The organism is Nocardia sp. NPDC049707 (genome assembly GCF_040674855.1).
In the GTDB taxonomy this organism is placed as follows: Bacteria; Actinomycetota; Actinomycetes; order Mycobacteriales; family Mycobacteriaceae; genus Nocardia.
On record NZ_JBFANN010000049.1, the window covers coordinates 1 to 52,024 of the forward strand.

The window sequence follows — 52,024 nt, forward strand, 5'->3', positions numbered from 1 at the left end:
TACCCCCACCGTTTCGTCATGGTGCCGTCACAGCGATGCCCGCATCGCTGCAATTAGAGTTGGTCAACGCACGCGGATCGCTCGGCATATACGAGTTCAGCGTCGAACGTCGGTACACCCCGGTGTTCGACCGACTCAGACCGAGCGATGGCCATCGTTCACTTCAGCCCATCGTTCACTTCAGCTCAGTGGAACTGACCCTCTTCGGTGGAACCCTTCAGGGCCGCCGTCGAGGTGTTCGGGTCCACGGTGGTGGCGATGGTGTCGAAGTAGCCGGCACCGACCTCACGCTGGTGCTTGATCGCGGTGAAGCCACGCTCGGCGGCGGCCTTGAACTCGCGCTCCTGCAAGTCGACGAAGGCGGTCATACCCTCGCGGGCGTAGCCGTAGGCCAAGTCGAACATGCCGTAGTTGAGCGAGTGGAAGCCGGCCAGGGTGATGAACTGGAACTTGAAGCCCATCGCGCCGAGTTCACGCTGGAACTTCGCGATGGTCGCGTCGTCCAGGTGCGCCTTCCAGTTGAAGGACGGCGAGCAGTTGTAGGCCAGCAGCTGATCCGGGAACTCGCCGCGGACGGCCTCGGCGAACTTGCGGGCGACCTCGAGGTCCGGCACACCGGTCTCCATCCAGATGAGGTCGGCGTAGGGGGCGTAGGCCTTGGCACGCGCGATGCAGGGCTCGATGCCGTTCTGCACACCGAAGAAGCCCTCGGCGGTGCGGGTGCCATCCAGGAACTCGCGGTCGCGCTCGTCCACGTCCGAGGTGATCAGGGTGGCGGCCTCGGCGTCGGTGCGCGCGATGATCACCGAAGGCACGTCGGCGACGTCGGCCGCGAGACGCGCCGAGGTCAGGGTGCGGATGTGCTGCTGGGTCGGGATCAGCACCTTGCCGCCCAGGTGGCCGCACTTCTTCTCGGAGGCCAGCTGGTCCTCCCAGTGCACACCGGCGGCACCGGCGGCGATCATGGCCTTCTGCAGTTCGTAGGCGTTCAGCGCGCCACCGAAGCCGGCCTCGGCGTCGGCGACGATCGGGGCCAGCCAGTTCTGGACGGAGGTGTCACCCTCGACCTTGGCGATCTCGTCTGCGCGCAGCAGCGCGTTGTTGATGCGGCGGACCACGGACGGCACCGAGTTGGCCGGGTACAGCGACTGGTCCGGGTAGGTGTGGCCGGACAGGTTCGCGTCACCGGCGACCTGCCAACCGGACAGGTAGATGGCCTTCAGGCCGGCGCGGACCTGCTGGACCGCCTGGTTTCCGGTGAGGGCGCCGAGGGAGTTGATGTAGTCCTCGTTGTTGACGAGGTCCCAGAGGATCTCCGAACCACGACGGGCGAGGGTGGCCTCTTCGACGACAGTGCCCTGCAGCTTCGACACCTGCTCGGCGGTGTAGTTGCGGGTGATGCCCTTCCAGCGCGGGTTGGTGTCCCAATCCTGCTGGATCTGCGCGGCGGTCTTCGGGGTGCCGACGTTCGACATCTCTGACTCCACTTCTTCGTTTCGGTGCCCCACGGTCGAGCATCGCTCGAGCTGCTGTGGCGGCAATTTGCAGGCTTGCTAGGCCCATGGGGTGTACTTCCACACGATGGCACACCAGGAAATAGCCGTCTACCTGTTGCAAGTGTGAATTCGAGTTAGGTTTCGACCGACCTTTGTTAACTCTGCGAAATTTGCCCGTAAATTGCAGGCGTGCAACCTACCCGCCAGTAGCTCTGACGTGGGATTTTAGCGTAACGCTCGTACTGTTTGCGATCGCCCAACGCGTCGCCATCCGACACGCCAGGCATTCCGCATTGTGAGCACCTTCACAAGCATCCGTGTGGCCGCCGCCACCTCGAGATGGGACGCCGGTGGTTCGATCGGGAAGATCGAGTCCAGCGGATGGACGTTCAACGTCCGAGAGGAGCTTCCATGCGGAAACTGTGGTTCACCGTTGCCGTCATATGTGGTCTGGGGCTACCACAGCTGCCCGCGGCGAGCGCCGATCCGGGCACGGTGACATCCGTCGCGCCGCTGGCCGCGGTGGCGACGCTGCCCGGTTCGGTGGGTTCCAGCCGCATCTTGTATGACACGACCACCACGAATGGCGCGCCGACGGTGGCCAGCGCCGCGGTCTACTTCCCGCCCGGGGACGCACCCGCAGGAGGTTGGCCGGTGATCGCGTGGGCGCACGGCACGGTCGGGCTCGCGGACGACTGCGCCTACAGCATCGCCGGCCCCAGCGCGGTGGAACGGGACTGGGCGTATCTGGCGACTTGGCTGCGGCAGGGGTACGCGATCGTGGCCGCGGACTATGCCGGACTCGGTACGCCGGGCGATCATCCCTACCTCGACGGACTCGTCGAGGCGCACAATGTCGTCGACGCGGTCAAGGCCGCCACCAGGCAGTACTCGTCGCTGGCACGGAAATGGGTGGTCGTCGGACAGTCACAGGGCGGCGGCGCGGCCGTGTTCACCGCCCGGTACGCGACCGAATTCGGCGGACCGGAGCTCGATTACCGCGGTGCGGTCGGCACCGGCGTGCCCGCGTACATCGAAGACATCCTGCAGTTCCTCGGGCCGCAGGTGCCGCCGATCACGTTGAATCACCACAGCACCGCGTACGTGCTCTACATCCTGAACGGATTGCGCACCACCTATCCGGAGCTCGGCATCGAGTCCTTCCTGACCGACTCCGGCCGCGAATGGCTCACCAGGGCCCGCGAGGTGTGCGTCACCCCGCTGGCCGATGCGCTCGGCGCGGACGGGGTGCTGGTCGGCGACCTGTTCGCGCGGCCGCTGGCGCAGATTCCGAATCTGCACGGATTGCTGTCCGGATATCTGGGCCTGCCCGAATCCGGTTACGACAGGCCGCTGTTCCTGGGCCAGGGCCTGCGCGATACGGATGTGATCACCCCGGAGACGCTGCGGTTCGGCGCTGTGCTCGCGGCCAACCGGCAGCCGGTCACCTTGCACGTCTACCCCGACGATCACGACGGTACGGTCAACGCGTCGCTGTCGGATTCGCTGCCGTTCGTCCGCGATCTGTTCGCCTGATGCGATCGGGCATACCGCCGCTAGTCGCCGCCGATCGGCGGATGGGTGCGACGCCAGTGTTCGGCGATGTCGATGCGTCGGGTGATCCAGACATCGTTATGGGACTGGACATGGTCGAGGAAGTGCTCGAGTGCCGCGATGCGGGCCGGGCGACCGACCAGACGACAGTGCAGACCGATCGACAGCATCTTCGGACTGCCCTGCGCACCTTCGCGATAGAGCACGTCGAAGGCGTCACGTAGGTGGGCGAAGAACTGGTCGCCGCTGGGGAAGCCCGCGGGTGAGGCGAAGCGCATGTCGTTGGTGTCGAGGGTGTACGGGACGACCAGATGGTTGCGGCCGTGCACGGTGACCCAGTACGGGAGATCGTCGGCGTAGGAGTCGGAATCGTAGACGAAACCGCCGTGTTCGACCACCAGTTCCCTGGTGTGCGGGGAATCGCGGCCGGTGTACCAGCCGAGCGGGGCCGAGCCGGTGAGTTCGGCCAGGATGCGTACGGCCTCGGCCATATGCTCGCGTTCGGTGTCGCGGTCGGTGAGCTGGTAGGACTGCCAGCGCAAGCCGTGGCTGGCGATTTCGTGGCCGAATTCCCGAAAAGCGGCCACCGCCTCCGGATTTCGCTGCATGGCACGGGCGACGGCGAAGATGGTCAGCGGTAGCTCGCGGCGTGCGAAGGCGCGCAGGACCCGCCACAGTCCGGCCCGGGAGCCGTATTCGTAGAGCGATTCCATGCTCAGATGGCGATTCGGAAAGGCTTGGGCGGGAGTCATTTCCGATAGAAAAGTCTCCGAGTGCGGATCGCCGTCGAGCAATTGAGTTCCGCGCCCTCTTCGTAATTGAGGACGAACTGGAGCGCGATCTTCGCACCGCCCGGCCACTGCGGATCCGGTGGCGTCGCGCCATAGCCGACGAAATCTCGATCGCTCATGCCTGCGCCTCGCTGGCGCTCGGCTCCGACACGAGCGAGTGCTCGGCTGTGCTTGTTGTTCGCTCGCTGCGCTCGCTCATGCCTGCTCCGGTGGGGGCTGCGCTGCTTCGCCCGTTGAACCTCCGGTCGGGAACAAGCCGCCGAGCTCGCCGTAGAGGCGCAGCCGCGCGAGCCCGCCGTCCGGGTAGATATCCAGGCGGACCTCCTCGACCGAGGCCGCCATCGGCGCGATCGCGAAGCGGTGCCTGGTATCGGGCAGCAGTTCGGTGCGTGGCAGCAATTCGAGTTCGGTGCCGTCGGTGGTGCGACCGGTGAGCCGGGCCGCACCGGGGCTATTGCCGAGGAAGTACGAGGTATCGATCTCGGCGAGGCGGATGAGGCCGGGTCCGGCCAACCGGATACGCACCCAGTCGTTGCTGTCGTCGCGGCGGCGGGCGGTTTCCCAGCCGTCACCCATTTTTCGCGCCAGCCCCGGGTAGAGCAGCTGGTTCGGCGAACTATAGAAGCGGTTGGAGCAATCGAGGACCAGAGCGCCGTTTTCCAGTGCGGCGAGGTCCAGCGGGCCGAGTCCGAGCAACTTCGGGTCGGGCCTGCCCATGCCGTGTACCCGCAGCCGGGCGACGCCGCCGTCCGGATGCATGGTGAGTTTCACGTGGGTCCAACGTTTTTCGTTCTCGATCGAGAACGGATTGCGGCTGTCACCGATTACCGGGGCGCGGTCGATCAGGGTCACCCAATCATCGTGCTCGGCAATGGTTTGCGCGGGCGGATAGCCGTCGATCTCGAGTGCGGACACCGAAACCGCCGGCGGATAGTTGCCCTTGAACCAGGTGGTGTCCACCACAATGCGGCGGATCACACCGGGCACGCCGAGGCGCACGATGGCCGAATCGTCGCCGGGTCGGCCGCGATGCCTGCGGGTTTCCCAGCCGTCGTAGATCTGGCCCTTGTGTCCGAAGGTCGACGGCCGGTATTCCGCCGGACCCGGATTGATCAAATTCTCCTTCTCCGCGAAGAATTCGTCATCGGCCCAGATGACCGAACCGCCCAGCGGCCGGACCGCCAGATCCGGCAGCAGTGTGAAATCCACCGCGTCGCGCCGACCATCACCCCCGATGGAATCGCTACGCGATGCTTCACCCATTACCCCTCCTGCGAAATCGGTTCGCGCGCAACGAGTGCCCGCAGCACCTCGGGAGACAATACCGGCGCGAGCGCGCCCAGCTCATCGGCGGTGCGCGCACCGCAGTTCAGACCGCGTAATACGGTGGCCGCCAAGGCTTCCGCAGTCGCTGGCTCATCCATGACAGCGCCGGAGCGCCGGTCGAGGTAGGCGACCAGACGTGGGACCGCGACGTCGATAGCGCGACGGAAGAATTCGTAGGTGGCCAGCCAGCGGGTGATCAGGTGGCCGGGATGCATATCCCAGCCCTGGTAATAGCCGAGGCGCAGTGCCCGGCCGACGAGCCGATGATGGTTGCGCAGTGCGGATTCCGGCTCGCGGTCCGGCACGATCTGAGTGGAGCCGTCACAGATCCACACCCCGGTTTGCGCCGCGGCCACCTGCATGACCGATTTCGCATAGTCCGCTGCCGGATGGTCGAGCGCCTGATCGGGCGCGGCGATGCCGCACGCGGCGGTATAGTCATAGGTGCCGAAATGCAAAGCGCTGCAACGACCTTCGGACAGGCCGATCATCTTGGCGATCGGAGCGCTGCCGTCCGCGGCGATAATCGCCTGCGGGCTCTCGATCTGCAGTTCGAAGCGCAGGGTGCCCGCATCGAGTCCGCAGCCGCGCTCGAGTGCGTCACAGAGGACAACCAGCGCCGAAACCTGTTCCACCGCACGGATCTTCGGAACAGTGAAGACGAAACCCGGCGGCACACCGCCCGCTGTGTCCAAGACCAGCTCCAAAGTGCGTAAGGCGCGGGTGCGTTCGGTGCCCGCCAGGCCCTTCATCCGGATACCGAGGCTGGTCGGCCCACCGGGTCGGGTCGCCCACTCGGCAAGTACCGTGCCCGCATTGGTGGCGGCCGCGTCCTCCTCGGCGTCGGAGCGAAAGCCGTAGCCGTCCTCGAAGTCGATGCGCAGATCCTGGATCGGCCGCTGCTCGAGTTGTCGGCGCACGGCGGGCAGCGCATCGGTGCCGTCGATCCCCGCGAGCAGGTCGTGGTGGCGCTCGAGCAGCTCTATCGCCGCCGCACCCCATTCGGCGGGGGTCGCGGCGGTGGCCCGATCGGCGGGGACGTAGGCGGTGTGGATCGGCTGAACCCGGCCGTCTCGGCCCGGGTACCGGGTCCGCAAGTCGGCGTCGATCGGGTCGAGCAACGCGTCGATGCGAGCGCGGACATTCTCGGGCAGCCGCGGCTGGGTGCTCACCCCTGGTCTCCTTCCTGAAGGGCGCGCCAGATCCGGTCCGCCGTCATCGGCAAACCGGTCTGTCGTACCCCGACAGCATCGCGGATGGCATTCGCCAGTGCGGGGGCAACCGGGTTGTACGGGGATTCGCTCATCGACTTCGCACCGAGTGGTCCCAGGTCATCGGCGGTTTCGGCGAAGTAGACCTCGGTGTGCGGCAGATCGGCGAGCTGCGGGATGTGATAGTGCCGCAGCGTCTGTGTGGTGACCACACCCCGCGTGGAGCGCATGTCCTCGTAGAGCGCGGTGCCGATGGCCTGTGCCACGCCGCCGACTACCTGACCGCGGCACTGCACCGGGTTGAGTACCGTACCCGCGTCGGCGGCCTGGACGGATTGCAGGATGCGCACCACCCCGGTCTCCGGCCGCACGGCGACCCGGAATGCCTGCACATTGAAGCTGACCGAACGCGGGCTGCCCGCGTGTTCGCCGTGTCCGGACAACTCACCGTCGGCCAGGAGTTCGGTCGCGCCGATCAATCGATCGCCGCAGCGGACGCCATCGGCCACCAGCACGCACTCCGCTTCGGCGCGACCGGTCAGCTTGGCGGCCCGGACCAGGATGTGTGCACGCAATGCCACGGCCGCGGCGTAGGCGGCCTTGCCCGCGACGGTGATGCCGGTGGACCCGAAGGCGCCGGTGTCGTGGCCGACGATATCGGTATCCGATTGGCGGATCACAATGCGGCGCACGTCGCTGTGCAGCGCCGTCGCCGCGAGTTGAGCGTGCACTGTCGTGGTGCCATTGCCGAATTCCACAGTGCCTACGCGGAGTTCGTAACGTCCGTCGGGGAGCAGGGTGACGGTTGCCTCGGAGCGGTGGCCGCGCGGTGGGATGGTGGCGATCATGGCCAGCGCCATACCGGTGCCCACCCGCCAGTCCGGCCCCGGCGCGCGCACGCCATTGCCGCGCAGCAGGGCTCGTTCGGCCAGGTCGAGGCATTGATCGAGACCGTAGCTGCCGAAGTCCAGATCGCTGTCGCCCACTTCCGCGCCGACGAACGTCTCACCGGGAACGATGACATTGCGGCGGCGGAATTCGAACGGGTCGATAGCGAGTGCGCGCGCCAGTTCATCCAGGGCCGATTCAACGGCGAAGATGACCTGGGCGAGGCCGTAGCCGCGGAATGCGCCGGAGGGAATGTTGTTGGTGTACACCATCTTCGCCGCGACGCGCTTATTGGCGCAGCGGTAGACCTCGATGGATTCGCCGACGCCGTGGCACAGCACGTCGGTACTGTGATTGCCGTAGGCCCCGGCATCGGCGAGCACATCGATCGACAGCGCCGTCAACCGGCCGACGGCATCCGCGCCCGCGATGACCCCTACCCGCATCGGATGACGGCAAGTGGCACTGGTGAATTCGTCGGAGCGGGTGAATTCGTACTGCACGGGACGCCCGGTGCGCAGTACCGCCAGTGCTATCAGATCCTCGGCCAGCATCTCCTGTTTGGCGCCGAACCCGCCGCCGACGCGCTTGGCGAATACGCGCACCCGGTCCCGCGGCAGCCCGAAGATTTGGCACAGCTCATCGCGTACCAGGAACGGCACCTGCGTGCTGCACCGGATGACCAGCCTGCCGTCCGCGTCCAACCAGCCGATACCACCGTGGGTTTCCAGATGTACGTGCTGGGCGCGCGGCGAATGCCATACGTCACTGACCACCCGCGCCGCCGCGGCGAGGCCCGCCGCCACATCGCCGACCTCGCCATTGATCTCCGCGATCAGATTGCGTTCGGTATCGGCGATGCGAGCCGAATCCGGTTTACCGCCATGCAGTTTCGGCGCATCCGGCAGCAATGCGTCGGCGGGATCGAATACCGCGGGCAGGATGTCGTACTCGACGTGCAGGGCTCGGCAACCCGCGCGAGCGATATCCAGGCTTTCGGCCACCACGGCGGCCACCCGCTGTCCGGCGAAACGCATCGTGCGATCCAGCACATAGGTGTCGTCCGGATCGTCGGCTCGAAGTTCGTGGCGCGCGGTGGAAAAGGCGATATCGGGCGCGTCCGCGTAGGTGAGCACCGCGTGCACGCCCGGCAGTGCCTCGGCCGCGGTGGTATCGATGGCGCCGATCCGCGCATGCGGGTGCGGGCTCGGCAGGACCGCGATATGCAGTGGGGCCGTGGGTGGTGCCGCGGCGGCGTCCACGTCGGCCGCGGCATCACGAGGCATGATGTCGAAGGTGAATGGCTCTGTGCCCGTGACGATCCGGGGCCCGGCGGGCGCGCCGACGCCGCTACCCGCTCGTCCGCGGGCGGCGTCGTCCGGTAGTTCGGGCCGGGTACCCGAACCGGCGCTCTGCGGTGGCACGACGCGATCCGTCCCGCCCGCCATGGCAGTCGTCGGTGCACCGGGTACCGAATCAGAGGCGACGCCAGCACCCATGTCACGGCGAGAACCAGACACCGCCCCGGGCTCAACACCAGCACCTACATCACGGCTAGAACCAGACACCGCCCCGGGCTCAACACCAGCACCTACATCACGGCTAGAACCAGACACCGCCCCGGGCTCGACACCAGCACCCATGTCACGGCGAGAACCAGACACCGCGCCTATAGCACTAGCGATCGCGCGATAACCGGTACAGCGGCACAGGTTTCCCTTCATGAGCTCCGGTAGCGCGTCCGGGTCCGGGGCGGTCGGGCCGCCGCAGCCTAGACCCGCCGCGGTCACCACCATGCCCGCGGTGCAGAAGCCGCATTGGAAGGCAGCGGTGTCGATGAAGCGCTGTTGCATCGGGTGCGGATCCTCGTCGGTGCCGAGACCGGAGGCGGTGGTGATGCGGCGATCGGCGGCATGGTAGGCGGGAATGATGCACGAGTGCACGGGCACACCGTCGAGTTGCACGGTGCACGCACCGCAATCACCCGCATCACAACCTTTCTTCACCGCGAAAAAGCCGTGTTCGCGCAATAACGTGCGCAGGCACTGACCAGGACGTGGTTCGGCCTGCACCGACCGACCGTCGACCTCGAATCTCATTGCCCATCACCGACTTCGGTGCGTAGCTCGGCCGCAACCTCGCGGGCGAGCACGCCTGCGACATGGCGACGCCAGTCCGGCGCTCCGTGCGGGTCGTCGAACCAGAGTGTCGGGTCGATGGCGGCTAGCGCACCCTGCACCTCGGCAGCACCGGGCGTCTCATCGAAATCCAGCACCATCGGCCGGGTCGTCGCCGCGGTTATGGTCAGCGCGCCGCGGCCGTCCACCTCGCGGCGACCCATGACAACCGCACCGGAACGACCGAGCGGAGCCAACGCGATCTTTCGGAAAGCGCTGCGCGCGTGCAGAGTTCGAGTCGGAACGGTAATCGATCGCAACACCTCGCCCGAGCCGAGCACAGTGCGTCCGGGCCCGAGCACGAACTCCCGCAAGGGAATCCGCCGATCGGAACCATCCGGCGACCACACCAGCGCGACACCGTCCAATGCCACCAACGCGCCCAACACCGCCCCGGCGGGCAACGCAAGACACACATTTCCACCCACGGTCGCCGTCCGCCATATCTTGTGCGACGCCACCAACGCCCGGCACGCCCGTGCGAACAATGCCGTCCCCGGCCACTGCGCCCGCAGTACCTCCACCCCCAACTCCCGCCCTGGCATGGCCCCCGCGAACTCCGCCAACGTGCAGGTCGCCGCGATCTCCAGCCCCTCGTCCGTCTCCGCCAACGCGGGCCACCCGAGCGCAGTGATATCGACCAGCCGATCCACCCCCTCCTGCGGCTCCGAGAACAAGAACGTCCCCCCGGCAAGCACCCCACAACCCTCGCCTACGAAAGCCAGGTCGGACCGCCCCCGCGCCACAATCACATCCCGAATCGTGTCCAGATCCACGCCACACCTCGCTCCACTACCGCTGTCGCCACAGTAGAAGCTGCTGGTTGCCGCGATGTTGCGCGACACCCGCCCCAGGCTGCGCGGCCGTTACCCGCCGAATCGAGCACCCACGCCCTCGGCGCCACGCCGCGCAGTCCGAGACATCTCTGTTCCAGTATCCAGCAGTACCGTCTGATCAGGGCATTCGCCTTAACTGCGGCAACTCGCCAGACCCATCGAATTCCCGTTTGCCCCGAAGACCAGCCATGCCTGATCCACACCCAACGGACCAAGCCAGTGATCTGGCGGAAGGAATACGAGCCGAGGGCTCGGCCGCCATCTCCTCGGGCGCGGTCTCACATCGCACATCCGCGCATAGTCGCGTAGCCGACACGGTTATCTCGACAACAGACGTTTCTGATCCCGAACGGGTTGCTGCAGGCCGGATTTCGATCCGACGAGTCTTGTACTGCGAGCTGCCTCACGGTCGCCAGCCGCATTGACGGACTCGGTCGGCACATCGCTTCGGCATGCCGGCCGAGCACATCGCCCGCAGGCATGTCACCACAGCACCTCGGCGCTGTTGCCGTTCCTGCGTGCCCCGACGATCACATAGTCATCCGTGCACGCAATCTAGGCCAGACCCAGTGATCTGACCAGGTCGAGCATCTCGGCGTGGTGCAGCGCGGCGGGATTGCGTGAGACCGGATGGATGTGGCCGTCGATCTCCAAGGCCACCAGGCCGTGCATGCGACCCCAGACGCGCAGCGCGAGCGCCGCCGCGGCGGGTGGCACGTCGGGGAGGTCTTTCTGGATCTTCGCGACGTAGTCGGGGTGAAGGTCGGACCAGGAGGTCTCCTCGGGCTGGTGATGCCGGGCGTCGATCCATGCGGCGGCCACCAGCCGAGTGAGTTCACGGCACACACGGCGTGCGTTTCGGTCCACCGGCCCGTCCTCAGGAGGTTGATAGCCAGGGATGGGGTGCCCATAGAAGAGCCGGAAACTCTCCGGGTGATCCAGTGCCCATTCCCTCAGGGCCTGACCCCATGCCACCAGCCTGCCGCCGGGGTCGGTGTCGGGCACGGCGTTGGTGGCATTCTCCAACGCCTCCGCAAGTGATGCAGAGATTCCACTGATCAGCGCCGTGATCAAGTCATCTCGGGTGGGAAAGTAGCTGTATATCGCGCGTGGGGTCATCCCCATCTCACGGGCGATGCCACGCAACGAGATTGCTCCGGGGCCCGCGTCGGCCATTTGCCGCAGCGCGACGGCCTTGATCTCCCGACTGGTCTCCACTCGCAGTCGCTCTCGGCGGCTCAACACTTTTGCACCGGATTCGTTGTCGACCTTTTCCACCTTGACAGGATACAGGGTTTCAATACTCTTATGCGTGCCATTACTACACGCCGTGTCCAAAGGAGCTTGTATGTCTGCTTACGTCATCGTCAACGTCGAGGTGCTCGACGAAGAAGCCGGCTGGGCCTACGCCCCAGTGGCCCAGAAATCCATCCTCAGCCATGGCGGCCGCTATCTGGTCGCAGGTCCCACGCCCGAACCTGTGGAAGGCACCTGGAACTCACCCCGAATCGTGGTCATCGAGTTCCCCGACATGGATCGGATTCGGCAGTGGTACGACTCGCCCGAGTACCGGCAAGCCCGGCAGATCCGAGAAGGCAAAGCCCGGGTGCAGATGTTGTTCGCCGAGGGCTCACCGCCCGAAGGCTACTCACTCCCAGCCCAACCACACTCGTGAATTCGAAGCGGTAGCCCAGCGTGAATACGGCTTCGCCGACCAAGTGCGGGGTATCGCGCGCATGGGAGATGAACCGCGCGGGGCGTCCACCACGTTCGATAGGCGGCCGAGCAGATTCCGCCCCGTTGGGACCCTTACCCGTCCCAGCGGGAACACGGGTCGCGGGGTGCGACTTTCTGGCACCGGAGATTCGGCGCGGCTGGCCGGGCATGCCGGACAGCACCTATGTCTGCCGCGATCTGCTCACCTCTGTGACCGCGTTCGCGCTGGCGTTGACCTCGGGTGTGGACGACGCGCTGAACTCGCTCGCGGCGACCGCGCAGCGGTATGTATGCTCGCAATTCGCTTCGGCTGGAAGGCTTTTCAGCTATCGCTCTCGACCAGTGGTCGCGCCACACGAGCAGCGACACGAGAACGGGGTGCCGGTGCAGATTGGCGGGCGTCTCGGTGCGGGCCGGCCCGAGGGCTTCTCCAGTGGACATCGACCGAGTGCCTTCAGGTTTAGGGGACAGTCCGACAAACACTCCCGCGCGCTGACCACGGCCGAACTCGTCCATTGGCATTCGGCGCGCTCCACTTGATCACACCGGGTTTTACTTGGACAGTCTCGATCGGGTGCGTTGCATTGCGACCTCACCCGCGGCCGCAATGCGGCACGCAGGTCATGTCCGCGACGCTAGCAGCCGAAACGGGCGCGCAGGCCGGTTCTCGCCGGTGACAATCTGTCAGTGGACCGATAGCTAGCGCACGGCGCACATAGCTATGTTCGTTGACTTACAACAGGATTGGTCGGCGCGCCTTGCGGGTGGCCTCGCCGCTGATGGATTCGACCGGTTCGACCGGGTCAGCTCGCGGGCACAGTTGGTCACCCTCGCCAAATCGCTGGGCCACATCGTGGCGCATCGTGACAGCGACGGAGACGGCTTGAATTCGAGGACTATCGCATCGCGCGCTGGTCGGCAAGCCGGTGGATTCTCGCGGCGAGTTGCCGCGAGCTACGAGCGGCATGTGCTCGATCGACACTGCCCACACCGGTCGGCTGGCGGTTCAGCGCGGCGATCTTCGGAACCGTGTTGGTGCTGTTGGTGATTCGCATTATGCGCCGCATGACCCGATCCACGATGATCGGCGCGATCGCGGGTGTGCTGCTGATCTGCGACGGCACCACCTTCGTCTCGTCGCGGATCGGTATGCTCGACATCTTCCAGGCACTGTTCGTGACCGCCGCCTTCGGGTCTGATCGTCGACCGCGACGAGGTGCGCGCCCGGCTGGCTCGCGCCGATACCGACAGGCGCATCGCGCTGACCGAGTTCGGTCCGCGGCTGGGTGTGCGCTGATGGCGGTTCGGCGCGGGAGTGCTGCTCGGATTGGCTTGCGGCACCAAATGGTCCGGGCTCCACTACGTCTTCGCCTTCGGCCTGCTGTCGGTCTGCTTCGATCTCGCCGCACGCCGCGCCTATCGAGTGCCACGACCGTGGCTGGGCACGGCCATTCGGGACATCGGCCCCGCCCTCTACGCTCTCGTCCTCATCCCTCTGCTGGTTTATCTGGCCAGCTACGGTTTCTGGTTCGCCAGCGAGGTCAGCGCCCTGCAGAAGACGCTGCTGTCTGGGTGGGTCCGGCCAAAGCGACTGTGAACTCATCGGGACAATGTTGCACAGCCAGGGGATGCGGCCGGCTCATCACTCGTGCTCACGTCGATCCGCACCCGAAGCCCTATTGAGTCCGCCAATCTGCAACCCATTCAGATGCGGCAGATCATGACGATTCGGCGCGGGCGGCGTCGGGGACGAGTGCGGACCAGCACCGGCGACTCCCAGCCGGTGCGACGGGAGTTGTTCATCGTCGCCCGGAAGTCGATTCGCCTGGAACAGGACCGCCATCGGCCCAAGATCAGAACACCAGCAAGATGATCGATCATCAAGTGCCCGTTACCATCCCGAACCGGTCAATCGCGGAAACTGTGCCAGATCCAGTTCTGCCGTGCCGTCGACCATTGCGGATGCACAGCAGCGAGCTTCGTAAGGCCAGGTACCGGGTACAGCCGTCGCACAACTGGAACAGTTGCTGGAGCTGGCGGCCGAATGTCTGGCGTCTATCAGCCGCGTTCGGTCGCGGCTGCCAAGAGACAGGACCCCGCCGGTTCAACAGGGTCGGTAAGCCGTCGCGCGCAAGGCGTTGCGGCGAAGCGCCAGGCGGAATCCGCGGCCGGTGCACCGAAGTCCGTCCGATCACCCGGACGTCCGCAGCTTTCGCAGACGGCTCGATCGGCCTGTCTGGCTCTTGCGTTCGGCCATGGCCCCGATCACGAATGAGCCCTGGTCAATCGACCGAAATATACTGCGGCACTCACCTGTTCGGTCAATCGTCCAGTGTGAAGATCCGCAGATCAGATGGCATCGAGGGTATGCCGGGTGATCATTCCACGATATAATTCGAACATGCTTTCGAACAGTACGCAGACTCCCCACCGCGCAGCAGGCCCGCTGCTCGCGGCGGTCTCCGAACTGCTCGAACGGCCGCTGGTCGGGTTGTCGGACGACGATGTGCTGGATCTGATGCGGGATGTGGAGCGATGCGCGCGCAGACTCACCGCACTGCAGCACCGACTGCTGGTCGAGGCCGACGAACGCTCGATCCCCGCGCACACCGGGTCGAAGACTCTGAAGCGGTTCCTGATGCAGACGCTGCGGTTGTCGAGCGCCGATGCCGGAAGCCGGGTGAATGCGGCGCAGTGGGTCGGGGCTCTTCGCGATATGGGCGGAGAACAGCTGGAACCGCAGTTACCCTGCACAGCAAGCGCTTTGGCGCATGGTGAGATTTCCGCCGACCATGTGCGGGGTATCGCGCATGTGATGAACCGCGTGCCGCGCGGGGCGTCCACCGAGGATCGGGAGGCGGCCGAGCAGATTCTGGCCGAGTTCGCGCGATCCGGATCGCCGGATGATATCGGCAAGATCGGCGACCGGATCCTGGCCCATCTGGACCCCGACGGCCGGCTCACCGACGCCAACGATCGGGCTCGCATGCGCGGGATCACGGTGGGTCGGCAACGGCCGGACGGGATGTCACCGATCCGCGGGGAGATCGATCCGGTGTTGCGGGCATTGCTGGATCCGATGTTCGCCAAGTACGCCCGCCCCGGCGTATGCAATCCCGAGGACCCCGACAGCCCCGCCATCGACATCGACGCCGCGGATCCGGACACGCTGGCCGAAGCCGCGCGACGCGATCACCGCAGCGCCGCTCAGCGCAACCACGATGCGCTGACCGCCGTGCTGCGGTCGGGGCTCGTCGCCGAGGACCTGGGCAACCACCGCGGCCTGCCGGTGACGACGATCCTGACGATGAAACTCGACGACCTGGAACGAATGTCGGGTGTATCGACCACCGCGACCGGTGGCGTGGTGCCGATCCGGGACGCGCTGGCGCTTGCCGAGCGGTCGCAACCGTATCTGGCGGTATTCGATCATGCCGGACTGCCGCTGCACCTCGGCCGGACGAAACGACTCGGGTCGCGGACACAACGGCTGGCGTTGATCGCCGCCCTGCGCGGCTGCTCACGCCCGGGATGCGACGCACCGGCCAGCCTCTGCGCGGTCCACCACATCCTGGACTACGGCAAGGGCGGACGCACGGACATCGACAATCTCGTGCTGGCCTGCGATGCCTGCCATGCCCTCGTTCACGACGGCCCGGGTGGCTGGAAAACCGTTGTCGGGGGCGAGAATTCGACGTTTCCGGGTCGCACCGCCTGGATCGCGCCGGAGCACATCGATCCCACCGGCACCCCGACGATCAACCATCGCCATCACGCCAACGAACTGCTCGCCGCCGTGCTGACCCGCATCCACACCCGCAACGAACACGAACGCGAAGCCCGCAGACGTCATGAACGCGAACAACACCGGAAATGGCTGCGATCTCGATCCCAGCCGGACACCGGCACCGCCGCATGAATCTCGGCGGACAGCACCGGCTGTCCGCCGGGACACCAGCGCGCCGCAGCGGTCTCGTCTACCCGATGTCCCACCGGTGACCGAGCAGCGTCACGAACCTACCCAAAAGGTCCACGCGCTTGGAGTCAAAGGCGAGTGGTCAACGGGGGAATAGCTGGACGATTCCGGCACTGTAGGTGGCGTTGTCGAGGAGTTCGGCCGTGACCCCGGACGCCGGTGAGTTGCTCGGCGAGCGCGAAATTTCCCGGGATGCCAGGTTCTACTTGCTCATCGTCGCCCAAGTCGAATCCGGCGCTGGAGCGAACACTGGCCTGGATCAGCAAACACCGCCGCTGCGTCCGCTACTACGAAACCCGCCCCGACCACCACGAAGCGATGGTCTACATCGCCACCATCTGACGATGTCACGCCGACTCATCCGAACATGACCGAAGCGAGGCGACGAAGCTCAATTCGCCGGTACGGGATGGAATGAGCCCGTCTCCGGATTCCACCCCTTGACCAAGACCGCGTCAGTGGGCTCGGCAGGCCAGCACTGAATCCGGACGTGTTGCCAATCGGCAGGATCATCGGAGTCCTCGCCGTATTCCTCATCATCGGGCGACCTCGTCAAGGACACGCGCAACCGCAACCACCCCCTCGGAACCCTCACCAGATCACCGTCGTCCTCGCCATACGTCGGAGAAGTAAGCCTCAATGCACCAGAGTCCGCTCGCAGGCTGCACTCGGTCACAGTGTCGAAGGCATCCTTGTCATCGGCCGGCGCCACGCCGGTCATATCAATGGTGACGATCACGTCGCCGTTGACCCCTGTGCAGATACCGATCGCGTCGTCCGCCAGCGCCAGATAGCCGAGCAGCGCGGAATCCGACCATTGATCTGCCAACTCGGTGGACGAGCCGCTATCCAGGAAGTGGATCTGCCGGTCGTCGGAGAACACAGTCAACTCAGTCGCCACGACTCTCCTTCATACCAGGCCCTCAGGAGCTCCACCTGGCTGGGAATGGTCTGGGAGAAGGAAGTTCCCGGACGCTCACTTAGCAAATTCCTCAGCAGCGTTCCCTGCTGACTATGGAGGTCAATGAAGCATGAAAAGGCCATGGGCCCAGTCGAATGCGCGTCAGACTGAGGCCATTGCCCGTGGTCGGATCAGGGCACAGCTCTTGCACGCGTGTCACGAAGGCATGCCACTCGGCCGGAGCGAAGACCAGCGCCGGACCAGTCGGGTTCTTCGAGTCCCGAACGCCGACCCCACCGTCGCTCAGCCAAGCGACCTCCACGCATTCCGAGCCGGCCTGGCTGTAGCTGCTTTGAACCACGCAGCACCGGTAGGGCTCATGTCAACTGCTGATACTCCTTTTCAGCAGCGCTCTGCTGTCTGCGGAGGTCAATGAAGCATGAAAAGTCCACGGCCCCAGCCCAATACGTGTCAGACTGAGGCCATTGCCCGTGGTCGGATCAGGGAACCGCTACACCGTCGGCCGGGTGAACTCACCGCCTTGCACACCGGCCATGAAGGCATCCCACTCAGCCGGAGCGAAGACCAGCGCCGGACCTGTCGGGTTCTTCGAGTCCCGAACGCCGACCCCACCGCCGCTCAGCCAAGCGACCTCCACGCATTCCGAGCCGGCCTGGCTGTGGCTGCTTTGAACCACGCAGCACCGGTAGGGCTCATGTCAACTGTTGATATTCCTTTGCCGTCTTCCTCAGCAGTGCTCTGCTGTCTGCGGAGGTCAATGAAGCATCAAAAGGTGATGGCCCCAGTCCAATACGCGCCAGACTGAGGCCGTTGCCCGTTATCGGATCAGGGCACCGCTACACCGTCGGTCGGGTGAACTCACCGTCTTGCACACCGGCCATGAAGGCATCCCACTCAGCCGGAGCGAAGACCAGCGCCGGACCTGTCGGGTTCTTCGAGTCCCGAACGCCGACCCCGCCGTCGCTCAGCCAAGCGACCTCCACGCATTCCGAGCCGGCTTGGCTGTAGCTGCTTTTGAACCACGCAGCACCGGTAAGTCTCATGTCCACCGTTAACTCCTCAGCAAATTCCTCAGCAGCGCCCCCTGCTGACTATGGAGGTCAATGAAGCATGGAAAAGGCCACGGCCCCAGTCGAATACGCGTCAGACAGGGGGCCGTTGCCCGTGGTCGAATCAGGGAACCGCTACACCGTCGACCGGGTGAACTCACCGTCCTGCACGCCTGTCATGAAGGCATCCCACTCGGCCGGAGCGAAGACCAGCGACGGACCGGTCGGGTTCTTCGAGTCGCGAACGCCAACCCCGCCGCCGCCCAGCCAGGCGACTTCCACACATTCCGAGGTCCCCTGGCTATAGCTGCTCTTGAACCACGCAGCACCAGTTAGTTTCGTGTCCACTGTTGATACTCCTTTGCCGTCTTCCTCAGCAGTGCTCTGCTGTCCACGGGGTTCAGCGCGGCATCATGCAGAGCCGCCGACACCGCACAATAGCGCTCGACATCAACCTGTTTCTGAAGGTAGACATTCGCGGTGACCAAGCCCTCGACGTAGACCACCGTCGGTTCCACCGGCCTGCCCTTACTGTCGGTTCCGAAGTCCATAATCACGAACGGGCCAGGCAACAGGCCCATCGGAATCCCAGCAGCGAAGGGCAATATCCGAACTTCCACATTCGGCCATGTGCTGGCGTCGGCCAGATGGCGCAGTTGATCACTCATGATCTTCGGGCTGCCAACAACGCGCCGCAGTGCGGATTCGTGCAGCACAACATCCAACGTAACCGGCTCGACCTTCCGCTTGATGATCGCCTGCCGTTTCATCCGCAGCTCGACCGCCCGCCGGACATCGCTATCGCTCGGGTCACGAAGGTAGTTACAACTCATCGTCTGTACATAAGGCGCTGTTTGTAGCAACCCCGGAACAAGTTCCTGATACGAAACCATGTGCCGCGCCGCACCTTCCAGCTCGACATAGTTATCGAAGTTGCCGCGCAGCACATCGCTGTACTCCACATACCAATTCTCCACGGCCGCTTGCTCTGCAAGGTGTTTTAACGCAGCGGTCTCTTCCGCCCCACGCTCGTAGATCTCACACAGATGCTGCACGATGCGGACGCGAATCTTATCTGCCGTGCCCTTCTCGAGCCGGTGCAAGGTGGTGGTCCCTATCTCCACCAGCCTTGCCGCTTGCGCCATCGTCATGCCCACTTCTTCGCGACGCTGACGCAGGATGCGCCCCAGCTGTCGCCGGGGCAGGGTGCTGTCTTCCTCAACCATCTCTAGTTATCCCTCGGTAGACGGAATATCGGACAGCAGGGAGCGGGACCAGTTTGCCACAGTTCGCGGAAACGTCGCTGGCACAACGGAAAATATCCGACGGGTTTCCAAGTCTGCGTTGTGCCTGGTCAGAGTTGCTGGTATCGTTGTCACTGCGCGGCACACGGTGACAGCAGGGAGCAAACCCCATCGTTCGCCAGACCCACTCTCCAGTGCCCGAGAGCGATGCGGGACTGACACCGCCGGGTGCCGCGCGTCAACCGACCGTCACACCAGTGAGGTTCACCCATGTCCCGGACGACAACGATGAGGTCGGCGCTTCGGTGCCCGACCGGCACGCAGACTACCGAAGCACCGGAACGGAAGGTCATGACAATGGCGAATAACGAAGTGGCAGAAGGTGATACACGCCAGCGCAAGGCGATCGGACTCGTGCGCGATGAGCTGTCCGGACTCGCGGCACCCCAGCACGCCGTCACAATCCAGCGGCACGCCCGAACCCTCGGATATCAGTACATCTATACCGTGCGTCCCCCGCACGATACCCCCGACCCGATCGGGTACGCCCTGAGTATCGCGACCGGGCTCGATGTGACGGCGATCGTGGTCTACGACCTGGCCTGCGTCGACAGCCAACCGGCACGGGTGTGCGAAGACTTCGATCTCGAAACCGTCTGCCCCGCAACCACATGGGCACGGGTGTGCGAAGACTTCGATCTCGAAACCGTCTGCCCCGCAACCACATGGGCACGGGCGCAGCATCCGACATCGATCGGGGCGCGTGCGCAGTGATGGGCGAGGACATGATCGTGACGCCACCCGAGGTATGCGGGTGCGCCGATGTCGAACTGGCGCACGAACTACTGCGTGCACACCGTGCCTGCCGAGTCGTGCGATGCGTGTGGAAGACAGCGGCTTATTACACCCTGGTCGACGCGAACCGGATCGTTCCGCAGACGTCGACCCCGCGCGAGCGAGCCGCCGCGCGGGGAATCGCGTTCCCGCCGTTGGACGGTGAGCCACTCCCGCACAGCGGACCGACACCGCACACGCTGCGCGAGGTCCTGGACAGGCTCTCCGAGCTGGCGCTACCGGTCCCCCGCGCGGACAGCACCGACGACGGCGACAACCAACGCTTCAATAGGGGGCCGGGATGAGCGAACGAACAATGAATACAGCCGAGCACTCGCTCGTGCCGGAGCCGAGCGCCAGCGAGGCGCGGGCATGAGCGAGCGCAGCGAGCGAACAATAAACACAGCCGAGCACTCGCTCGTGCCGGAGCCGAGCGCCAGCGAGGCGCGGGCATGAGCGAGCGCAGCGAGCGAACAATAAACACAGCCGAGCACTCGCTCGTGCCGGAGCCGAACGCCAGCGAGGCGCGGGCATGAGCGAGCATCGCACGGAGGTGGGCGGCTGGGTGGCGCAATGGCGGATCGACCACCATCACATTCGAATCATGCTGGTACGCAATACCTCGGAACCGCATCCGCTGATGTCGGTCAGTGCACCTAGCGCCGCGCCGGATCTGGTCCGGATGCGTGAGCGGTTCCCGGAAATAACGCCGCTGTGGGATGCGATCCGGCACGAGTATTGGGCGAAATTCTTTGTAACGCAAGAACATTCACAGGGCACAATCTGACGGCTCGCCATGCCGCCCCATCGTCTCACCCGACACAGATCCGAAATGCCGCCGAGCGCGGTCACCATATGGCCGCGGTCCAGCAGTGCGGTCACCGTCACACTGGGATTTGCAGAACGCCATCGCTGCCTTCGTGGACAGCCGGCGCGCGGCAGCAGCATGACCTCTACCTGTCGAAGCCGTACGCGTTCGTCGATATGCCGAGCCACGGCCCGACCTGGTCCCGGCATGAACTCCGGTCCAGCAACCGCACGACCCCGCAACCGCCGCGGCATAACCGGCCTCAACTCTTTGCCTCCCAGAGATGTTCGGCCGCGGAATCTCCAGTGCACCGTCGACGAGCTCATCGGTCGACAGGATTTCAGCTGAGACGGACTTCGCACCAGCGGAACAGGGGCTCTGGCCGCGGTCCCGGTCAACCCAGCGGCCGAAGCGGGCCGGAGTACGGATGACGTTCCGGCAGACGCTCAACGAAAGGTTTGTGGTGACACAAGATCCGGAATCCACACGAGTACAACTGCTCACCGAGCGGGCCGAGCGGGCCGAGCGAGCCGGCTACCGGCTCATGCGCGACCCCTGGCCGCCATACTCCTGGATCCTGCTTGACGCCGAGGACGGCGAACCGCTGCACTCGGCAGCGACGCTCGACCTCATCGATCAATGGCTGGCCCTGTGAGTATGAATCACACGCCCCCGGGGAGTTCGTGGATTACGTTGTACCGACCGGTGTCCGCACACGGCGGTCTGACCGGTTCCGGTTCGTCGAGTCGACACTCACCTGCCATCGGATCCGCCCGCCAGCTTCGGCGAAGACCTGCAACAACTTCACGATCACCAGCCACACGCCACCGCGCTGCCAGCGGCGGAACAACCCGTTGACCGCCGACCAGGACCCGTACTGCGGTGGAATGTCGTGCCAGGGGCAACCGACCCGGGTCCGCCACCGGATCCGTCGATGATCTGCCGTTTCGTCCACTGCGGCGGGCGGCCCGCCTTCTTGTTCCGGGGCAGCAACGGTTCCAACCGCGCCCATTGAGCATCGGTCAGGTCCGCTCGCCCCGCCACCGTTACGCTGTTCACGAGGTCTCCGGTAGGTCTCCGGTTTTTCTTGGTCGTTAAACCACCTACCTGAGACCTCACCCATCTACCAACGCGGACAACAACTTTCACCAACAAGTTGAGGGGTGGTACCGCGCAGCGGTGCCACCCCTCAACTCACTTCGACACAGACCGCTAGATGAGTGATTCCAAGGGGTGTGGTGGATCTCCAGCCGGAAGTCAGGACAGCGGCCGTTGAGGCAGTTTGTTGGTCCATTCGCGTTGCTCGGGGGTGTCGGGGACGGTGAGTCCACGAGCTTGCTCGAGTCGATTCCATGCCGTGTCGGGGTCGGTTCGGTTGATGACGAGGAGCGCGGCGGCCAGCAGCGATGCGCGGCCGATGCCGAAGCGGCAGTGGGTGAGGACGTGTGCGCCGTCGTTCAGTTCGGCCGCGAGGTGCTGGAGGGTCGGCAGCACACTGGCCCGGTCGGGGACGCCGCGGTCGACAATCGGGATGGAAACGAACTGCAGGCCCGCCTCGCACGCTGTGCGCTCTTCGGCTCCGAGGTCGCATTCGTAGAGTTCAGCGGTGGTGAGCGCGCAGACCAAGTGGTCGACGCCGGACGCCTTCAGAGCGGTCATCTCGTCGTCGAGCCACTCTCCGCCGCGTGGCTTTGCCATGATGCTCAGCCGTCCGGGACCCCGATGGTCAACGGTGTAAAAGTTGGGGTGCATGCGCATGTTCATTGCCTCAGGTTGTGGTGGCTGCTTGCAGAAGTCGGCGTCGCGAAGCCAGGCTGATCATGAGAGATATTGCCGGGCAAGGATTTTGCGCGCGTTCCGGCGTGATTGCGGGGCGAGGGGTGCCGTAGATCAAGGGTGTGAGCAATGACATCGACACCCTCGCCACTGCACTGTATGTCACTACCGACGGCCTGTTGACCGCCCGCCCGGATCTGCGGCCGTGGCGACCATCGATCGGGTTCGCCCCACGGTTGACCCACGCCGAGCTGGTGACCCTGGCGGTGATGCAGGCCCTACTCGGGTTCACCTCCGAAGCCCGCTGGCTACGTTGTGCCCGCACCCATCTGCGACACCTGTTCCGGTATCTGCCTCAGCAGCCCGGCTACAACAAGCGGCTCCGCATCGCCACCGGGCTGATCCGCACCGTGATCCGCTTGCTCGCAACTGACACCGCCTTGTGGACCGACGACGTGTGGGTCGCCGATTCCACCCCGAGCTCCTGCGCTCAGAAATGAGCTTGCTTGATCTGAACGGCCCGCCCCGGTTCGCCAACCACTGTGCACTCTCCAACAGCACTGTGCCCGGTCTCGTTGAGTGCTGGTTTCTCCGATGCCAGCAGAACGTCCACACGCGACGGCCTGTGACGGCGCTATCCGGCCTTCGCTACCAGCGCCGCCTGTGCCCGCGCGACCTCGCCGCCGACCTTCTCCTCGTCGACCGTGCGCACCGCACCATCCCGAACGACCATGCGCCCGTTGATGATCAAGGCGGCGAGCGGCGGTGCGGAACCGAGAATCAACGCGGTCACCGGATCATCGATCCCCGCGTGCGCGGGTGTATCGAGCCGCCACAGCGCGAGATCGGCGAGTTTGCCCGGTTCGATCGACCCGATTTCGGCTTCTCGCCCCAAAACCCGTGCACCACCAATTGTGGCCAGCTCCAGTGCTTTTCGAGTGCTGATCGCGTGCGGCCCGCCCTTGGCTCTGGCGTAGAGCAGCGCATTGCGCGGCTCCTCGATCATCGAACTCGATTCATTGCTCGCCGCACCGTCCACGCCGAGCCCCACCGGCACCCCGGCGGCGACCAGATCCGCGGTGCGCGCCGTACCCGCACCGATACGCGCATTCGAGGTGGGGCAATGCGCCACTCCGGTACCGGTTTTCGCCATGGCGTCGATGGCAGCATCGTCGAGGTGAATGCCATGCGCGTACCAGACATCCGGGCCGAGCCAGCCGAGCCGCTCCAGGTACTGGGCGGGTGTGCAGCCGAATTTATCCGCGCAGTACTCCGCTTCATCGGTCGTCTCGGCCAGATGCGTATGCAGACCTACACCCAGATCGCGTGCCAGTAGGGCGGATTCGCGCAGCAACTCGGTAGTCACCGAGAACGGCGAACATGGTGCGAGTGCGATCCGCAGCATCGAGTCGAACGACGGATCATGCCAGCGCGCGACGGCATCCGCGCTCGCAGCCATAATGGCGTCGAGGGTCTCCACCACGTCGTCGGGCGGCAGCCCGCCGGAACTCTGCCCGAGATCCATCGAGCCACGCGTCGGATGGAATCGCAACCCGACCTCGGCGGCCGCGGCGATCTCCGCGCCGAGCAGGTCCCCGCCGGCGCGCGGGAAGACGTAGTGATGGTCGCTGGACGTGGTGCAGCCGGTGCGGGCCAACGCGCTGAGCGCACCGGTCGCGGCGACGCGAACCGCATCCGCATCGATGCCCGCCCAGATCGGATAGAGCGTGGTGAGCCATTCGAACAGGGTGCTATCCGCGGCCAAACCTCGGGTGACCCACTGGTAGAGATGGTCATGGGCATTCACCAGACCCGGCGTGAGCAGGCAGCCACGGCCGGCGATGCGGTGCACATCCGCGCCCGGATCGGGCGCATCGCCGGCACCGACCGCGGTGATCCGGTTACCCTGCACCGTCACATATCCGTGGCGGTATTCGCTGCCGTTCGGATCGACGGTCGCGACGGCGCAACCGTCGATGACCGTCGTTGTCGCCATGTGCCTACGGTAGCCATGCGGGCCCGGGGTCCGGGGCATCTTCGCGCTGGACAGTGGCATGGATGAGTCCATAGGGCCGGTCATCGGCGTGGTAGACCTCGCCCTGGTTCTCGATACCGAATCGACCCAGGTCATAGTCGAAATGATGTTTGTTCGGCGCGGCAAGCCGGATCTCGGCGAGCACCGGAAAGGCCGCGAGTGCGGCCTTGCCCATCTCGAAGAGTGTCTGCTGTAGTGCCTTGGAATGCAGCGTCGCGAAGACCTCGACCATCCGCTGCAGGACGCCCGCGTACACCGCATCCCAGTCCACACCGGTCGTGGCGGCGAAGCGCCACTGCGCGACTAGGGAGGTCGCGAGCATCCGGTCGCGCGTCGGGGCGAGCACGGTGAAGTCGTCGGTGAGGAAGTCGGCGAATTCCGAACCGGTCGATTTGAGGATCGCCAGATCCTTGACCCCGCCGATCACCCAGGCCCGTTGCCGGCTCCCCTTACCTGCCACCGTGACCGTCGCGGTCCGCACCTCGGGGCCCTGCCGCACCCAGGTGTGATCGTGCTCGCTGCCGTCGACAGTGACGCGCTGCCAGGCATATTCCTCGACCTCGATGCGCGCGCTGTCCACCGGTGCGATCTCGTCGACGAAATGCGCGGCGAGGGTGCGCGCATAGTCCTCGATCGTTTGCAGCCCAGGCTTTTTCGCATACGCGTAGGCCGTCTGCTTCTGGGTATCGGTTGGCAGCACCTTCGACTGGTCACCGGCGACATAGGCAGCGGCGAAATCGCCACGCAGCACGGTGGAGACGTTCACATCGCGGATCTCGTGGCGCGGCCGGTCCCGGTAGATCCGGACGATGCGGTTCTCCGCCTTGCCGTACCGGTTGTCGGACAGCACGATCGGCCCGGTCAATTCCATAGCTGGCTCAACTCCCGCGGTAGGTGGAAAAGGCGAAGGGCGACAACAGCAATGGGACGTGGTAGTGCCGCTCCTCGATGACAACGAAGGTGATGGCGACCTCCGGATAGAACGATTCGATCCCGCGCTCGGCGAAGTACGCGCCGGTATCGAACACCAGCCGGTACGTGTCAGGTGGCAGTGCCGCACCGAGCGCGGCGATCCGGCCACCGTCATCGGTGGTCGCGGAACCGAGCAGCTCGGTGCCCCGATAGAGCGCCACCGCGATACCGGCCGCGGGCACACCCGCGACGGCATCGAGCACATGCGTACCGATCGTGCTCATTCGGCAGCCCCGACCAATAGCCACGCCAACCGAATCCGATTGATCTTCGCCAATTCCACTCGCATAACCCGCCTTTCGGTCGCCGGATCAATTCGGAGCCGGGCGGAGAGCAAGGCCATCAGCTCGTCCCCTCCTGGAAACCGCGTACTGGGACGCCGGCACCGCGCTGCTGCTGCCCGGACTTACCGGTCACGCACACCAGATAGACATGGCCGAACTTCTCCGCATAGGCCAGAGTGCCCTCGGCCAACCCGATCCGCACCGTATCCTCGGCCCCGGCCACCGCGGCCTGCTCGCGCGCCGATGCCGCGGTATCGGGCCGGGCACCGATGCGCGGATGTCTGTCGAGTGCGCGATCGATCTCGGTCTCGGACAAATCGGCCGGCACCGCATCGAATACCGCATCGATGCTTGCATACGGCCGCCCGGCGGCCAGCACACGAGCAAGGTCGCATTCGCCTTCAGCCGACCTGCGCTCCGCCGCGGGCAATGCGTTGAATTCCGCGAGGCCCAACCCGTCGTATGTCATCGGACCAGCATCGAATACGACCAACCCGGTCGCCTTTCTAAAGAGATCCGGCGTGTCGCGGTATCCGATTGTCGACGTCACAGTACTTTTCCGTAACCCATTGGCCACATGGTCGGGCTACCGTCTTGTCATGGCTGCACCATCCGACCCGGTCTGCGCGGGCATCGTCCTGGCCGCGGGCGCCGGGACGCGCTACGGGATGCCCAAGGCCTTGGCCGAGGGCGGTGCCTGGCTGCGGTCGGCGGTGGCGGCACTGCGCGACGGCGGCTGCGATCCGGTGATCGTGGTGCTCGGCGCGACCGGACCGGCTCCGGCCGCGGTCGACTTACCCGAGGGCGTCGATCATGTGTGGGCGGCGGACTGGGCGACCGGACTCGGGGCCTCGCTGCGCGCGGGTTTGCGCGCCGTTGCGGACACGCCTGCCGAGTACGTCGCGATCATGCCGGTGGATACTCCCGATGTCGGTGCCGATGTGGTCGCCCGGGTGGTCGCCGCGGCCTTCGCGGCACCGACCGGCCTGGCAAGAGCTGTGTTCCACGCCACACCTGGGCATCCGGTCGTCATGTCGGACAAGCACTGGACCTCGGTTTATCAAGCTGCGGTTAGAGATTCCGGCGGGCGCACCTATTTGGCGGGTAATAGCGATATGGTGTGCGTCACGTGCGACGACTTGGCGACAGGCGATGATCGTGACTTCCCGGCCACGCCGCATGCGTGAGTGGAGCTGAGCAGATGCGCGACATCGTCGACGACCTATTGCGGGTATGGCATTCCGGCCGGACCGGCGGACTGGCCACCATCGTGCGCACCGTTGGTTCCGGACCACTGCCGGTCGGTTCATCGATCCTGGTAGATGCCAATGGCGCGGTCTACGGTTCGATCCACGGCGGCATCGTCGAGGCAACCGTGGTCGAGGCGGCCGCCGATGCCGTGCGCAGCGGTCGGCGCGGACTGCACCGCTTCGGCGTCCCGCCCGGCGAACCCGGATTGGACTCCGGCGGCATGGTCGATGTCTTCGTCGAGCCGTTCTCGCGTCGCGACTTTCCCGAATTCCCCTCCGTCGCAGCGGAAATCGCTGCGCACCGCAGGGTCACCGTCTTCACGGTAGTGTGGAATCCGGATCCGGATCTGATCGGACAGCATCTGATCACCCCGCAGCGGCATGCGACCGAACTGGTCGCGCTGCCGGATTCCGATGTATTCGTCGCGTCATTCCCCCCGCCGCCGCGGCTGATCATCTTCGGCGCCAACGCCTTTGCCGCAGCGCTGACCGTCCAGGCCAGACTGCTCGGCTACCGCGTCACGATCTGCGATTCCCGCGACACCTTCGCGACGCCGGAGACCTTTCCCGGCGCCGAAGTGGTTGTCGACTGGCCGCACCGATACCTGAACACTTTGTCGGCGGCGGGCGAAATCGATAACAGCACAGCGATTGTCGTCCTCGGGCACGATCCGAGGTTCGAAATCCCGCTGCTCACCGTTGCGCTGCGATTGCCCGAGCTGGGTTATCTAGCCGCAAATGGTTCCTGGTCCGCACATATTCGACGCATCGAAGACCTGAGGGCGGGCGGCTTCGATGACGCGACGCTCGCCCGTCTACACTCCCCCGCCGGTCTCGATATCGGGGCGCGCACCGCCGCCGAGGTCGCCGTCTCGATCGCCGCCGAACTACTTGCCGCCCGTTCCGGGGCCAGGCAGCAAACTATCGAAAACCGTTACGCCGCAACGCAATTCAGCGAATTGCCGACCAAAGCCCCGGTGGCGCTCTAGCGCTACTGCAAGCCCGGATTCTCCGCGTACACCTCGCACAGCACCGAGAGGTCGAACAACTGGCAGGGTGATCCGCAGATCGGCGAAAATCGCCTGCCGTGCCGTGATGATCCGGGGACCGGGCAGTTGCGACAGCAGCCTGCGGCCCAGCAGCAACCGACTGTGGGATGAGATATCGACCCGCTCGGGTTACAGCGGAGGTGAATCCACTTTTCGCGCTGCTCGACGCCAAACTGCATATCGCGGGCTCGGAAATCCTCTGGCGCGAGATCATCGGCAATGGCTTCGGTCTGGCCTCCGCGGTCGGCGGTATGCGGCGGCGGGTGTGGGCGTGGCCGATCGGGATCGCGGGCAATGCGCTGTTGTTCACCGTATTCGTCGGCGGAATCTTCAACACGCCACAGCATTTGAATATGGCCGGACAGGCCGGGCGGCAGCTGATGTTCATCGCGGTCAGCGCATATGGTTGGTGGAGTTGGTATCGGCATGCCCGCGCCGAGACCGGACTCGAACACCGAGGCGTCGTGCCGCGCTGGGCCAGTGCGCGGGAACGGCTGGCGCTGGTGGCCGCGATGGTGGTCGGCACGGCGGCATTCGCCAAGGTGTTCGCATTGATCGGCTCCTACGGGCCGTGGGCGGAGGCGTGGATCTTCACCGGATCGGTGCTGGCGACCTACGGGATGGCGCGTGGGCTCGCCGAATTCTGGCTGATCTGGATCGCCGTCGATCTCGTCGGTGTGCCATTGCTGCTGCGGGCGAACTATTACCCTTCCGCGACGCTGTATCTGATCTACGCGGGCTTCGTCGCGTGGGGCTTCGCCGTCTGGGTGCGCACACTGCGCAAATCGGCTGTGCCCATGGCAGCCGATCTCGCACCCGCGCGGGCCTAGAACTTTTTTCGCAACCTCTGATGAATCGGTGCCACGGCGGCAATGCGGATATGGCCGAATTCGCCGAGCTACCGCGCGATGATGTGGTCCTCGGAATCCGGCCCTTGCGTGCGCCTCGACGGCTCACACCACGTCTACGCGGACCCCGGCCGCTCGGATTGTCGCGACCGCGGCTGGGTCCGCGTCCGAATCCGTCACCAGCACGTTGACCTGGTCGATTCCGCAGATCCGGGCCAGTGCCGAGCGCTCCAGCTTGTCGGCGGTGGCGACGACCAGCACCTGGTCGGAGCGCCGCACCATCTCGGCGGTCACCCCTGCTTCGTCGATATGCCGACACTGTGCGCCGCCCTCGGCGGAGATCGCATTCACTCCGAGAATCAATGCGTCCAAACGCAATTCGGCCAGAGCCCGCTCGGCCAATGGTCCGTGCAGCTCATAGGACTCACGCCGGGCCACTCCTCCGAGGACGATTGTGCGCATATGTGGCCGCAACACCATTTCACCCGCGATATTGAGCGCATTGGTAACAATGGTCAGCGGATCCCCGCCGGCATTGGCCAGATCGGTTCGTCCGGCCAATGCCCGTGCCACGGCGGTCGTCGTTGTTCCGCCGTTCATTCCGACTACCGCATTCGGTTCGATAAGCCCCGCAGCGTGTTCGGCGATGCGCTGCTTCGGCTCATCCGCGCCCTGCCGGTAGCGCGCGGGCAGGTCGTAGGCGACCGAAGTCGCGACCACACCGCCGTGCGTCCTGGTCGCCAACTGTTGTTCGGCGAGTGCGGTGAAGTCGCGGCGCACCGTTGCCGGGGAAACCCCGAGGCGTTCGGCGGCCTCCTCTACCGAAAGCCGCCCGGAGTCGGCGAGCAGTTCCAGCAGTCGGTTCCACCGCTGCGGCCGGTCCGTCGGTCCGGTCATCTCACGTCTTCCAGCCCACGCGGGCGACCTGCCATTTTTGCTTGCACGCAGACAATATGACCACATGCACGAGCCGAACGTAGCTAGTCGGTCGCCGTATCGCCGAGCCGGACACCCGCATCACCGGGCCCGTAACCCATCGAGGACGACCTCGACCACCCGACGGACCGCCTCTGGATACGACTCACCAGCCCGGGTGTAGATCTGCAAGGTCATCAGCCCGGCCACTTCCCCTGGCTCGATATCGGCACGCATGACACCGGCCGCCTGCGCCTCCGTGGTCATCCGCGAGACCAATTCGACAATCCGCCCCCGCACCTCGTGCAACCGCGGATCGGCCCGAATCTCGGCATGCAGATTCGGCTCGATCGCCGCGGCCAGCGCCCCGACCCGCCGCTGTGCACATTCGTGCAGGAACCGCGAAAGCGCAGGCCATGCCGCACCCTCCTGTGCCAGTGCGGTCGCCGCCGACTGCGCCAAATCCGCGAGATAGGACTGCGCGGTCTCCGCGATCAACGCATCCCGATCCGGGAAGTGCCGATACAGCGTGCCGACACCGACACCCGCCCGATCCGCGATCTCCTTCATCGGCACCTCGACACCGTGTTCACGGAAGGTCACCAAGGTCGCGGCGATGATCTGATCCCGGTTATTCCTGGCATCCGCTCGCTTCGGACCGGTCGTCGCCCTCACCTCCAAGACTAAGTGGACGAAATCCTTCCGCTTACTGTACCCTTTCGCTAAACGGACGAATTTCGTCCGATTAGCGAAAGGTGTTGGCATGAAGAAGACGGTGCTGATCTCCGGTGCGGGCGTCGGCGGCTCGACCCTGGCGTACTGGCTGGCCGACCGAGGCTTCCAGGTCACGGTGGTCGAGCGGGCAACGGGCCAACGCTCCAGCGGAAATCCGGTCGACATCAAGGGACCCGCCATCGATGTGGTCGAGCGCATGGGCATCATGCCGCCGCTGCGCGCCGCGAATTCTGCTGTGTCCCAGATGAATTTCGTCAATGCGAGCGGCCGCCGCGTCGCCCGGGTCGACCTGAGGGCTTTCCAGGGATCGGCGGGCGAGCGCGAAGTCGAGATCCCCCGCGCGGATCTCGCCGCAATCCTGCTCGACGCGAGCCGCGACAATGCCGAATTCCTGTGGGGCGACACCATTACCGGCCTGACCCAGCATGCCGACGGCGTCGATGTCACCTTCGAACAAGCCCAACCCCGTCGCTTCGACTTCGTCATCGGTGCGGACGGCCTACATTCCACGGTGCGCCGCTCGACCTTCGGTGACGAATCCGAATTCGTTCGGCATATGGGCATCTACATCGCCACCATTCGGCTCGATGAGCCATTCGGCAGCGAGCGCGAAGTCCTGATCTACAACACACCGGGACGGGCACTGTCGGTGCATCCGACGAAGGGGCGCGCCATCGCGGCATTCATGTTCCGACACAAGGGCGTGCCCGGTTTCGACCACCGCGATACCGAACTGCACAAGCGCCTGGTCATCGAGGCCTTCATCGATCAGGGCTGGCGCGTCCCGGAGTTGTTGGACCGCGTTCGCGACACCGACGACCTGTTCTTCGACTCCGTCAGCAAGGGCGAACTGCCGCGCTGGTCGGACGGACGCATCGCCCTGCTCGGTGACGCCGCGTCCTGCGTCTCACTGTTCGGCGACGGCTCCACCCTCGCGATCGCCGGTGCGTACACGTTGGCGGAAGAACTGGCAGCCACACCCGAGGACCACACGGCGGCGTTCCAGCGCTACGAGACCCGGCACCGGGTACTGGTCGACCCCAGACTCCATGGCGTGGCCACCGCGGCTTCGATGCTCATTCCCGCGACACGGGCCGGAATCGTACTGCGCAATACCGCAACTCGCGTCCTGCCCGCGGTCACCGCCATCCGCAATCGAACCCGGCATGCCGCGTGAATCAGGTCAACCCAAGTCCGGAATTCACGAAATGCGCTATCTCCTCGCATATTTCATCCAGCGACACCTCGGCATCGGGATGCGTGCTCCGCACCAACTCCTGGGCCAGCGAATTCGCCGCACCGATAACCGCGATCGCGAACAGATCGAACCGCCGCCACTTGGTCTCGCCGCGCTCGACGGCTCGCTCCGCCTCGCTGATCAGCAGCGATGTCATCAGTAGCTGCTGCTGCCTGCGCCAATCCTCCACCGCCGAACTGACCCCGACCACTTCGACGTAACACACCCGCGCCGACCGGTGATCGGCGCAGGTCACCTCGAGATAGGCCCGGAAACTGTCGAGGACCCGCACAGAAAGCGGTTGTCCCGCAGTCCTTGCCATACTGTCCAGCGCTCGCTCGACCGCATGCGCGGTAGTACGGTTCACCAGCGCGATCAATAATGCCTCGCGGCTGCCCATATCCTCGTAGAAACTGCGCGTGGAAACATTCGCGACGGCACACAGCCGTTCGATCGAGGTGGCCGCATAGCCTTGGGTGCCGAATAATTCCAACGCGGCATCGATAAGTCGCGCCTGCCGCTGGGCTACCCGCTGCGGCTTGGACAGCCCGCCGTAATTGCGGCCCTCCTTGGTTTCGTCATCCTGCCGTGCCACGGCTCCGATGCTACCGGTCGGCAAGCGCCCACCCTGGGCACGGACATCCGAGTGACCGCTACTTCGGTGCACCGTCAGCCCGCCGACGCGGCGACGAAAACAGCGGGGGCACAAGGCCACCCGCCGTCTTCCGGGCGATTACTTGACGCTGCCCGCAGTAAGTCCCGCGACCAGGCGCTTCTCGATGAATGCGAACAGGATGACCACCGGAACAATGCCGACCGTGGAGATCGCGAAGACGTACTGCCATGCGGTGTCGTACTGTCCGACGAATTTGGTCAGCGCCACCGATAGCGGCTGATTCGCCGGGGTCGTCAGCACCACCAGGCTCGCCGCGAATTCGTTCCAGCAGGCCACCACCACGAAAATCGTCGCGGTGACGATGCCCGGCCAGACCAGCGGCAGACTCACCCGGACCAGAATCTGCCAGCGGCTCAGACCGTCGAGCTGCGCGGCCTCCTCGATCTCCACCGGAATGGCGGCGAAGAAGCTGTGCAGGATCCACACCGCGAACGAGAGGTTGAACGCGGCGTTCACCAGGATCATGGCCAGCCAGGTGTCATTGATGCCGAGGGCGAAGAACTCCCGGATCAAGCCGGTAACCAATACCGTCGGCTGCAACATCTGGGTGACCAGCACCAGCGCGAGAAATATCGCACGGCCCGGAAATCTGTGCCGCGCTGTGTAATACGCGGCCGGGACGGCCACGAAGAGCACAAGCAGGGTGGCACAGACCGAGATGACGACCGTGCTCACCAGATTGAACGGCAGCGGCGTCTCCGGGGTGCTCCACATGGTGGCGTAGTTGTCCGGATGCCAGGTCTCGGGCAGATACGTCGGCGGGATGCGCAGGATTTCGGCGCGGCTCTTCAACGAGCCGAGCACCATCACCACGAACGGGGTCAGGAAGACGACCGCGAGCACCACGCCCACCGCGGTGAGTTCCCAACGCCGCCGCCGAGGTCGCCCGGTCCGCGCTTCGGCAGCCGTTGTGTCGGGCGGGATTTCCACACCGTCGATGTGTATGTCCGCCTGCGCGGTCATGGGCTCACCTCACCTGAGTAGGCGTTCGTGCTCATCAATCCACCTGCTGGGTCGGCTTGACGACCTTCACATAGATCGCGATGATGACCACGATCAGCGCGAAGTTCAACACGCTCATGGCGGCCGCGGTATCGAGCTGTTGATTCTGCCGAATCAGCTTGAAGGTCAAGGTCGTCGTCGTATCCGCACCGAAACCCGCGATACTGCCGGTGATCACCTGCAGAATGGGCAGCGAATTGAACACATTGATGATGTTGATGATCGTGGCCACCGCGATCGCCGGACGCAGTTGCGGCAGGGTGAGATACCGATAGCGCTGCCAGGCACTGGCGCCGTCGACCCGGCCCGCCTCATCGATCTCGGCCGGAATCGATTGCAGTCCAGCCAGAATCGTGTAGGTGGTGAACGGGATCGAGACGAAGACCGCGACGCCGATCGCCACCAGGAAGGCGGGCGTCGGCTGTTTGGTGAAACCGTAGCCGCGATCCAGCAGCCCGATATCGACCAGGAACCGGTTGGCGATGCCGACATCGGGATCGAGCATGTAATAGAAAATGGTCGTCGTCATCACGACCGACGCCGCCCACGGCACCAGAATCGCCATCCGTACGGCGGTGCGTCCCGGGAACTCCTTATTGAGGAACTGCGCGAGCCCCGCCGAGAGCACCAGGGTGATCAGCACGACGCTGACCACCCAGACCACGGTATGGGCCAATACCGATCCCAATTCGCTGATATCGAACAGGTTTCGGTAATTGGCCAAGCCGGCGGGACCGCGGTCCTGACCGTAGGCGCTCAGGTCCCGGGTGCTGGTCCAGACCATATAGCCGACCGGGAACGCGACGATGGCCGCGATCAGCACCAAGGACGGCCCGATCCAGGGGACGGCCCGCAGCGTCGAATTCTTCCCCGCTAGCACCCGGATCGCCCCGTTCACTGTGCGGCCCGCCCGGGACCCTGTGTGGTCACGCTGCGCTACCTCCTCCGGGCCCGTCGCTCGGGCCGCTTGGCGACCCACGCTATTTCGCTGCTTCCTGTATCCGCTGCAACACCTGCGCCGGGTCCGCACCCTGCGCGATGGTGCCCATCTGCTGACGCATGGCACCCTGCGCCGCGGCCCATTTCGGGTTATTGCTCGGGTAGAACTTGGCCACGGGCAGGGTCGACGCGAAGGCCTTGGTCACCGGATCGTCGGCGAGCACCTTCGTGGCACTGGTCGTGATCGGAATGAAGTGCTCGTTCTTGACGAAGTTCGAGTACACATTCGCCGAGTAGAAGAAGTCGAGGAATTTCTTGATCGTGTCGGCCTTCTTGCCGTCCTTCTTGAACGCCATCAGGTGATCGGCCACGCCGAGCGTGACGGGCGTACCGTCCTTGGTCGGCGTGGGCGCGGTGGCGTACTTCAGACCCGGATTCTTCTCGGCGATCTGGGCAATGGTGGGCGGCAGCCCCTCGATCATCCCGATCTTGCCCTGGATGAAGGAATTGATGACATCCTTGCGGTTGGTCGCTCCGGGGGTCGGCTGGGTGACACCGGCATCGAAGATGTCCCGCATGGCCTTGACCCCCTCCAGGTTCTGCGGGGTGTCCACGGTGATCTTGTCGTCATCGGACCAGCTGCCGCCCGCGCCGAAGGTCCACAGCGACGTCTCGGCCTGCGATTCCTCACTGCCGAGTGGCAGCCCGTAGCCGGAGATACCGCCGCCGAGCGCCTGGATCTTCTTGGCGGCGTCGGTCAGCTCGGCCCAGGTCTTCGGCGGCGTGGCCACCCCGGCCTTGGCGAACAGATCGGTGTTGTAGAACAGGGTGCGGGTGGAGGCGAACAGCGGCATCGCGTACTGCGTGCCGTTCAGCGAGGCGTTCTTGGCGAAGCTGGGCTGCACATCCGATAGCACATTCGGGGAAACGACCTCGGGCACCGGAAAGAGCATGCCGTCACCGGCGAAGCTGGCGTAGGCGTCGATATTCAGCAGATCCGGGGTGGTGGACTTGGACTGCAGTTTGGTCTTCACCACATCGTTGATCGACTCCCAGGACTCCATCTGCAGGATGACCTTGTAGTCCGGATTCTGCTTCTGGAAGTCGTTGATGATGTGATCCCACAGCGCCTTCGTGCCATAGGCACCGTCGCTGTAGGTGGGAGCCAGGAAGTAGATCGACTTATCGGAGTCGGCCGAGTTCTTGGAGCCGAAACCACAGGACGAGACGGCCAGCGCGACGCCGGTGACCAGCGCGATCCCCGCGAGTATGCCGTGGAGGGGTCTTTTCACGAGCAGAACCTTTCAATTTTCACCCCGGGCGCTACCGCACCGCCGATGATGGAGCGAACGAATCGACTGAGCCGATCGTTTCGAGCGACCTGCAAGCAAGTCGCTACGGATAATTTAGACCCAATAGTGATCATATGTGACTGATTCGCTCGTAAACTTGACAAGAACGATCAACAGGGCGATTCTGTTGTCGTGCCGATCTCCGCTCATTCCACCCCTGGGTCCCATCTGGCCGTCGAAGTCGCCACCCAGCCGGACGACTGGGTCCGCGCCGAGACCACCGCCGCCGCACACCGCGCCGTACTGCCCCAACCGGGCGAGCGCGTCGCCGTCATAGGTTGCGGCACTTCACTATTCATGTCCCGTGCGATCGCGTCACTGCGTGAGGGTTCGGGGCAGGGTATTACCGACGCGTGGCCGGCCAGCGAGGTTCGCGGCGGTCGCGACTACGACCGCTACCTCGTCATCTGCCGCTCCGGCACCACCACGGAGGTGGTCGATGCCATGCGGGCGATTCCGACGCACATTCCGCGCGCCGTCATCTGCAGCAGTCCGGGCACCCCGGTGCTCGACCTCGGCGATCCGATCCTGATCAACGAGGTCGACGAGCAGTCGGTGGTGCAGACCCGCTTCGCCACCACCGCGCTGTCGATCCTACGCTGGCATCTTGGCGAGGACCTGGGTCCGGCCATCGAGCAGGCCAGGGCCGTACTCGCCGAAGACCCGGCGACCGCGCTCGCCGCCGTACGTCGTGCCGAGCAGATCAGCTTCGTCGGGATGGGTTTCGCGGCCGCGATCGCCGAGGAGGCGGGGCTCAAGCTGCGCGAATCCTGCCAGTCCTGGACCGAGGCGTATCTGCAGACCGAATACCGGCACGGCCCGATCAGCATCTCCACCCCCGGCCGTGCCGTCTGGGCCTTCGGACCGCTGGTCCCCAATTTCGCCGCCGATGTGGCCGTCACCGGTGCCCACTTCGAACACCGCGATATCGACCCGATGGCCGATCTGGTCCGCGTGCAGCAGCTCTGTGTGCTGCGCGCCGCCGACCAGGGACTCGACCCGGACCATCCGCGCAACCTGAACCGTTCCGTCGTCTTGGATCGGTGAGCGTCCGCTACCAGGCAACTACTGTGCGGGATATGGGAACGCAACAGCGCCAGACCACAGTGCACCGCGATGACCTCGCGGATCGCACCGGCGCGACGAACTCGGCCGCGCCGGATGCGCCGGGGCCGGTTGCGGAACAGCGGCAGTCGGTCCCGGCGCTGACCGATGACCTGCTGGTGCTCGGTCTCGATGTCGGCGGCACCACGATGAAGGGCGAGGTCACCGATGCCGCGGGCACGGTGCTCGCCTCGGGTGTGCTGGCCACACCGCAGGGCGAGGCGGCCTTCGAAACCATGGGGGTACTCGGAGATCAGCTGCTGGCCGAGTTGACCGATGAGCAGCGCGGTCGGGTCGCGCGCGCGGCGGTAGTGCTGCCGGGCATTGTCGATCCGGTCCGGTCGATCGCGGTATTCAGCAGCAATGTCGGTTGGCGCGATGTGCACATCGGCGATCGGTTCACCGGTCGCTGGGGTATGCCGGTGCTGATCGAGCACGATGTCGCGGTGGCAGGGTGGGCCGAATGGCGTTTCGGCGCGGGGCGCGGCCACGATGACGTGTGCGTGCTCATTCTGGGCACCGGCATCAGCGGCACGCTTTCCGTCGGCGGTCGTTTGCTGCGCAGCGGCTACGGCCAGACCGGCGAATATGGACACATCCCGGTTCGGCATGCGGACGGATTGCGCTGTCCCTGCGGCAATATCGGCTGTGTGGAGACCGTAGCATCGGGTGCGTCCATCGCCCGCGCTTACGCGAAGCGAACCGGACACGAAACAGCAAGCGCAGCAGACGTTTTCGCCAGAATCAATAGCGATTCGGACGCCAAAGCCGTGGTCGGCGACGCGATCAGCGCCCTTGCCGACGGTCTGCTCGGCCTCATTCACGCGGCCTGCCCCGAACTGATCATTCTCGGCGGCGGCCTGGCCGGGGCCGGGCCCGCGCTCACCGAACCCCTGCACCACACCATTGCCGAACGCCTACGCGTCGTGCCCGCACCGCGGGTGGTGCTGGGCGAATTCGGCGCCCGCGCGGGGCTCATGGGCGCGGCCCTGTTCGCCAGACAAGGAGCCCTGACATGACGCGCGTCGGGATGTTCGGATGAATGTCGAGATTCGCGGCCGGATCGTCTCGGCAGCCTGCGCCTTCGACGACGGTGTCGTATCGATCCGCGCGGACCGGATCGATCGGGTGTGCTCACTCGCGGACTGGGTTGCCGCACATCCGAATTCGACCGTGCCGCCATTTTCCGGCACCGTACTGCCCGGCCTCGTCGATATTCACAACCACGGCGGATTCGGCCACCGGTTCGACACCGTCGATGGCGCCGAGGCGCGAGCGGCCGCCGAGTTTCATCACAAGCACGGCTCCACCACCGTCTTGGCCAGCGTTGTCACCGGCGCGGCGACCGATATGGTCGCGCAGGTCGCGACGCTGCGATCGTTGGCGGCGGACGGCACCATCGGCGGAATCCATGCCGAGGGACCATTTCTGGCTGCCGCCAGGTGTGGTGCGCAGGATCCCCGATTTCTGCGCGATCCCGATCTCGAGCTGACCGAACGTCTGCTCAGCGCCGCCGACGGGCAGCTGCGGGTCATGACGCTCGCGCCGGAACTGCCGGGATTCGAGAAGGTCGCCCAACGCCTTTCCGACAGTGGTGTGGTGGTCTCGCTCGGCCACAGCGATACCGACTTCACTCGGTTCCGACAGGCACTGCGACCCAATGGATTCGGCGACCTGGTCACACATTTGGCGAATGGCATGCCGCCACTGCATCATCGAACGCCCGGTCCGGTGGCGGCCGCACTCGTTGCCGCGGCGCAGCGCCAAGTCGTCGTGGAGCTGATCGGCGACGGGGTGCACGTCGACTCCGGTTTCGGCGCGATGGTTTTCGCGGCCGCGCCCGGACAGGTCGCGCTGATCACCGACGCGATGCAGGCCGCGGGCATGCCCGACGGCGAATACCAACTCGGTCCGCAAGTCGTTCGCGTTGCCGATGGCGTGGCCCGGATCGCCAATGGATCCATTGCGGGCGGTACCGCCCACCTGCTGCGCTGCCTCGCCTGGGCGGTCCGCGGCTGCGGTGTGCCGTTGCGCGAGGCGGTAATCGCCGCCACTTCGGTACCGGCTGCGGCGGCCGGACTGGCCGATGTGGGCGACCTCCGGGCCGACCATTTCGCCGACCTGCTGATAGTCGATGACAATCTACAGTTGCGCCGGGTGCTCAGACGTGGACAGTTGTTGACGTGATCCTCACCGTGACAATGAACCCCGCCTACGACATGACCTACCGGGTAGAGCATTTCGAGCGCGGCCAGGCCCATCGGGTCCGTTCGGTCGAGCAACGCATCGGCGGCAAGGGCATCAATGTGACCCGGGTGCTCAATCAGCTCGGAAAGTACGCCAGGGCAACGGGTTTCTCCGACCACGCCTTCGCGGCCGCCGCCGAGCTGGAAATGCCGGTCGACTTCGTGCACGCGCTGCCCTGGGTGCGGCGCACGGTGGTGATCAGCGAATCCGGCGACGGTACCGCGACCGCGCTGTGGGAACCCGGCGCCCGGGTCTCGAATCCACATGCCGCCGAACAGCTCTCGGTCCGCGTCTCCGGCATGCTGCCGGATATCAACGGCCTGGTCATCTCCGGATCGCTACCGGGCGGTATCGCCAACGACCTACCCGCCGACATCGCACGAACCGCCATCGCCGCCGGTGTCCCGACCATCTGCGACGTCGACGGCGAGTCCTTGCGGCTGGCCGCCCAGGTCCCCGGCATCGTGCTGATGCCGGATACCGAAGAGCTGGAACGTCTCACCGGGCGGGTACCGGTGACCCCGGACGAAGTCGCCACAGCCGCGTGGCCGCTCATCGAACGCGGGGTGCGCGCCGTCATCGCCACCCGCGGCGCCGAGGGCATGGTCGTGGTCACCGCCGAGGGCGCGTGGTCGGCGGCCCTGCCCGAACCGCTCGCCGGAAATCCCACCGGTGCGGGCGATTCGGCGACCGCCGCGGTGATCGCGGCACTGTCGGAGGCGAATGACACCCCGGACTGGCCCGCCGCGCTGGTCGATGCCGTCGCCACCTCCGCCGCGGCGGTCGTCATCCCGGTCGCCGGGGAAATCGATCGCCGCCTACGCACCCAGATCGCACCGACGGTGATCGTCGAACGACTAGCCACCCCGCAGGAGACCTCCCCATGACCTCACGACCCGTCGCGGACCTGATCACGACCGCCCGCCCGGGCGGTCTCGGCGCCTTCAATGTGATCACCATCGAACATGCCGAGGCCATCGCCGCAGCTGCCGAGGCGGCCGAACGGCCCGTGCTGCTCCAACTTTCGGAGAACACGGTGCGCTACCACGGCGCGCTGGCCCCGATCGCGCTGGCTTGCCTGCACATCGCCGCCGACAGCAGCGCCGATATCGCCGTTCACCTGGACCATGCCACTTCGTTCGAACTCATCCGCACCGCGGTCGACCTCGGTATCCGCTCGGTCATGTACGACGGCTCCACCCTCGATTACGCCGAAAATGTCGCCGCCACCGCCGATATCGTCCGCTGGTGCCAGGACCGCGATGTCTTTGTGGAGGCCGAACTCGGCGAGGTGGGCGGTAAGGACGGTGCGCACGCCCCCGGTGTCCGCACCGATCCGGACGAGGCCGTCGAATTCGTCGCAGCGACCGGCGTGGACGCCCTTGCCGTCGCGGTCGGCTCCTCACACGCCATGCAGACGCGCACGGCCGAACTCGATAACGACCTGATTTCTCGGCTGGCCGCGAAGGTTCCGGTCCCCCTTGTGCTGCACGGCTCCTCCGGCGTGCCCGACGCGGGTCTGCATGCCGCCGTCGAGTGCGGCATGACCAAAATCAATATCGCCACCCGGCTCAATATCCTTGCCACCGAGGCAATCCGGACAGCGCTCGCGGACGGCCCAACCATCTCCGATCCACGCAGATACCTGCGTCCCGCCCGGGACGCCATCCGGTCCGAGGTCGAACATCTGCTGCGGGTGCTCGCCGGGTAGATCCCACCAGTCCGGGGAAATTATGGGCAGCCGGCACCGGCCAACGATGATAGGCTGAATTGTTTTTAGTTTAGCTAAGGATTTGCTGTCCGTTCGAGCTGTATCACCTGATGAAGGAAAAACAACTCCATGGCTGTCATCCTGCAATCAGGAGAACAGCGCGCTGTCGGTGCGGGGACGCAGCCCAAGGTCTCGCACACATTCATGCTCAGTGCCGCAATCGTATTCACCTCCGTGTCCATCGGCGCCTGGCTGCTATTTCTGCGGCCCAACTGGCAGATGTACTGGCACCAAGTCGATCTCCAGGTCTATATGTGGGGCGGTACGGCCGCGGCTACCCACCCCGCGCTGCTGTACGACGGCCGCGGACCGCTCGGCCTGCCCTTCCTCTACCCGGTCTTCGCCGCGTGGATCTGTGCCGAACTGTCGAGATTCCCGATCAACTACATCGGGACCGGCATCACGGTGCTCACCATGGCGTCACTGTTCGTGAGCGTCTGGAGCGCCGCCAAACTGCAGCACCTACGCCGCACCACGGGTTTGCTGGCGTTGAGCATCGCGGTCACCGGTGCCGCGATCTGGTTGGAGCCGGTCCAGCAGACGTTCCGTTTCGGTCAGCTCAGCGCAATCCTGATGGCCTTGGTGCTGGCGGATCTCGCCATGCCCAAGGAGAGCCGCTATCGGGGCATCCTCATCGGCATCGCGACCGGACTGAAGCTGACCCCGGCGATCTTCATCGTCTATCTGCTCATCACCCGCCAGTTCCGGGCCGCCGCGACGGCCGCCGCAACCTTCGGCGCCACAGTCGCGATCGGCTTCTGGTACCGGCAGACCCAGGCGCTGCAGTTCTGGACCACGACCACGAGCTCGCAGAACCGCATCGGCTTCGCCTATGTGCAGAACCAATCGATCAACGGCATGTTCGGCCGCCTGGAATGGACGACGTGGAACGACACCACCTCCGCGTTCTTCTGCGCCGGACTGCTCGGACTGGCCGGAATGGCGGCGGCGCGAATCGCCTACCTGCGCGGTGACGAGTTGCTGGGCGCACTGCTCGCGGCCACGGTAATGCTGCTGGTCTCGCCGATTTCCTGGACCCACTACTGGGTGTGGATCGCACCGGCGCTGCTGTGGCTGATCCACGTGCTGCGCCACCGACCGCTCGCCGTCCGGATCGCCGTGCCGGCGCTCATCTACCTGTTCGTCTTCGCCTGGCCGCTGCGAGCCGATCGGTTCGGCGCATGGGATCCGGATCTGCCACTGCTGCCGCAGGGGCTGATCTGGCAGGTACCGCAGACCGAGGGCCGGGAATTCCGTTGGACGCTATGGCAATTCCTACTCGGTGATTCGTACACCCTGCTCGCCACCGCCGCGCTGATCGCCGCGGTCGTCTGGTTGATTCCGCTCCGGCCGAATGCCGTGCAGCTGCCCGATGCGGGCGTCGCGGATCGGCGGCGCGAGCGAGGGGTGGGCGCCGCCGATCGGCGGGAAGACGGTCCGAGCAGTGAACCGCCGGGGTCGAGCGAGTTGGAAGCCGTCGGGTAAGGCTCCTTTTCACGGGGAGCCGCTTCGTTCGCCGACACCGATCATCCTGCTCCGATCACCTCGAGAATGCTGACAACCCAGCTGTGCATTGCCTTGGACCGATCAGCCCGCGCTGCCGGTCGACGGATGAGCCTGCTGCTGCTGCCGCTGCCGCTCACACTCCGCATGGTCGGCCTCCGGACGGTCGTCGCCGGTCAGGCTGCACCCCTGCCGGTTGAAACCCAGTGCGTCGTAACCATTGCGGCCGTAGCCCCATCTGTCGTAACCATCGCGGCCGTAGCCAAATGCGTCGTAACCATCGCGGTCGTAACCATCGCGGTCGTAACCACGTGCGTCGTAACCACGGCGGTCGTACCCGTACCGGTCGCGGTCCGAGTGGTCGTACCCTGAGCGGTCGTAACCATCGCGGTCGTAGCCGAACTTGTCGCGGCCCGAGTGGTTGTACCCCGAGCGGTCGTAGCCCCATATGTCGTACCCGAAGCGGTCGAACCCGGAACGATCACGGCCGGCGCGGTTGAAGCCGTCGGGACCGTAACCGTCCGCGTCGTCGCGATCAGGCGGCGTAGGGCTCTGGGTCGGCTGAGGTGTCGGGGCCTGCGTGGTGGGCACGGGCGCCTGCGTGGTCGGCGCGGGCGCCTGTGTAGTCGGCGCGGGCGCCTGCGTGGGGATCGAGGCTTGGGTGGGAGTTGAGGCACCGGCATCCGGGGTGGCGAATGCCGGTGCGATGACCACCGCGGGAGCGACTGCCAATGTCGCGGCCACAATGGTGTGCGCCAGCGTCCGTCGTACCGTGCGCGAACTCGTCTTCCATAACGCCATATTCGTCCTCCTTCTCGAAACGGAACGCTGGGTCGCGCTCCGCTCGGACTATCGATCGGTCGACCGACATCGGTACAGGACGAGAGCTATGCCACAGCGAATATCGTTCCACCCGAACGAAACTCGATTCAGGCGTCGGCGCTTTCCGCGCGGATCCGCTGTCGGATAGGCAGATTCGGGGATGTATTCCGAATTCAGCGGTCAGGAATGCCGGTCGCTATTTGCCGACCTTCGTACAGCCGTCCGGTGGCAGCGCACCCGCGAAGCGTTGATCGATCCAGGAATTCGCGGCTGCGACTCCGGCGCTGTTGACGATAATATGCTCGCCGAGATAGGCCTCGAAGCGCACCGGAACTCCCAACCGGCACCAGTCGTCGTAGAGGTGTTCGGCTCCGGCGAAGGGAACCCACACCTCGTTGATGCCGTGGTACATGAAGACCGGCACTCGCGGCGCGGCGGTACCGAGGCGGTTCTCGGCCAGGATCTCCCTGATCATCGGCAGTTTCGTCGGCTGGGGCACATCGGTGAGCATCTCCGTGGGTATGGGCGCGAGCGCACCGAGCAGCGCCGCGTCCAGAAAACACAAATCCTTCGCGAATTGCGACAGCCGCCAACCGTTGTCATTGAACAGCGCCATGATCTCCGGGTACTCCCTGGCAAGACCGAGGGTCGCGGCCAGGAATACGCCGGCGGCGGCATTGGCGCCGTTCATCGAATTGATCAGCATGCCGAAGTCGGCGGGAACGCCGCCGATCACCGCGCCGACGAGGTTCAACTCACCCGCGTATTCCGGTGCGAGTTGCGCCGCCCAGCCCGTGGCGATGGCACCGCCGGAGTACCCGGAGACCACCGTCGGCGTATCGGGCGACAGACCCGACTCGGGCGTGTGCACGGCGGCGCGTATCGAATCCAGTACGGCATGTCCGGCCATGCGACCCGCCGCGTAAGCCTGTCGTGGCCCCTGATGATCGGGCACGATCACCGCATAGTTCTTCGAAAGTGGCAGCTGCACCGAGCGGATATCGGCCGCTAGCCCCTTCCTGAGTTGCTGGGACGGCGCACAGTCGTTGCCGAGTGAATCGATCGCTTCGTTGTCGGCGACGAGGGGTCGGGGTCCCGAACCCTGCCACGGCGCGACGGGCACGAGCAGGGTGGCGACCACCGGCACCGGATGGCCTTTGGCATCGGTCGATCGGATCAGCAGTTCGGTGGCGGTGACCGGCGTCGGCTCCGGCCCGATATCGATGCCACGGGCCGCGAGCACGGTGCCGGGACGCAGCGTCTCGAAATCCGGCGGCGGCGTGTAGAAGGCGTCGTCGAGCGGCGTCGGCATGACCGAGGCGGGATCACGCACCGGGTGCACGCCATCGGTGGCCGAATCCGGGTACGCCCCAGCCATTCCCGGCACAGCTGCACCGACCGCCGCCACAACCCCCACACAGGTCACCGCACAGAGCGCCACCACCTTCCGCATCGGCCGACCGATGGCCGACCACGATCGCATCCATCGTTTTCGTGCCGCACCGAGCAACGCCGAGTCCTTCGTTTCCGCGCGGGTATCGGACCGAATCGAAGCCAGTCTCACCTACGGCCAGCACAAATACCGGGAACACAACCGTGCGGTCCGCATAACGATTCGGCTGTCCGATTACGGCAGGAGTGCGCGGACCGTGTCGATGGTGTCGGCGTCGGCGGCGGATTTATCGGGTCGATAGCGCACTACGCGGGCGAAGCGCAGCGCGACGCCGCCCGGATAGCGTGGACTGACCTGGACGCCGTCGAGGGCGATCTCGACCACGAGTTCCGGCCAGAGGTATACGGCGTACTCGTCGCGGGTGCGCTCGTGCCGTGGGAATTCGGCGGTCTGCCACTGCAGCAGCGCATCGGTGAGGCCCTTGAAGGTCTTGCCGACCATGACCGGTTCGCCGGTTTCGGGATCGCGCGCGCCGAGGTGCAGATTCGATAGATATCCGGTACGGCGGCCGTAACCCCATTCGGCGCCGAGCACCAGCAGGTCGAGGGTGTGCGTCGGCTTGATCTTCTGCCAGGACCGGCCGCGTCGGCCCGCGGCGTATGGCGCAGTCAACGACTTGACCATGACGCCCTCGTGTCCGGCGGCCAGCGCGCCGTCGAAGTACTCGGCGGCCGCCTCGGCATCGGGCCGGATCAGGGCCGGGATGCTGTGTGCGGCCGCGACCTCGGTCAGCGCCCTGCGGCGGTCGTGCAGCGGGGCGTCGAGCAGATCCTTGCCGTTCAGATGCAGACAGTCGAAGAAGTATGGGTGCAGCAGCAATTCCCGGGTCGAGCTGACCTCGGCGAAGCGGCTCATCGTCTCCTGGAACGGACGCGGCCGTCCGGAATCGGTGAGCGCCAGCGTTTCTCCGTCCAGCACCACACTCGTACAGTCGAGCCGGGCGACGAGATCGACCAGTTCCGGCACGCCGGCGGTGATATCGCGCAGCGTCCTGGTGAATACCCAGACCCGCGAGCCGGCGCGGTGTATCTGGATGCGCGCGCCGTCCAGTTTGTGTTCGACGCTCACCTCGGCACCGAATTCGGCCAGCGCGTCATCCAGTGTCGCACCGGGCGAGGCGAGCATGGGTTGGATCGGGCGGCCCACTTCGAGCCGGAATTCGCTCAGTGCCTCGGCCCCACCGGTCAGCGCCGCGACAGCGGTGACCGGTAGTTGTCCGGAGAGCATGTACGCGCGGCGGACCAGCTCGATCGGCACCGCCGCGGCCACCGCGACCGCCTCGGCGACGATCGCGGTGAGCGCACCCTGACGCAGCTCGCCACCGAGTAGCCGCATCAGGAACGCCTGCTGATCGGCGGTCGCAGCGGTCCACAAATCCGACAGCAATTCCTTGCGCCGGTTGGTGGAGCCGGGGCCGGAGGTGGTGGCCAATTCGCTCAGCATGTTGTCGACCGACGAAACCGTTAGCGTCGCAAGCTCACTCGGCTCGCATTCGAGTGCGGTCAACGTGCGCCAGCCGGTGCCGATGCGCCCCTGACGAAGTTCACCGGAGACCCATGCCACCACCGGCGCCAGCTCATCCGGGGCGGCCGCGGACAACAGCGCGGCCAGGGTGACGATCTTCGTCTTCCGGGACCGGGTCGCACGGACGGTCTCCGAAGCCTGCACGACATCCGAGAACAACATCAGTCGACGGTAGCCCGCCCCTGTGACAAATCGCTCAGCCCCGCTGCTAATGACCTATTGGCAGGTTTGCGAATCCGCTAATAGGCTGGACACATGGCCAAGACTTACGTCGGGGCGCGGCTTCGTCAGCTGCGGACCGAACGCGGGCTGAGCCAGGTCTCACTCGCCCAGAAGCTGGAGATCTCGGCGAGCTACCTCAACCAGATCGAACACGATGTGCGCCCGCTCACCGTACCGGTATTGCTGCGGATCAGCGAAGTGTTCGGCGTCGACGCGACCTTTTTCTCTTCCCAGGACGACACCCGGCTCATCGCCGAACTCCAAGAGGTCGTGATGGATCAGGAACTCGGCATCGAGGCCGATACCCAGGAGATCGCGGATATGGTCTCCGCGCATCCGAGTATGGCGCGCGCCCTGGTCAATATGCACAACCGGTACCGCAATACCTCCGCACAGCTGGCCGCCGCCACCGAGGACCGCTTCGCCGACGGCTCCGGCAGCGCGACGATCAGCAAACCGCATGAGGAAGTCCGCGACTTCTTCTACCAGCGGCAGAACTACATCCATGAATTAGATACCGCCGCAGAGGAACTCACCGCCCGCATCCGCTTCCACGGCGGCGATGTGAACAGTGAGGTCGCCCGCCTGCTGCGCGCACACGATGTGCGCATTATCGAACGCATCGATCTCGGCGAGGGGGTATTGCACCGCTACGACCCGCAGACCCAGCGACTCGAGATCGCACCGCATCTGTCCGGTGGCCAGCGCACCTTCAAACTCGCCGCCGAACTCGCCTATTTCGAATGCGGTGATCTGCTCGAAAGGCTGGTGGAGGAGGGCAATTTCGCCTCCGAGGACACCCGCAAGCTGGCCATGCTCGGCCTGGCGAACTACTTCGCCGCGGCAACCGTATTGCCCTACACGCACTTTCACGAGGTCGCCGAGGATTTCCGCTACGATATCGAGCGGCTCTCGGCCTTCTTCACCCAGAGTTACGAGACGATCTGTCATCGGCTCTCGACGCTGCAGCGCCCCAAGCTGCGCGGCGTGCCATTCTCCTTCGTACGCGTGGACCGCGCCGGAAATATGTCGAAACGCCAGTCCGCCACCGGTTTCCACTTCTCCTCGAGCGGCGGCACCTGCCCGCTGTGGAATGTCTACGAAACCTTCGCCTATCCGGGCAAGATCATGACGCAGATCGCCCAGATGCCCGACGGCCGCAAATACCTGTGGGTGGCTCGCACCGTCGAACGCCGCGCGACCCGCTATGGCCAGGCCAGCAAGACCTTTGCGATCGGGCTCGGTTGCGAACTACGGCACGCGGGTCGCGTCGTCTACGCCGATGGCATCGATCTCGACGTGGCCAAGGCCACGCCGATCGGTGCGGGCTGCCGGGTCTGTGAACGCGCCAATTGCCCACAGCGCGCATTCCCGCCGCTGGGCAAGGTGCTCGATATCAGTGAACATCGAAGTTCGGTATCACCGTATGTGCTCAAGTGAGCTCGAGTGACGCGCGAAGGCCGACACCGGCGATATCCGATGTCGGCCTTGCACATTCTGCTAAGCCGGTAGCGTCGAACGCTGGATCCGCACCCCGAACAGGGTCAGACCGAGCGCCGCGACCAGCAGGATGGCCAGTGTCCACGCCAGCACCGTAAAGCCATGTGGCGCCGCCGCCGCGGCCACCAGCGGTCCGGCGGTAGCACCGACATAGAAGCTGAACATGGCGACCGAGGACGCGGCGGCCCGCGCCTCACCACCCAACTCCCCCGCAGTCTGCAGCACCGCGGGCGCGATGACACCGAGCCCGCCGACCAGCACGGCGAGCAGGATGGTCAGCACCGCGAGGTGGGTGCCCTCGAAGGTGGCGATCACCATGGCAGTCGCGGCGACCAGCGCACCGAGCACCATCTGTCCCGGCTTGGTCAGCCGCGAGAGCGGGATGGCCAGCAGCGGCAGGGCGGAGGTGGCCACCGACATGGTCACCACCGCCCGATGCGCCGGTGCGATGCGGGTGGCGATATAGGCCATGATCGCGGGCGGAATCGAACCGACGACGAGTCCCTGCGCGACACGCAGGCCGACCGCGATCGGCGCACTGAACGACAGACCGGTCAATAGTGTGACCATCGAGGCGACGATCATGCCGGTGATCAGTACCCGGCGGTGGCCGTAGCGATCCGAGAGCGGGCCGAACAGCACGAAGCCACCCGCATAGCCGAAGGCGAAGGCGCTGATGATCCAGGTAATGACACCCGCACCCACATTCCAGTCCGCCTTCATGGCCGTGAACAGGGGAATCGGGATGTACATCTGGCCGGTGGCCAAGAGTGCGGACAGGACGAAAACAGGGAGGGTACGCCCGGTGTGCGCGCGTGGTGACGCGCTACGAATGCGGGCCCGAGCCGGGATACCGGTCGGAAGCTGAATGGTCGGCGTTGCCATGTGGACGAAGTTAGGCCTATCGCAAACCTAATGTCAACCAAATAGTTGGTTTAATGCGATGGTAAAGTCGCGGTCATGACGGCCACAATGAAACGCAGCGACGCGACCAAGCAAGCCCTGCTGCGTGCCGCGCGCGACGAATTCGCCGAATACGGCCTGGCCGGCGCGCGGGTGGACCGGATCGCGGAGGCGGCCGGGGTGAACAAGGAGCGCATCTACGGCCTGTTCGGCAGCAAGGACGAACTGTTCGACGTCATCGTGATCGACACCATGCGCGAATTCATGGACGTGGTGCAGCCCCTGGCCGAGACCGAACCCGGTGAGTACATCGGCAAGCTGTTCGACTACCACCGCGAAAATCCGCAACTGCTAAGGCTTTTGCTCTGGGAGGGGTTGCACCGGGGCACCGACGCCCACGATATCGATGACTGGCGCGCCCAGCACTACCTACGGAAATTCGACCGCGCCATGGAGCAGTTCGATGTCGACCCCAGCCACGCGGGCCGACTGCTGCTCGCCCTGTGCGGCCTGACCAACTGGAGCCTCGCGGTCCCGCAGATCACCCGCTTGCTGCTCGGCGCCGATGCCGAGAACCAGCAGGCGACCCGGGAATTCATGATGGAATTCGCCAGGGCGGCGCTGCGAACGGATAAGTCGATCCCGCATCGCGAACCGGTCAACGAGTTGACCATCGAATCGGCCAGCAGGGTTGACGCCGCCGCCACGGTCGCCGCGCCGACCGATCCGGTAGACCGCGCCGCCCAACGCCTACGCGCGGCCCAGGCCGCGACCGACGCCGCCCGCGACGAACTCGCCGCGGCGATGCGCGCCGCCCACGCCGCAGGCACCAGCGCCAACCAACTCGCACGCCAAGTGTCGGGAACGCTGTCCCGTCCCGTCGTCCTGAAGCTCCTCGCCGACTGAAAGCTTTCGGTTCCGACACCGATTTGCGGTTTCACTGCGGTGCATCGGAATATCTCGTGGTGACGAGTCTGTCGCACACGCTGCTGCCCTCTGAAGGCCGATCATCGGTGCGCGGAGTGGACCCCCGCCCGGCTACGGTTGCGTAGCAAGACAGCGGTGCGGCAGGCTCCTTTTGTACAACGTCAAAACGCCGATCCCGTGGCTGGCAGGTCGCGGAGGCGTGAGTCGAGGAGGACCGGTGGGTCACTACAAGGCGAACGTCAGGGATATCGAGTTCAACCTGTTCGAAGTGTTGGGACTGGACAAACTCCTGGATACGGGCGCCTATGGCGATCTCGATTCGGAAACCGTGCGGGATATCTTGTCCGAAGTGAAGCGGCTGGCCGAGGGTCCGGTGGCGGACTCCTTCGCCGCGGCCGACCGCGACCCGGTGGCCTATGATCCGGCCACCTTCTCGATTTCGGTGCCCGAGCCGCTACGCAAAACCGTCCAGGCCGTGCACGAGGCCGACTGGAGCCGGCTCGGCATGCCGGAGGGGATGGGCGGCACACCCGCGCCCGCCGCGGTGATCTGGTCGATCACTGAGATGCTCAGCTGCGCCAACCCGGCGGCGAGCTTCTTCAATATGGGCCCGGCGATGTCCTCGGTGCTGTTCAATGTCGGCACCGAACAGCAGAAGCATTGGGCCACAAAGGGTTACGAGCGCGGCTGGGCGGGCACCATGGTGCTGACCGAGCCCGATGCCGGTTCCGATGTCGGCGCGGGCCGCACCAGAGCCGTCGAGCAGGAGGACGGCTCCTGGCATATCGAGGGCGTCAAACGCTTCATCTCCGGCGGCGATGTCGGCGAGACTGCCGAGAACGTCTTCCATCTGGTGCTGGCCCGCCCGGAGGGGGCCGGTCCGGGCACGAAGGGGCTCTCGCTGTTCTATGTACCGAAATTCCTGTTCGATCACGAGACATTGGAGCTGGGCGACCGCAATGGCGTCTACGTGACCGGTGTCGAGCACAAGATGGGTCTGAAGTCCTCGCCCACCTGTGAGCTGACCTTCGGCGCGACCGAGGTGCCCGCCAAGGGCTGGCTGGTCGGCGGGGTGCACAACGGCATCGCACAGATGTTTCAGGTGATCGAGAACGCCCGCATGATGGTCGGCATCAAGTCCACCGGCACGTTGTCCACCGGTTATCTCACCGCGCTCGACTACGCCAAGCAGCGCGTGCAGGGTGCGGACCTGCCCCAGATGACCGACAAGTCCGCCCCGCGCGTCACCATCACCCACCACCCGGATGTGCGCCGCAGCCTGGCCATGCAGAAGGCGTACGCCGAGGGTCTGCGCGCCATCTACCTGTACACCGCCGCCCATCAGAATGCCGATGTGGCGCAGCTGGTTTCGGGTGCGGACGCCGGATTGGCGCACCGGGTCAACGATCTGCTGCTGCCGATCGTCAAGGGTGTCGGTTCCGAGCGGGCCTACCAGTACCTGACCGAATCGCTGCAGACACTGGGTGGCTCCGGCTATCTGCAGGACTACCCGATCGAGCAGTACATCCGCGACGCGAAGATCGACTCGCTCTACGAGGGCACCACCGCCATCCAGGCGCAGGATTTCTTCTTCCGCAAGATCATTCGGGATAAGGGTGCGGCGCTCGCCCACGTCAACGGGCAGATCACCGCCTTCCTGGAGGCGAAGACCAGCCGCTTCGAGACCGAGCGGGCGCTACTGGCCACCGCGGTGGCCGATGTGCAGGCGATGGCGGCCACACTGACCGGGTATCTGATGGCGTCCCAACAGGATCCGAAGCAGCTGTACAAGGTCGGGCTCGGTTCGGTGCGCTTCCTGCTCGCGGTCGGCGATCTGCTCATCGCCTGGCGACTGCTGGTGCAGGCCGAGATCGCGGCCGCCACACTGGCCGCCGAAGCGCCGGAGAAGGATCGGGCGTTCTATTCCGGAAAGGTTGCCGTCGCAAGCTTCTTCGCGAAGAACGCGCTGCCGCAGCTGACCGCGACGAAGAACATTATCGCCGGGATCGATAACGACATCATGGATTTGGACGAAGCCGCATTCTGATCCGACCGGATCAGTTGGGTCGGCCACGGGCGCGGTGCCCGGGTTGCCCGCGGGTCCGTCTCCCGTGGCCGCCCGCCGAACCGGACGTGCGGCTCTCACCGCA

At 65.4% G+C, this 52,024-nt stretch carries 50 protein-coding genes and 5 pseudogenes; 25 read left to right on the plus strand and 30 right to left on the minus strand.

The window, feature by feature from the left end; all coding sequences use genetic code 11:
* Nucleotides 1-185 precede the first annotated feature (185 nt).
* Complete coding sequence (gene aceA, locus AB0J29_RS31055; protein ID WP_364499925.1) at nucleotides 186-1,475, minus strand: isocitrate lyase; 1,290 nt, start codon at nucleotides 1,473-1,475, stop codon at nucleotides 186-188.
* A gap of 432 nt (nucleotides 1,476-1,907) precedes the next feature.
* On the opposite strand from aceA, the gene AB0J29_RS31060 reads away from it, so the two are divergent.
* Complete coding sequence (locus tag AB0J29_RS31060; RefSeq protein ID WP_364793938.1) at nucleotides 1,908-3,032, plus strand: lipase family protein; 1,125 nt, start codon at nucleotides 1,908-1,910, stop codon at nucleotides 3,030-3,032.
* 20 nt (nucleotides 3,033-3,052) lie between these two features.
* On the opposite strand, the pseudogene puuE reads toward AB0J29_RS31060, so the two are convergent.
* The 6 genes and pseudogenes from puuE to AB0J29_RS31090 form a co-directional block, all read right to left on the minus strand.
* Nucleotides 3,053-3,960 (minus strand): annotated as a pseudogene (gene puuE, locus AB0J29_RS31065) (allantoinase PuuE).
* Nucleotides 3,961-4,036: 76 nt separating this feature from the next.
* A complete protein-coding gene (alc, locus tag AB0J29_RS31070) occupies nucleotides 4,037-5,104 on the minus strand; it encodes an allantoicase (protein ID WP_364793940.1) in 1,068 nt (355 codons plus the stop codon).
* Entirely contained in the window at nucleotides 5,104-6,339 is a 1,236-nt protein-coding gene (locus tag AB0J29_RS31075; RefSeq protein WP_364793942.1) for an aldolase/citrate lyase family protein, read from the minus strand. The genes alc and AB0J29_RS31075 overlap by 1 nt, the downstream gene beginning before the upstream one ends.
* Complete coding sequence (locus AB0J29_RS31080; protein WP_364793944.1) at nucleotides 6,336-9,365, minus strand: molybdopterin-dependent oxidoreductase; 3,030 nt, start codon at nucleotides 9,363-9,365, stop codon at nucleotides 6,336-6,338. Before AB0J29_RS31080 ends, AB0J29_RS31075 begins: the two co-directional genes overlap by 4 nt.
* Nucleotides 9,362-10,219 carry an FAD binding domain-containing protein gene (locus AB0J29_RS31085; protein WP_364793946.1) on the minus strand — a complete coding sequence of 286 codons (858 nt, stop codon included), beginning with the start codon at nucleotides 10,217-10,219 and terminating at the stop codon, nucleotides 9,362-9,364. The genes AB0J29_RS31080 and AB0J29_RS31085 overlap by 4 nt, the downstream gene beginning before the upstream one ends.
* A gap of 615 nt (nucleotides 10,220-10,834) precedes the next feature.
* Nucleotides 10,835-11,557: a TetR/AcrR family transcriptional regulator gene (locus tag AB0J29_RS31090; RefSeq protein ID WP_364793948.1), complete on the minus strand. Its 723-nt coding sequence runs from the start codon at nucleotides 11,555-11,557 to the stop codon at nucleotides 10,835-10,837.
* Nucleotides 11,558-11,627: 70 nt separating this feature from the next.
* Between AB0J29_RS31090 and AB0J29_RS31095 the strand changes: the two genes are divergently transcribed.
* The 3 genes and pseudogenes from AB0J29_RS31095 to AB0J29_RS31105 all read left to right on the plus strand — a co-directional run.
* Nucleotides 11,628-11,954: a DUF1330 domain-containing protein gene (locus tag AB0J29_RS31095; RefSeq protein WP_364793950.1), complete on the plus strand. Its 327-nt coding sequence runs from the start codon at nucleotides 11,628-11,630 to the stop codon at nucleotides 11,952-11,954.
* Between the two features lie 209 nt (nucleotides 11,955-12,163).
* Entirely contained in the window at nucleotides 12,164-12,535 is a 372-nt protein-coding gene (locus tag AB0J29_RS31100) for a hypothetical protein (protein WP_364793952.1), read from the plus strand.
* Nucleotides 12,536-12,991: 456 nt separating this feature from the next.
* Nucleotides 12,992-13,535, plus strand: a pseudogene (locus AB0J29_RS31105) (phospholipid carrier-dependent glycosyltransferase); the annotation flags it as partial.
* A 173-nt stretch (nucleotides 13,536-13,708) separates the two neighbouring features.
* Here the strand turns inward: AB0J29_RS31105 and AB0J29_RS31110 are convergent.
* Nucleotides 13,709-13,822 (minus strand): annotated as a pseudogene (locus AB0J29_RS31110) (VWA domain-containing protein); the annotation flags it as partial.
* Nucleotides 13,823-14,396: 574 nt separating this feature from the next.
* On the opposite strand from AB0J29_RS31110, the gene AB0J29_RS31115 reads away from it, so the two are divergent.
* Both AB0J29_RS31115 and AB0J29_RS31120 read left to right on the plus strand, forming a co-directional pair.
* Nucleotides 14,397-15,914: a DUF222 domain-containing protein gene (locus AB0J29_RS31115; RefSeq protein ID WP_364793954.1), complete on the plus strand. Its 1,518-nt coding sequence runs from the start codon at nucleotides 14,397-14,399 to the stop codon at nucleotides 15,912-15,914.
* A gap of 249 nt (nucleotides 15,915-16,163) precedes the next feature.
* Nucleotides 16,164-16,313 carry a hypothetical protein gene (locus AB0J29_RS31120; RefSeq protein WP_364793956.1) on the plus strand — a complete coding sequence of 50 codons (150 nt, stop codon included), beginning with the start codon at nucleotides 16,164-16,166 and terminating at the stop codon, nucleotides 16,311-16,313.
* A 49-nt stretch (nucleotides 16,314-16,362) separates the two neighbouring features.
* Here AB0J29_RS31120 and AB0J29_RS31125 read toward each other — a convergent pair whose 3' ends face one another.
* From AB0J29_RS31125 to AB0J29_RS31150, 6 genes are all read right to left on the minus strand, one after another.
* Entirely contained in the window at nucleotides 16,363-16,872 is a 510-nt protein-coding gene (locus AB0J29_RS31125) for a hypothetical protein (RefSeq protein ID WP_364793958.1), read from the minus strand.
* Nucleotides 16,873-16,963: 91 nt separating this feature from the next.
* Complete coding sequence (locus AB0J29_RS31130; RefSeq protein ID WP_364793960.1) at nucleotides 16,964-17,233, minus strand: DUF397 domain-containing protein; 270 nt, start codon at nucleotides 17,231-17,233, stop codon at nucleotides 16,964-16,966.
* A 150-nt stretch (nucleotides 17,234-17,383) separates the two neighbouring features.
* Entirely contained in the window at nucleotides 17,384-17,569 is a 186-nt protein-coding gene (locus tag AB0J29_RS31135) for a DUF397 domain-containing protein (protein WP_364793962.1), read from the minus strand.
* A 160-nt stretch (nucleotides 17,570-17,729) separates the two neighbouring features.
* Entirely contained in the window at nucleotides 17,730-17,936 is a 207-nt protein-coding gene (locus tag AB0J29_RS31140; RefSeq protein WP_364794033.1) for a DUF397 domain-containing protein, read from the minus strand.
* 141 nt (nucleotides 17,937-18,077) lie between these two features.
* A complete protein-coding gene (locus AB0J29_RS31145; protein ID WP_364793964.1) occupies nucleotides 18,078-18,290 on the minus strand; it encodes a DUF397 domain-containing protein in 213 nt (70 codons plus the stop codon).
* Nucleotides 18,275-19,168: a helix-turn-helix transcriptional regulator gene (locus AB0J29_RS31150; protein WP_364793966.1), complete on the minus strand. Its 894-nt coding sequence runs from the start codon at nucleotides 19,166-19,168 to the stop codon at nucleotides 18,275-18,277. Before AB0J29_RS31150 ends, AB0J29_RS31145 begins: the two co-directional genes overlap by 16 nt.
* A gap of 375 nt (nucleotides 19,169-19,543) precedes the next feature.
* On the opposite strand from AB0J29_RS31150, the gene AB0J29_RS31155 reads away from it, so the two are divergent.
* The 4 genes from AB0J29_RS31155 to AB0J29_RS31170 all read left to right on the plus strand — a co-directional run bounded on the left by AB0J29_RS31155 (nucleotide 19,544) and on the right by AB0J29_RS31170 (nucleotide 21,483).
* Nucleotides 19,544-19,960, plus strand: a complete 417-nt coding sequence (locus AB0J29_RS31155; protein WP_364793968.1) for a hypothetical protein — start codon at nucleotides 19,544-19,546, stop codon at nucleotides 19,958-19,960.
* 17 nt (nucleotides 19,961-19,977) lie between these two features.
* Entirely contained in the window at nucleotides 19,978-20,325 is a 348-nt protein-coding gene (locus AB0J29_RS31160; RefSeq protein ID WP_364793970.1) for a hypothetical protein, read from the plus strand.
* 227 nt (nucleotides 20,326-20,552) lie between these two features.
* Nucleotides 20,553-20,807: a hypothetical protein gene (locus AB0J29_RS31165; RefSeq protein WP_364793972.1), complete on the plus strand. Its 255-nt coding sequence runs from the start codon at nucleotides 20,553-20,555 to the stop codon at nucleotides 20,805-20,807.
* Nucleotides 20,808-21,255: 448 nt separating this feature from the next.
* The gene (locus AB0J29_RS31170) at nucleotides 21,256-21,483 is read left to right on the plus strand and encodes a hypothetical protein (RefSeq protein ID WP_364793974.1); all 228 of its coding nucleotides are present in this window, start codon (nucleotides 21,256-21,258) and stop codon (nucleotides 21,481-21,483) included.
* Nucleotides 21,484-21,516: 33 nt separating this feature from the next.
* Here the strand turns inward: AB0J29_RS31170 and AB0J29_RS31175 are convergent, their stop codons facing one another.
* Both AB0J29_RS31175 and AB0J29_RS31180 read right to left on the minus strand, forming a co-directional pair.
* Nucleotides 21,517-21,951, minus strand: coding sequence for a transposase (locus tag AB0J29_RS31175; RefSeq protein WP_364793976.1), 435 nt, complete (start codon nucleotides 21,949-21,951; stop codon nucleotides 21,517-21,519).
* A 134-nt stretch (nucleotides 21,952-22,085) separates the two neighbouring features.
* Complete coding sequence (locus tag AB0J29_RS31180) at nucleotides 22,086-22,526, minus strand: hypothetical protein (protein ID WP_364793978.1); 441 nt, start codon at nucleotides 22,524-22,526, stop codon at nucleotides 22,086-22,088.
* Nucleotides 22,527-22,726: 200 nt separating this feature from the next.
* Between AB0J29_RS31180 and AB0J29_RS31185 the strand changes: the two genes are divergently transcribed.
* The gene (locus tag AB0J29_RS31185) at nucleotides 22,727-23,104 is read left to right on the plus strand and encodes a hypothetical protein (RefSeq protein WP_364793980.1); all 378 of its coding nucleotides are present in this window, start codon (nucleotides 22,727-22,729) and stop codon (nucleotides 23,102-23,104) included.
* Between the two features lie 134 nt (nucleotides 23,105-23,238).
* Here the strand turns inward: AB0J29_RS31185 and AB0J29_RS31190 are convergent, their stop codons facing one another.
* From AB0J29_RS31190 to AB0J29_RS31205, 4 genes and pseudogenes are all read right to left on the minus strand, one after another.
* Nucleotides 23,239-24,600: an 8-oxoguanine deaminase gene (locus AB0J29_RS31190; RefSeq protein ID WP_364793983.1), complete on the minus strand. Its 1,362-nt coding sequence runs from the start codon at nucleotides 24,598-24,600 to the stop codon at nucleotides 23,239-23,241.
* A gap of 4 nt (nucleotides 24,601-24,604) precedes the next feature.
* On the minus strand, nucleotides 24,605-25,510 hold the full coding sequence (pucL, locus tag AB0J29_RS31195; RefSeq protein ID WP_364793985.1) for a factor-independent urate hydroxylase: 906 nt from the start codon (nucleotides 25,508-25,510) through the stop codon (nucleotides 24,605-24,607).
* Nucleotides 25,511-25,517: 7 nt separating this feature from the next.
* Complete coding sequence (gene uraH / locus AB0J29_RS31200) at nucleotides 25,518-25,835, minus strand: hydroxyisourate hydrolase (protein WP_364793987.1); 318 nt, start codon at nucleotides 25,833-25,835, stop codon at nucleotides 25,518-25,520.
* Nucleotides 25,832-26,364, minus strand: a pseudogene (locus tag AB0J29_RS31205) (2-oxo-4-hydroxy-4-carboxy-5-ureidoimidazoline decarboxylase). The gene uraH and the pseudogene AB0J29_RS31205 overlap by 4 nt, the downstream one beginning before the upstream one ends.
* Before the next feature lie 130 nt (nucleotides 26,365-26,494).
* Here AB0J29_RS31205 and AB0J29_RS31210 point away from each other — a divergent pair.
* The 3 genes from AB0J29_RS31210 (at nucleotide 26,495) to pnuC (ending at nucleotide 29,024) form a co-directional block, all read left to right on the plus strand.
* Entirely contained in the window at nucleotides 26,495-27,082 is a 588-nt protein-coding gene (locus tag AB0J29_RS31210) for an NTP transferase domain-containing protein (RefSeq protein ID WP_364793989.1), read from the plus strand.
* 14 nt (nucleotides 27,083-27,096) lie between these two features.
* Nucleotides 27,097-28,134 (plus strand): XdhC family protein, encoded by a 1,038-nt coding sequence (locus AB0J29_RS31215; RefSeq protein WP_364794035.1) that lies wholly within the window; start codon nucleotides 27,097-27,099, stop codon nucleotides 28,132-28,134.
* Nucleotides 28,135-28,334: 200 nt separating this feature from the next.
* Nucleotides 28,335-29,024: a nicotinamide riboside transporter PnuC gene (gene pnuC / locus AB0J29_RS31220; RefSeq protein WP_364793991.1), complete on the plus strand. Its 690-nt coding sequence runs from the start codon at nucleotides 28,335-28,337 to the stop codon at nucleotides 29,022-29,024.
* 123 nt (nucleotides 29,025-29,147) lie between these two features.
* On the opposite strand, the gene AB0J29_RS31225 is transcribed toward pnuC, so the two are convergent.
* The gene (locus tag AB0J29_RS31225; RefSeq protein ID WP_364793993.1) at nucleotides 29,148-29,939 is read right to left on the minus strand and encodes a DeoR/GlpR family DNA-binding transcription regulator; all 792 of its coding nucleotides are present in this window, start codon (nucleotides 29,937-29,939) and stop codon (nucleotides 29,148-29,150) included.
* Between the two features lie 120 nt (nucleotides 29,940-30,059).
* Complete coding sequence (locus AB0J29_RS31230) at nucleotides 30,060-30,632, minus strand: helix-turn-helix domain-containing protein (RefSeq protein ID WP_364793995.1); 573 nt, start codon at nucleotides 30,630-30,632, stop codon at nucleotides 30,060-30,062.
* A gap of 88 nt (nucleotides 30,633-30,720) precedes the next feature.
* Here AB0J29_RS31230 and AB0J29_RS31235 point away from each other — a divergent pair, with 88 nt between their 5' ends.
* Nucleotides 30,721-31,869 (plus strand): FAD-dependent monooxygenase, encoded by a 1,149-nt coding sequence (locus tag AB0J29_RS31235; RefSeq protein ID WP_364793997.1) that lies wholly within the window; start codon nucleotides 30,721-30,723, stop codon nucleotides 31,867-31,869.
* Nucleotide 31,870: 1 nt separating this feature from the next.
* Here the strand turns inward: AB0J29_RS31235 and AB0J29_RS31240 are convergent, their stop codons facing one another.
* The 4 genes from AB0J29_RS31240 to AB0J29_RS31255 form a co-directional block, all read right to left on the minus strand.
* Nucleotides 31,871-32,524, minus strand: a complete 654-nt coding sequence (locus AB0J29_RS31240) for a TetR/AcrR family transcriptional regulator (protein ID WP_364793999.1) — start codon at nucleotides 32,522-32,524, stop codon at nucleotides 31,871-31,873.
* Between the two features lie 138 nt (nucleotides 32,525-32,662).
* Nucleotides 32,663-33,568, minus strand: coding sequence for a carbohydrate ABC transporter permease (locus AB0J29_RS31245; protein ID WP_364794001.1), 906 nt, complete (start codon nucleotides 33,566-33,568; stop codon nucleotides 32,663-32,665).
* A 34-nt stretch (nucleotides 33,569-33,602) separates the two neighbouring features.
* Nucleotides 33,603-34,505, minus strand: a complete 903-nt coding sequence (locus AB0J29_RS31250; RefSeq protein WP_364794003.1) for a sugar ABC transporter permease — start codon at nucleotides 34,503-34,505, stop codon at nucleotides 33,603-33,605.
* 82 nt (nucleotides 34,506-34,587) lie between these two features.
* The gene (locus AB0J29_RS31255) at nucleotides 34,588-35,838 is read right to left on the minus strand and encodes an extracellular solute-binding protein (RefSeq protein WP_364794005.1); all 1,251 of its coding nucleotides are present in this window, start codon (nucleotides 35,836-35,838) and stop codon (nucleotides 34,588-34,590) included.
* A 192-nt stretch (nucleotides 35,839-36,030) separates the two neighbouring features.
* On the opposite strand from AB0J29_RS31255, the gene AB0J29_RS31260 reads away from it, so the two are divergent.
* The 6 genes from AB0J29_RS31260 (at nucleotide 36,031) to AB0J29_RS31285 (ending at nucleotide 42,505) form a co-directional block, all read left to right on the plus strand.
* Nucleotides 36,031-36,945, plus strand: coding sequence for a sugar isomerase (locus AB0J29_RS31260; protein WP_364794007.1), 915 nt, complete (start codon nucleotides 36,031-36,033; stop codon nucleotides 36,943-36,945).
* A 32-nt stretch (nucleotides 36,946-36,977) separates the two neighbouring features.
* Complete coding sequence (locus AB0J29_RS31265) at nucleotides 36,978-38,021, plus strand: ROK family protein (protein ID WP_364794009.1); 1,044 nt, start codon at nucleotides 36,978-36,980, stop codon at nucleotides 38,019-38,021.
* A 19-nt stretch (nucleotides 38,022-38,040) separates the two neighbouring features.
* Nucleotides 38,041-39,189, plus strand: coding sequence for an N-acetylglucosamine-6-phosphate deacetylase (locus AB0J29_RS31270; protein WP_364794011.1), 1,149 nt, complete (start codon nucleotides 38,041-38,043; stop codon nucleotides 39,187-39,189).
* On the plus strand, nucleotides 39,186-40,136 hold the full coding sequence (locus AB0J29_RS31275; protein WP_364794013.1) for a hexose kinase: 951 nt from the start codon (nucleotides 39,186-39,188) through the stop codon (nucleotides 40,134-40,136). Before AB0J29_RS31270 ends, AB0J29_RS31275 begins: the two co-directional genes overlap by 4 nt.
* Entirely contained in the window at nucleotides 40,133-40,960 is an 828-nt protein-coding gene (locus AB0J29_RS31280) for a class II fructose-bisphosphate aldolase (protein WP_364794015.1), read from the plus strand. The genes AB0J29_RS31275 and AB0J29_RS31280 overlap by 4 nt, the downstream gene beginning before the upstream one ends.
* Nucleotides 40,961-41,089: 129 nt before the next feature.
* Nucleotides 41,090-42,505, plus strand: a complete 1,416-nt coding sequence (locus tag AB0J29_RS31285) for a glycosyltransferase 87 family protein (RefSeq protein WP_364794017.1) — start codon at nucleotides 41,090-41,092, stop codon at nucleotides 42,503-42,505.
* A 102-nt stretch (nucleotides 42,506-42,607) separates the two neighbouring features.
* Here the strand turns inward: AB0J29_RS31285 and AB0J29_RS31290 are convergent, their stop codons facing one another.
* From AB0J29_RS31290 to AB0J29_RS31300, 3 genes are all read right to left on the minus strand, one after another.
* On the minus strand, nucleotides 42,608-43,324 hold the full coding sequence (locus AB0J29_RS31290) for a hypothetical protein (RefSeq protein ID WP_364794019.1): 717 nt from the start codon (nucleotides 43,322-43,324) through the stop codon (nucleotides 42,608-42,610).
* 217 nt (nucleotides 43,325-43,541) lie between these two features.
* Complete coding sequence (locus AB0J29_RS31295; protein ID WP_364794021.1) at nucleotides 43,542-44,798, minus strand: lipase family protein; 1,257 nt, start codon at nucleotides 44,796-44,798, stop codon at nucleotides 43,542-43,544.
* A gap of 174 nt (nucleotides 44,799-44,972) precedes the next feature.
* The gene (locus AB0J29_RS31300) at nucleotides 44,973-46,484 is read right to left on the minus strand and encodes an ATP-dependent DNA ligase (protein ID WP_364794023.1); all 1,512 of its coding nucleotides are present in this window, start codon (nucleotides 46,482-46,484) and stop codon (nucleotides 44,973-44,975) included.
* A gap of 93 nt (nucleotides 46,485-46,577) precedes the next feature.
* On the opposite strand from AB0J29_RS31300, the gene ramB reads away from it, so the two are divergent.
* Nucleotides 46,578-47,984, plus strand: coding sequence for an acetate metabolism transcriptional regulator RamB (ramB, locus tag AB0J29_RS31305; RefSeq protein ID WP_364794025.1), 1,407 nt, complete (start codon nucleotides 46,578-46,580; stop codon nucleotides 47,982-47,984).
* Nucleotides 47,985-48,044: 60 nt separating this feature from the next.
* On the opposite strand, the gene AB0J29_RS31310 is transcribed toward ramB, so the two are convergent.
* Nucleotides 48,045-48,929: an MFS transporter gene (locus AB0J29_RS31310; protein WP_364794027.1), complete on the minus strand. Its 885-nt coding sequence runs from the start codon at nucleotides 48,927-48,929 to the stop codon at nucleotides 48,045-48,047.
* A gap of 75 nt (nucleotides 48,930-49,004) precedes the next feature.
* On the opposite strand from AB0J29_RS31310, the gene AB0J29_RS31315 reads away from it, so the two are divergent.
* The 3 genes and pseudogenes from AB0J29_RS31315 to AB0J29_RS31325 all read left to right on the plus strand — a co-directional run.
* Nucleotides 49,005-49,853, plus strand: a complete 849-nt coding sequence (locus AB0J29_RS31315) for a TetR/AcrR family transcriptional regulator (RefSeq protein WP_364794029.1) — start codon at nucleotides 49,005-49,007, stop codon at nucleotides 49,851-49,853.
* Nucleotides 49,854-50,091: 238 nt separating this feature from the next.
* Nucleotides 50,092-51,921: an acyl-CoA dehydrogenase gene (locus AB0J29_RS31320; RefSeq protein ID WP_364794031.1), complete on the plus strand. Its 1,830-nt coding sequence runs from the start codon at nucleotides 50,092-50,094 to the stop codon at nucleotides 51,919-51,921.
* Between the two features lie 4 nt (nucleotides 51,922-51,925).
* A pseudogene (locus tag AB0J29_RS31325) lies at nucleotides 51,926-52,024 on the plus strand (hypothetical protein); the annotation flags it as partial.

Bases quoted from the DNA above. Each gene is read 5' to 3' on its own strand.
- AB0J29_RS31170 (WP_364793974.1), top strand. From the start codon at position 21,256: ATGACGTTCCGGCAGACGCTCAACGAAAGGTTTGTGGTGACACAAGAT.
- AB0J29_RS31210 (WP_364793989.1), top strand. From the start codon at position 26,495: ATGGCTGCACCATCCGACCCGGTCTGCGCGGGCATCGTCCTGGCCGCG.
- ramB (WP_364794025.1), top strand. From the start codon at position 46,578: ATGGCCAAGACTTACGTCGGGGCGCGGCTTCGTCAGCTGCGGACCGAA.
- AB0J29_RS31290 (WP_364794019.1), bottom strand. From the start codon at position 43,324: ATGGCGTTATGGAAGACGAGTTCGCGCACGGTACGACGGACGCTGGCG.
- AB0J29_RS31190 (WP_364793983.1), bottom strand. From the start codon at position 24,600: ATGGCGACAACGACGGTCATCGACGGTTGCGCCGTCGCGACCGTCGAT.
- AB0J29_RS31245 (WP_364794001.1), bottom strand. From the start codon at position 33,568: ATGACCGCGCAGGCGGACATACACATCGACGGTGTGGAAATCCCGCCC.
- AB0J29_RS31180 (WP_364793978.1), bottom strand. From the start codon at position 22,526: ATGGCAAAGCCACGCGGCGGAGAGTGGCTCGACGACGAGATGACCGCT.
- AB0J29_RS31310 (WP_364794027.1), bottom strand. From the start codon at position 48,929: ATGGCAACGCCGACCATTCAGCTTCCGACCGGTATCCCGGCTCGGGCC.
- AB0J29_RS31225 (WP_364793993.1), bottom strand. From the start codon at position 29,939: ATGACCGGACCGACGGACCGGCCGCAGCGGTGGAACCGACTGCTGGAA.
- aceA (WP_364499925.1), bottom strand. From the start codon at position 1,475: ATGTCGAACGTCGGCACCCCGAAGACCGCCGCGCAGATCCAGCAGGAT.
- uraH (WP_364793987.1), bottom strand. From the start codon at position 25,835: ATGAGCACGATCGGTACGCATGTGCTCGATGCCGTCGCGGGTGTGCCC.
- AB0J29_RS31285 (WP_364794017.1), top strand. From the start codon at position 41,090: ATGGCTGTCATCCTGCAATCAGGAGAACAGCGCGCTGTCGGTGCGGGG.
- AB0J29_RS31270 (WP_364794011.1), top strand. From the start codon at position 38,041: ATGAATGTCGAGATTCGCGGCCGGATCGTCTCGGCAGCCTGCGCCTTC.
- alc (WP_364793940.1), bottom strand. From the start codon at position 5,104: ATGGGTGAAGCATCGCGTAGCGATTCCATCGGGGGTGATGGTCGGCGC.
- AB0J29_RS31165 (WP_364793972.1), top strand. From the start codon at position 20,553: ATGAGCGAGCATCGCACGGAGGTGGGCGGCTGGGTGGCGCAATGGCGG.
- AB0J29_RS31115 (WP_364793954.1), top strand. From the start codon at position 14,397: ATGCTTTCGAACAGTACGCAGACTCCCCACCGCGCAGCAGGCCCGCTG.
- AB0J29_RS31280 (WP_364794015.1), top strand. From the start codon at position 40,133: ATGACCTCACGACCCGTCGCGGACCTGATCACGACCGCCCGCCCGGGC.
- AB0J29_RS31080 (WP_364793944.1), bottom strand. From the start codon at position 9,365: ATGAGATTCGAGGTCGACGGTCGGTCGGTGCAGGCCGAACCACGTCCT.
- AB0J29_RS31140 (WP_364794033.1), bottom strand. From the start codon at position 17,936: ATGAGACTTACCGGTGCTGCGTGGTTCAAAAGCAGCTACAGCCAAGCC.
- AB0J29_RS31300 (WP_364794023.1), bottom strand. From the start codon at position 46,484: ATGTTGTTCTCGGATGTCGTGCAGGCTTCGGAGACCGTCCGTGCGACC.
- pucL (WP_364793985.1), bottom strand. From the start codon at position 25,510: ATGGAATTGACCGGGCCGATCGTGCTGTCCGACAACCGGTACGGCAAG.
- AB0J29_RS31155 (WP_364793968.1), top strand. From the start codon at position 19,544: ATGGCGAATAACGAAGTGGCAGAAGGTGATACACGCCAGCGCAAGGCG.
- AB0J29_RS31060 (WP_364793938.1), top strand. From the start codon at position 1,908: ATGCGGAAACTGTGGTTCACCGTTGCCGTCATATGTGGTCTGGGGCTA.
- AB0J29_RS31095 (WP_364793950.1), top strand. From the start codon at position 11,628: ATGTCTGCTTACGTCATCGTCAACGTCGAGGTGCTCGACGAAGAAGCC.
- AB0J29_RS31235 (WP_364793997.1), top strand. From the start codon at position 30,721: ATGAAGAAGACGGTGCTGATCTCCGGTGCGGGCGTCGGCGGCTCGACC.
- AB0J29_RS31150 (WP_364793966.1), bottom strand. From the start codon at position 19,168: ATGGTTGAGGAAGACAGCACCCTGCCCCGGCGACAGCTGGGGCGCATC.
- AB0J29_RS31315 (WP_364794029.1), top strand. From the start codon at position 49,005: ATGACGGCCACAATGAAACGCAGCGACGCGACCAAGCAAGCCCTGCTG.
- AB0J29_RS31100 (WP_364793952.1), top strand. From the start codon at position 12,164: ATGCCGGACAGCACCTATGTCTGCCGCGATCTGCTCACCTCTGTGACC.
- AB0J29_RS31295 (WP_364794021.1), bottom strand. From the start codon at position 44,798: ATGCGGAAGGTGGTGGCGCTCTGTGCGGTGACCTGTGTGGGGGTTGTG.
- AB0J29_RS31215 (WP_364794035.1), top strand. From the start codon at position 27,097: ATGCGCGACATCGTCGACGACCTATTGCGGGTATGGCATTCCGGCCGG.
- AB0J29_RS31175 (WP_364793976.1), bottom strand. From the start codon at position 21,951: ATGGGTGAGGTCTCAGGTAGGTGGTTTAACGACCAAGAAAAACCGGAG.
- AB0J29_RS31265 (WP_364794009.1), top strand. From the start codon at position 36,978: ATGGGAACGCAACAGCGCCAGACCACAGTGCACCGCGATGACCTCGCG.
- AB0J29_RS31120 (WP_364793956.1), top strand. From the start codon at position 16,164: ATGCCAGGTTCTACTTGCTCATCGTCGCCCAAGTCGAATCCGGCGCTG.